General features: G+C 68.4%; 48 protein-coding genes, 1 tRNA gene and 8 pseudogenes (2 of these 57 running past the window's edge). 23 read left to right on the top strand and 34 right to left on the bottom strand.

Annotation, left to right across the window (positions count from 1 at the left end; genetic code table 11):
- The 3 genes from OHB56_RS40595 to OHB56_RS40605 all read left to right on the top strand — a co-directional run.
- Window positions 1-311, top strand: partial view of a BlaI/MecI/CopY family transcriptional regulator gene (locus OHB56_RS40595; protein WP_406350962.1) — the end only. It extends 499 nt beyond the left edge of the window; 311 of the gene's 810 nt are visible here — the last part of the coding sequence; its start codon lies off the left edge, out of view; the stop codon is at window positions 309-311.
- Window positions 312-498: 187 nt separating this feature from the next.
- On the top strand, window positions 499-702 hold the full coding sequence (locus tag OHB56_RS40600; protein ID WP_055628868.1) for a cold-shock protein: 204 nt from the start codon (window positions 499-501) through the stop codon (window positions 700-702).
- 55 nt (window positions 703-757) lie between these two features.
- Window positions 758-831, top strand: a tRNA-Met gene (locus OHB56_RS40605).
- 308 nt (window positions 832-1139) lie between these two features.
- Here the strand turns inward: OHB56_RS40605 and OHB56_RS40610 are convergent.
- Window positions 1140-2237 (bottom strand): annotated as a pseudogene (locus OHB56_RS40610) (integrase).
- A gap of 674 nt (window positions 2238-2911) precedes the next feature.
- Here OHB56_RS40610 and OHB56_RS40615 point away from each other — a divergent pair.
- The gene (locus OHB56_RS40615; protein ID WP_055593223.1) at window positions 2912-3409 is read left to right on the top strand and encodes a peptidylprolyl isomerase; all 498 of its coding nucleotides are present in this window, start codon (window positions 2912-2914) and stop codon (window positions 3407-3409) included.
- Between the two features lie 485 nt (window positions 3410-3894).
- Here the strand turns inward: OHB56_RS40615 and OHB56_RS40620 are convergent.
- Window positions 3895-4330 (bottom strand): annotated as a pseudogene (locus OHB56_RS40620) (DDE-type integrase/transposase/recombinase); the annotation flags it as partial.
- Between the two features lie 61 nt (window positions 4331-4391).
- On the opposite strand from OHB56_RS40620, the pseudogene OHB56_RS40625 reads away from it, so the two are divergent.
- The 3 genes and pseudogenes from OHB56_RS40625 to OHB56_RS40635 all read left to right on the top strand — a co-directional run bounded on the left by OHB56_RS40625 (window position 4392) and on the right by OHB56_RS40635 (window position 6433).
- Window positions 4392-5479, top strand: a pseudogene (locus OHB56_RS40625) (integrase core domain-containing protein).
- A gap of 207 nt (window positions 5480-5686) precedes the next feature.
- Entirely contained in the window at window positions 5687-6058 is a 372-nt protein-coding gene (locus tag OHB56_RS40630; protein WP_406350960.1) for a beta/gamma crystallin domain-containing protein, read from the top strand.
- Between the two features lie 9 nt (window positions 6059-6067).
- A complete protein-coding gene (locus tag OHB56_RS40635) occupies window positions 6068-6433 on the top strand; it encodes a GNAT family N-acetyltransferase (RefSeq protein ID WP_055598170.1) in 366 nt (121 codons plus the stop codon).
- A gap of 74 nt (window positions 6434-6507) precedes the next feature.
- Here OHB56_RS40635 and OHB56_RS40640 read toward each other — a convergent pair whose 3' ends face one another.
- A complete protein-coding gene (locus OHB56_RS40640; protein ID WP_406350957.1) occupies window positions 6508-7635 on the bottom strand; it encodes an integrase core domain-containing protein in 1128 nt (375 codons plus the stop codon).
- Window positions 7636-7881: 246 nt separating this feature from the next.
- Here OHB56_RS40640 and OHB56_RS40645 point away from each other — a divergent pair, with 246 nt between their 5' ends.
- Window positions 7882-8184, top strand: coding sequence for a hypothetical protein (locus tag OHB56_RS40645; RefSeq protein ID WP_406350956.1), 303 nt, complete (start codon window positions 7882-7884; stop codon window positions 8182-8184).
- 467 nt (window positions 8185-8651) lie between these two features.
- Here OHB56_RS40645 and cas6 read toward each other — a convergent pair whose 3' ends face one another.
- From cas6 to OHB56_RS40700, 11 genes and pseudogenes are all read right to left on the bottom strand, one after another.
- Window positions 8652-9455, bottom strand: a complete 804-nt coding sequence (gene cas6 / locus OHB56_RS40650; RefSeq protein ID WP_406350954.1) for a CRISPR system precrRNA processing endoribonuclease RAMP protein Cas6 — start codon at window positions 9453-9455, stop codon at window positions 8652-8654.
- 6 nt (window positions 9456-9461) lie between these two features.
- Window positions 9462-10403, bottom strand: a complete 942-nt coding sequence (locus OHB56_RS40655) for an S-4TM family putative pore-forming effector (RefSeq protein ID WP_406350952.1) — start codon at window positions 10401-10403, stop codon at window positions 9462-9464.
- Window positions 10404-10767: 364 nt separating this feature from the next.
- Window positions 10768-12867 (bottom strand): annotated as a pseudogene (locus OHB56_RS40660) (TIGR03986 family CRISPR-associated RAMP protein); the annotation flags it as partial.
- Window positions 12860-13435 carry a CRISPR-associated protein Csx19 gene (csx19, locus tag OHB56_RS40665; RefSeq protein ID WP_406350948.1) on the bottom strand — a complete coding sequence of 192 codons (576 nt, stop codon included), beginning with the start codon at window positions 13433-13435 and terminating at the stop codon, window positions 12860-12862. The gene csx19 and the pseudogene OHB56_RS40660, both read right to left, overlap by 8 nt.
- The gene (locus tag OHB56_RS40670; RefSeq protein ID WP_406350946.1) at window positions 13435-15003 is read right to left on the bottom strand and encodes an RAMP superfamily CRISPR-associated protein; all 1569 of its coding nucleotides are present in this window, start codon (window positions 15001-15003) and stop codon (window positions 13435-13437) included. Before OHB56_RS40670 ends, csx19 begins: the two co-directional genes overlap by 1 nt.
- A complete protein-coding gene (locus tag OHB56_RS40675; RefSeq protein WP_406350944.1) occupies window positions 15000-17360 on the bottom strand; it encodes an RAMP superfamily CRISPR-associated protein in 2361 nt (786 codons plus the stop codon). Before OHB56_RS40675 ends, OHB56_RS40670 begins: the two co-directional genes overlap by 4 nt.
- Window positions 17357-19027: a Cas10/Cmr2 second palm domain-containing protein gene (locus OHB56_RS40680; RefSeq protein ID WP_406350943.1), complete on the bottom strand. Its 1671-nt coding sequence runs from the start codon at window positions 19025-19027 to the stop codon at window positions 17357-17359. Before OHB56_RS40680 ends, OHB56_RS40675 begins: the two co-directional genes overlap by 4 nt.
- 50 nt (window positions 19028-19077) lie before the next feature.
- Window positions 19078-20541, bottom strand: coding sequence for a DUF317 domain-containing protein (locus OHB56_RS40685; protein ID WP_406358849.1), 1464 nt, complete (start codon window positions 20539-20541; stop codon window positions 19078-19080).
- Window positions 20542-20927: 386 nt separating this feature from the next.
- Window positions 20928-21095, bottom strand: a pseudogene (locus OHB56_RS40690) (class I SAM-dependent methyltransferase); the annotation flags it as partial.
- 64 nt (window positions 21096-21159) lie between these two features.
- A pseudogene (locus OHB56_RS40695) lies at window positions 21160-21502 on the bottom strand (VOC family protein).
- Window positions 21459-22364 (bottom strand): helix-turn-helix transcriptional regulator, encoded by a 906-nt coding sequence (locus OHB56_RS40700; RefSeq protein WP_406350941.1) that lies wholly within the window; start codon window positions 22362-22364, stop codon window positions 21459-21461. Before OHB56_RS40700 ends, OHB56_RS40695 begins: the two are co-directional and overlap by 44 nt.
- 184 nt (window positions 22365-22548) lie before the next feature.
- Here OHB56_RS40700 and OHB56_RS40705 point away from each other — a divergent pair, with 184 nt between their 5' ends.
- Both OHB56_RS40705 and OHB56_RS40710 read left to right on the top strand, forming a co-directional pair.
- Window positions 22549-23388 (top strand): SDR family NAD(P)-dependent oxidoreductase, encoded by an 840-nt coding sequence (locus tag OHB56_RS40705; RefSeq protein ID WP_406350939.1) that lies wholly within the window; start codon window positions 22549-22551, stop codon window positions 23386-23388.
- A 44-nt stretch (window positions 23389-23432) separates the two neighbouring features.
- Window positions 23433-24209, top strand: coding sequence for an SDR family oxidoreductase (locus OHB56_RS40710; protein WP_055609224.1), 777 nt, complete (start codon window positions 23433-23435; stop codon window positions 24207-24209).
- A gap of 396 nt (window positions 24210-24605) precedes the next feature.
- On the opposite strand, the gene OHB56_RS40715 is transcribed toward OHB56_RS40710, so the two are convergent.
- Window positions 24606-25415: a transposase family protein gene (locus OHB56_RS40715; protein ID WP_326757295.1), complete on the bottom strand. Its 810-nt coding sequence runs from the start codon at window positions 25413-25415 to the stop codon at window positions 24606-24608.
- A gap of 240 nt (window positions 25416-25655) precedes the next feature.
- Here OHB56_RS40715 and OHB56_RS40720 point away from each other — a divergent pair.
- The 4 genes and pseudogenes from OHB56_RS40720 to OHB56_RS40735 all read left to right on the top strand — a co-directional run.
- Window positions 25656-26081 (top strand): annotated as a pseudogene (locus OHB56_RS40720) (transposase family protein); the annotation flags it as partial.
- A gap of 48 nt (window positions 26082-26129) precedes the next feature.
- The gene (locus tag OHB56_RS40725) at window positions 26130-26879 is read left to right on the top strand and encodes a transposase family protein (RefSeq protein ID WP_406350937.1); all 750 of its coding nucleotides are present in this window, start codon (window positions 26130-26132) and stop codon (window positions 26877-26879) included.
- Window positions 26880-27101: 222 nt separating this feature from the next.
- Window positions 27102-27641 (top strand): hypothetical protein, encoded by a 540-nt coding sequence (locus OHB56_RS40730; RefSeq protein WP_406350935.1) that lies wholly within the window; start codon window positions 27102-27104, stop codon window positions 27639-27641.
- Window positions 27638-28600 carry a hypothetical protein gene (locus OHB56_RS40735; RefSeq protein ID WP_406350934.1) on the top strand — a complete coding sequence of 321 codons (963 nt, stop codon included), beginning with the start codon at window positions 27638-27640 and terminating at the stop codon, window positions 28598-28600. Before OHB56_RS40730 ends, OHB56_RS40735 begins: the two co-directional genes overlap by 4 nt.
- A gap of 121 nt (window positions 28601-28721) precedes the next feature.
- Here the strand turns inward: OHB56_RS40735 and OHB56_RS40740 are convergent, their stop codons facing one another.
- Both OHB56_RS40740 and OHB56_RS40745 read right to left on the bottom strand, forming a co-directional pair.
- Window positions 28722-29519, bottom strand: a complete 798-nt coding sequence (locus tag OHB56_RS40740) for an alpha/beta fold hydrolase (RefSeq protein WP_055573771.1) — start codon at window positions 29517-29519, stop codon at window positions 28722-28724.
- An 89-nt stretch (window positions 29520-29608) separates the two neighbouring features.
- Complete coding sequence (locus OHB56_RS40745; protein WP_331449507.1) at window positions 29609-30781, bottom strand: MFS transporter; 1173 nt, start codon at window positions 30779-30781, stop codon at window positions 29609-29611.
- Between the two features lie 181 nt (window positions 30782-30962).
- Here OHB56_RS40745 and OHB56_RS40750 point away from each other — a divergent pair, with 181 nt between their 5' ends.
- Window positions 30963-31535: a TetR-like C-terminal domain-containing protein gene (locus tag OHB56_RS40750; protein WP_406350932.1), complete on the top strand. Its 573-nt coding sequence runs from the start codon at window positions 30963-30965 to the stop codon at window positions 31533-31535.
- A gap of 8 nt (window positions 31536-31543) precedes the next feature.
- Here the strand turns inward: OHB56_RS40750 and OHB56_RS40755 are convergent, their stop codons facing one another.
- A complete protein-coding gene (locus OHB56_RS40755; RefSeq protein ID WP_406359315.1) occupies window positions 31544-31762 on the bottom strand; it encodes an LLM class flavin-dependent oxidoreductase in 219 nt (72 codons plus the stop codon).
- A gap of 241 nt (window positions 31763-32003) precedes the next feature.
- Entirely contained in the window at window positions 32004-33209 is a 1206-nt protein-coding gene (locus OHB56_RS40760; RefSeq protein ID WP_406350930.1) for an MFS transporter, read from the bottom strand.
- A gap of 38 nt (window positions 33210-33247) precedes the next feature.
- On the opposite strand from OHB56_RS40760, the gene OHB56_RS40765 reads away from it, so the two are divergent.
- A complete protein-coding gene (locus OHB56_RS40765; protein WP_406350928.1) occupies window positions 33248-33847 on the top strand; it encodes a CGNR zinc finger domain-containing protein in 600 nt (199 codons plus the stop codon).
- Window positions 33848-34227: 380 nt separating this feature from the next.
- Here the strand turns inward: OHB56_RS40765 and OHB56_RS40770 are convergent, their stop codons facing one another.
- The gene (locus OHB56_RS40770; RefSeq protein ID WP_406350927.1) at window positions 34228-35709 is read right to left on the bottom strand and encodes a hypothetical protein; all 1482 of its coding nucleotides are present in this window, start codon (window positions 35707-35709) and stop codon (window positions 34228-34230) included.
- A gap of 654 nt (window positions 35710-36363) precedes the next feature.
- Here OHB56_RS40770 and OHB56_RS40775 point away from each other — a divergent pair.
- From OHB56_RS40775 to OHB56_RS40785, 3 genes are all read left to right on the top strand, one after another.
- Window positions 36364-37449 carry an integrase core domain-containing protein gene (locus OHB56_RS40775; RefSeq protein ID WP_406350926.1) on the top strand — a complete coding sequence of 362 codons (1086 nt, stop codon included), beginning with the start codon at window positions 36364-36366 and terminating at the stop codon, window positions 37447-37449.
- Between the two features lie 799 nt (window positions 37450-38248).
- The gene (locus OHB56_RS40780; RefSeq protein WP_406358860.1) at window positions 38249-38488 is read left to right on the top strand and encodes a DUF397 domain-containing protein; all 240 of its coding nucleotides are present in this window, start codon (window positions 38249-38251) and stop codon (window positions 38486-38488) included.
- Window positions 38489-38575: 87 nt separating this feature from the next.
- A complete protein-coding gene (locus OHB56_RS40785) occupies window positions 38576-39508 on the top strand; it encodes a helix-turn-helix domain-containing protein (RefSeq protein ID WP_406350925.1) in 933 nt (310 codons plus the stop codon).
- Between the two features lies 1 nt (window position 39509).
- Here OHB56_RS40785 and OHB56_RS40790 read toward each other — a convergent pair whose 3' ends face one another.
- The 4 genes from OHB56_RS40790 to OHB56_RS40805 all read right to left on the bottom strand — a co-directional run bounded on the left by OHB56_RS40790 (window position 39510) and on the right by OHB56_RS40805 (window position 42467).
- Window positions 39510-40292: an SAM-dependent methyltransferase gene (locus OHB56_RS40790; protein WP_406350924.1), complete on the bottom strand. Its 783-nt coding sequence runs from the start codon at window positions 40290-40292 to the stop codon at window positions 39510-39512.
- 224 nt (window positions 40293-40516) lie between these two features.
- Window positions 40517-40771, bottom strand: a complete 255-nt coding sequence (locus tag OHB56_RS40795; RefSeq protein ID WP_406350922.1) for a hypothetical protein — start codon at window positions 40769-40771, stop codon at window positions 40517-40519.
- A 253-nt stretch (window positions 40772-41024) separates the two neighbouring features.
- On the bottom strand, window positions 41025-41858 hold the full coding sequence (locus OHB56_RS40800; RefSeq protein ID WP_406350921.1) for a hypothetical protein: 834 nt from the start codon (window positions 41856-41858) through the stop codon (window positions 41025-41027).
- Between the two features lie 348 nt (window positions 41859-42206).
- Complete coding sequence (locus tag OHB56_RS40805) at window positions 42207-42467, bottom strand: hypothetical protein (RefSeq protein ID WP_406350920.1); 261 nt, start codon at window positions 42465-42467, stop codon at window positions 42207-42209.
- 513 nt (window positions 42468-42980) lie between these two features.
- Here OHB56_RS40805 and OHB56_RS40810 point away from each other — a divergent pair.
- On the top strand, window positions 42981-43121 hold the full coding sequence (locus OHB56_RS40810; RefSeq protein WP_406350919.1) for a hypothetical protein: 141 nt from the start codon (window positions 42981-42983) through the stop codon (window positions 43119-43121).
- 545 nt (window positions 43122-43666) lie between these two features.
- Here OHB56_RS40810 and OHB56_RS40815 read toward each other — a convergent pair.
- The 10 genes and pseudogenes from OHB56_RS40815 to OHB56_RS40860 form a co-directional block, all read right to left on the bottom strand.
- Window positions 43667-44689, bottom strand: a pseudogene (locus OHB56_RS40815) (ISAs1 family transposase); the annotation flags it as partial.
- Between the two features lie 128 nt (window positions 44690-44817).
- Window positions 44818-45135 carry a hypothetical protein gene (locus OHB56_RS40820; protein WP_406350917.1) on the bottom strand — a complete coding sequence of 106 codons (318 nt, stop codon included), beginning with the start codon at window positions 45133-45135 and terminating at the stop codon, window positions 44818-44820.
- Window positions 45136-45796: 661 nt separating this feature from the next.
- Complete coding sequence (locus OHB56_RS40825) at window positions 45797-46027, bottom strand: hypothetical protein (RefSeq protein WP_406350916.1); 231 nt, start codon at window positions 46025-46027, stop codon at window positions 45797-45799.
- The gene (locus OHB56_RS40830) at window positions 46024-46197 is read right to left on the bottom strand and encodes a hypothetical protein (protein WP_406358851.1); all 174 of its coding nucleotides are present in this window, start codon (window positions 46195-46197) and stop codon (window positions 46024-46026) included. Before OHB56_RS40830 ends, OHB56_RS40825 begins: the two co-directional genes overlap by 4 nt.
- A 32-nt stretch (window positions 46198-46229) precedes the next feature.
- Window positions 46230-46721, bottom strand: a complete 492-nt coding sequence (locus tag OHB56_RS40835) for a hypothetical protein (RefSeq protein ID WP_406358852.1) — start codon at window positions 46719-46721, stop codon at window positions 46230-46232.
- Window positions 46718-48682, bottom strand: a complete 1965-nt coding sequence (locus OHB56_RS40840) for a hypothetical protein (RefSeq protein ID WP_406350912.1) — start codon at window positions 48680-48682, stop codon at window positions 46718-46720. Before OHB56_RS40840 ends, OHB56_RS40835 begins: the two co-directional genes overlap by 4 nt.
- Window positions 48683-49004: 322 nt before the next feature.
- Window positions 49005-49814, bottom strand: coding sequence for a hypothetical protein (locus tag OHB56_RS40845; RefSeq protein ID WP_406350910.1), 810 nt, complete (start codon window positions 49812-49814; stop codon window positions 49005-49007).
- A 128-nt stretch (window positions 49815-49942) separates the two neighbouring features.
- Window positions 49943-50605: a Crp/Fnr family transcriptional regulator gene (locus tag OHB56_RS40850; protein ID WP_406350908.1), complete on the bottom strand. Its 663-nt coding sequence runs from the start codon at window positions 50603-50605 to the stop codon at window positions 49943-49945.
- A gap of 43 nt (window positions 50606-50648) precedes the next feature.
- Window positions 50649-51104 carry a hypothetical protein gene (locus tag OHB56_RS40855; protein ID WP_406350906.1) on the bottom strand — a complete coding sequence of 152 codons (456 nt, stop codon included), beginning with the start codon at window positions 51102-51104 and terminating at the stop codon, window positions 50649-50651.
- A 240-nt stretch (window positions 51105-51344) separates the two neighbouring features.
- Window positions 51345-51617: a hypothetical protein gene (locus OHB56_RS40860; RefSeq protein WP_406350904.1), complete on the bottom strand. Its 273-nt coding sequence runs from the start codon at window positions 51615-51617 to the stop codon at window positions 51345-51347.
- A 323-nt stretch (window positions 51618-51940) separates the two neighbouring features.
- Here OHB56_RS40860 and OHB56_RS40865 point away from each other — a divergent pair, with 323 nt between their 5' ends.
- The 3 genes from OHB56_RS40865 to OHB56_RS40875 all read left to right on the top strand — a co-directional run.
- Window positions 51941-53113 carry an exonuclease SbcCD subunit D gene (locus OHB56_RS40865; protein WP_406350903.1) on the top strand — a complete coding sequence of 391 codons (1173 nt, stop codon included), beginning with the start codon at window positions 51941-51943 and terminating at the stop codon, window positions 53111-53113.
- A gap of 2 nt (window positions 53114-53115) precedes the next feature.
- Window positions 53116-56130 (top strand): AAA family ATPase, encoded by a 3015-nt coding sequence (locus OHB56_RS40870; protein WP_406350901.1) that lies wholly within the window; start codon window positions 53116-53118, stop codon window positions 56128-56130.
- 269 nt (window positions 56131-56399) lie between these two features.
- A protein-coding gene (locus tag OHB56_RS40875) for a DEAD/DEAH box helicase family protein (protein WP_406358854.1) crosses the window boundary here: on the top strand, window positions 56400-57040 show its 5' portion. The gene runs 166 nt beyond the window's last position; the window shows 641 of its 807 coding nt (coding positions 1-641); its start codon is at window positions 56400-56402; its stop codon lies beyond the right edge, outside the window.

The raw sequence follows: 57040 nt of genomic DNA on the forward strand, positions 1-57040 counted from the left end.
CGGCCCTGGGTGAGCTGCTGTTGACCGTTCTCGGCAAGCAGGCGGGGCAGCCGCGCACCGCGGGCGAGGTCGCCGGCGACCTGGAGCGGGAGTACCCCGAGCGGGCCCGGGACATCAACACCGTGCGCAACACCCTGGAGCGGCTGGTCGCCAAGAGCCGCGTCGAGCGGATGAAGCAGAAGAACACCGTGCTGTACACCGCCGTGACCGAGTCCGCGCCCGCCGCGGACGACGCAGCCGCAGAAGCGTCCCCGACGACCGAGACGGCCGGCGCCGAGGAGACCGAGAAGGTGCCGGCGCAGGCCTGGTGAGGGTCGTGCCGCCCGTCGTGGCGCGCTGCACCGTCCCGGGCGCTGGCACCCGGCACGCTGTGACCGGCGGAGAGGTCGGATAACCGCGCGCCGACGGGGTAGAACGGACGCCGGGTGCCTTTCGGCTACGGACGGCCCTGCCCACAGACCAGCCGGGACCTCTCGGCGATATCGAAGGACAAGCAGCATGGCCAGCGGCACCGTGAAGTGGTTCAACGCCGAAAAGGGCTTCGGGTTCATCGCCCAGGACGGCGGCGGCCCGGACGTCTTCGCCCACTACTCCAACATCACCGGCAACGGCTACCGGGAGCTGGTCGAGGGTGAGCCGGTCACCTTCGACGTGGCCCAGGGCCAGAAGGGTCCCCAGGCCGAGAACATCGTGCGCGGCTGACGAAGGCAACTGCGCACTGCCCCGCGAGAGTGACTGTGTAGAGTGGCATCACCGACGCGGGGTGGAGCAGCTCGGTAGCTCGCTGGGCTCATAACCCAGAGGTCGCAGGTTCAAATCCTGTCCCCGCTACGAGAACGAGGGGCCCGGCGTCAGCCGGGCCTCTTGCCACGTCCAGCCTGTGCCGCTCGAAAAGTCATTGCCCCAGGTGGGAGTGGTGTGGGTCGGCCGCTGGGAGCATGTCCGCGTGATCGTCTCACCGACGGACACGATGGTCCGGAAGCCGCTCTTTGTCCCGTCGGTGCTGCCGCGCCGCGACACCACCAAGGACGCCGAGCCGCTCGTGCTGCGGCACGAGCACGCCGTGCTGCGCCGGCAGCCGACCGGCCCGATCCGCTACGAGCCGGCCGTGCGCCTGCCGAAAACCTCATCCGCGCAGGTCATGCGGCATATTGGTACGCGTGGAGGATGCCGCCGAGCCGTTCACGTCTCCGTATGCCGAGGCGAGCGATCTGCTCCGGATCGCTGTCCGGGACCGGCAACGGGTGCAGAGGGCGGGCGTTGTCGATGTCCTGATGGAGCCGATGGGAGTTGGAGAAGTCCTCGAGCTCGCGTAGCGCGTGCAGCAGATGCCGCTGGTTCCAGCTCAACATGCGGTCCAGCAGCTCGCGCCGACAGGTCTGCATCCCCCCGTTCCATGATCGAGTTCATGCGCGGCATCCGCACCCCGCTGGGCACCACCTCAATCCCCACCTCAGCGAGGACCGCGTCGAACAGCGAGGGGAGCTTCCCGTCGCGGTCCCGGATCAGGAACCGTGCCCGGCAGCGGGCGTCTTCGAGGTCCATGACGAGATTCTTCGCGGTCTGCGTCACCCAGGAGGCGCTCGGGTGCGCGGTGGCGCCGAGGATCCGGATCCGTCGGCCGGCATGCTCGATCACCGCGAACACGTACAGGCGCGCCCCGGACAGCGTGACCGTCTCCAGGAAGTCGCACGCCGGCAGGGCGTCGGCCTGGGAGCGCAGGAAGTCCGCCCACGTGCGGGAAGCACGTTTTGGTGCCGGGTCGATCCCAGCTTCCTGGAGGATCTCCCAGACGGTGGAGGCGGCCACCTTGATCCCGAGAACGAGGAGTTCGCCGTGGATGCGGCGATACCCCCAACCAGGATTCTCCCGCGCAAGCCGCAACACCAAGAGCCGGATGGAGCGCACGGTCCGCGGCCTTCCCGAGCGCTTCGGCCGGGAAGCGGCAGCGTGGCGGCGTGCGCCCAGATCGCGGTGCCGGCACAACACCGTATCCGGCCGCACCACCAGCCGTATCCGGCGCAGCACCTCCGGCGGCAGCCGGTGCAGCAACGCCGCCAGGAACGCCCGGTCGCCCGGGGCGAACCGCACCCTGTCTTTGCCGAGTTGACGCTGAAGCACCGTGATCTGATGGCGCAGGGCGAGGAGCTCCGCGTCCTTGTCCCGGTCGCTCATCGGTAACAGGCGGACCATGGCGAACGCTTGGGTCCGGTCGGGTAAGCCAGTCGCAGCAGCACGACCGACCATCATGTCGGGACAACCACCAGGTACGCGAGAGCACCCCCTCCAGCGCCCGCGCGCGAGACCCCGCGCACCGTCTCCCACCAGGGTGGATGAGGTTTTCGGCAGGGGCAGCGTCTCGGTCTGCTTGACCAGGCGATGCGCGCCCGGCGGGCTGAGCGGAAATGCTCGGGGGACGTTCTTGGTGTAGGCCGCGTCCATGATCACCTCGGTGTGCTGGAAGGGTTGGCGGCCGGCTTGGGTCGGGTTGCCGACGACGTGGTCGACACCCTCCATCTGCTCGGGGGTCTCCATCCAGCCGACGAGGAGCCGGCCGAAGATGATCGCCCAGCCGTATGCCCCGGCGTACTTGAGTCGGTGGATCTTGTCGCGGAGGGCTCCGGAGTACACGGCTACGGTGTCGACGCGGGAGAAGCCCCTTTGCTCGACCGGCACGGTGCACAGCCTGTTCCCGCACGCCCTGCCGGGCAGGACGGCCTGGGAGCAGACCGGGCAGCGCGGGTCGGCGACGGGCCAGCGGGCGTGTCCGCGCTCGTTCGGTGACTGATGCGCTCATGCTGTACACCGGGTCAGGGCCACTGCACAGGTCTGCACAGCGGTCTTACCGCCGGGCCCGGGCGACGGCAGGGTAGTAGGCGAGCGGTACCCGGCGGAATGTCAGGATGGGGGCATGACGACCAAGGTTTACTTCGATATCACCATCAACGACGAGCCCGCCGGGCGGATCGTCTTCAACCTGTTCGACGACGTGGTTCCCAAGACGGCGGAGAACTTCCGCGCCCTCGCGACCGGCGAGAAGGGCTTCGGCTACGCGGGCTCGTCGTTCCACCGTGTCATCCCCGATTTCATGCTCCAGGGCGGCGACTTCACCCGGGGCAACGGCACCGGAGGCAGGAGCATCTACGGCGAGAAGTTCGCCGACGAGAACCTCACCCTCAAGCACGACCGGCCGGGCCTGCTGTCCATGGCCAACGCGGGCCCGAACAGCAACGGCTCGCAGTTCTTCATCACGACCATCGTGACGGGCTGGCTGGACGGCAAGCACGTGGTGTTCGGCGAGGTCGCCGACACCGAGAGCATGGACCTCGTCAAGAAGATCGAGGCCCTTGGCTCCTCCAGCGGCCGTACCTCCGCGAAGATCACTATCGCCGAGTCCGGCCAGCTCTGACGATTCGCCGCCAGCGCCGCCGAGAGGCGTCCGCCCGACGCGCCCCTCGGCGGGAATCGGCACGCGGCCGTAGCCATAGACGGCTCCCGGACAGTGATGAGTTTGGACGCAGGGAGAGTTGACGGCTCACGTATGGTGGGGAGGAAACGCATCAACGCCCACCCCGGGCTGTGAGCCGGGCGGGCCGAACGGGGGAAGAAAGGTGCGTGCCCGATGACGGTCGGGCTCCTCTCCACGATTGCTGCTGTGTTCTACGGGGGTACGGTCTCGATCCTCGCTCTGACTGCGACCTTTGCTCGGCGCCGCACGCTGCGGCGTGAAGCACGCAGCACCCTTGCCGTCTTGGTGCCGAGGAGGGCGGTGGAGCCGCAGCAGGCAGCCCGCACGGCAGTAGGCCCAGACAGCTGAGCGGCGTTGTCAAGTTGTCCATGACGTGTCTGGCTGATGGGATGTCAGGGTGTGGTGAGCCGGGTGCCGGGGCCGGGTCAGGTCTCGGTGGGCAGGCCGGTGCTACCGGTGATCTGGTTCCAGGTCTCGAAGCGGCGGTGCATCTCGGCGCGGTACTGAGGGGCGGTGAGGCGGTGGCGTCGGGGCCTGAAGTGCGGTGAGATCACGCCGAACACGGACAGGAACCGCCGTGTCCCGGTGGCGGAGCAGAAAGCCCTTCATCGGGCGTTCGCGCTGCCGGGTGGGCTGGCGGGAGTTCTCCGCCCGGTTGTTGAGGTACTTCGACTGCCGGTGTCCGACCAAGGGCATCAGCTCCCGGTGGGCGAGGCCGTAAGTGCGGAGCCTGTAGGTGACCAGCACCCGGAGCACCCGGCATTGCTTCTTCATCGGCTTGGCCAGGAGCCGCTTCGCGGCCGTCGCGTTGCGCCGGGACCGCACCAGGATGTCCAGCACGGTGCCGTCCTGGTCCTGTGCCGCTCGAAAAGTCATCGGCGCAGGTGGGAGTGATGCGGTTCGGCCCTGGGATCATGTCCGCGTGATCGTGTCTCTGCTGTACAGGGTGGCCCGGAGGCTGCTGTCCGTCCCGTCGGTGCTGCTGCGCCGTGACACCGCGAAGGACGCCGAGCTGCTCGTGCTGCGGCATGAGAACGCAGTCCTGCGCCGGCAGATTGCCGGCCCGGTTCGCTACGAGCCGGCCGACTGGTTCTGGTTCGCTGCCCTCTCCGGGCTGATACCCCGGCGACGCTGGCACGAGGTCTTCCCGGTCACCCCAGGCACCTTGCTCGCCTGGCACCGCAGGTTCGTCGCTGTCAGGTGGGATTACACCGCACGCCGACGCACCGGACGCCCGCCCACCCGAGCGGCGATCAAGACGCTCGTTCTGCGGCTGGCCCAGGAGAACCCGCGATGGGGGCACAGGCGGATCCAAGGGGAGTTGGCTCGACTCGGGCATCGGATCGCTGCCTCGACGGTCTGGGAGATCCTCAACGCCGCGGGCACCGGCCCGGCGCCGCGTCGTGCCGGTCCGACTTGGCGCGAATTCCTGGCCGCCCAGGCCGAGGGGATCATCGCGGCGGACTTCTTCCACCACCGGCACCGCGCTCGGCACGAGGCTGTCCGCACTGGTGTTCCTCGAGCACGGCACGAGGCGCCTGCACATCACCGCAGGTCACCGCCCAGCCCACCCGGGAGTGGGCCGTGCAGCAGGCGCGGAATCTCGCCGCCGACCTGGGCATGCGCATGGAGTCTCTGCGGTTCCTGCTGCGTGACCGCGACGGCAAGTACGGTGCGGCGTTCGACGCGGTCTTCGAGGCCGAGGAGCTGGAGGTGATCTTGAGTGCCCCGCGGGTTCCTCGGATGAACGCCCACTGCGAGAGGATCATTGGCAGCATCCGGCGCGAGATGCTCGACCACGTCCTGATCGTGAACGAGGCCCACGCCCGCCAGGTCCTGGCCGCCTACCGGCGGCACTACAACACCCACCGACCTCACCAAGCCCGACAGCAACTACCGCCTGATGCCAAGGAACGGCCCGATGCCACAGTGCACGACCTCAACGCCCGCCGAGTGCTGCGGACCAGGATCCTCGGCGGCGTGACCAGCGAGTACCGCTATATCGCTTGACCGGCGACGATGACTTTTCGAGCGGCACAGGGTCCGTGTAACGGGAAGACAACAAACCCCGCGCGTCGTTCCTGGCCGACACAGCGCTGCGCCAGGATTGAAACGCAGAAGGGCCGACTGCCAGGCCCGACCGGGCAGTTGCCTCATCGTTCGGAAGCAACCCTGGCTCACGCAGTGTGGCCCCAACCCTCAAGGAGATATCACATCGTGCCCACCATCAGGAAAACCGCCCAGCGCCTGTTCGCTGTAGCGTTACTGACCGCAGGCCTCAACCTTGCAACTCCGGCGAATACCGCGCTCGCCATGAATCAGACACCTTGCACTACTGGCGACTTGTTGCACATGTGGGGCCATTACAGTCGTCCGCTCATTGTCGGCCCTTCCGGGCCCTTCGAATTCTGCGCCGCCAACGCGGGAACCATGGGACTCGGAGCTGGCGCCTGGGTGGACAAGATCTCCACTGGGAACAACGACATCCAGATGAACGACGCCAACGGCACTCCCATCAGGATCAGTCGCTGGAACATCGTGACCTACCCCAACCGGCCACCGAACATCACATCTATTCAGATCTTCTGAGGTGCCGGCATGTTCAGCGGCGGCGCGCTCGGCGTCGTCGCCTGGCGCCGGACCAGCGCGGGGCGCACCCCGTACTGGAACGTCGGCGCGCAACTGCGGCCGTCGCGCGGCCGGGGCATCGGCACCGCCGCGCAGCGCCTCCTGGTCGACTACCTATTCGCGCACTCTCCCGTCGTACGGCTCGAAGCGGACACCGAGACTGGCAACGTCGCCGAGCAACGATCCCTGGAGAAGGCCGGGTTCACCCGCGAAGGCGTGATGCGCGCCGTGGGGTTCCGCGACGGGCAGTGGCGGGACGCGGTGCGGTACGCGGTGATACGAGGAGACACCGCGCGGCCGGACACGGCCGAAGGGCCGGAGTCCGGCCGCGCGTGACCGCCTCCGCCCGGTCCTGTCGCCCGGGCGGGTTCTCATCGTGCCTGTGCCGCTTGGAAAGTCATCGCTGCTGGTCAAGCCGCATATCGGTACTCGTTGATCGCTCCGCCGAGGATGCGGGTGCGTAGGAGTTTGCCGGGATGGCCGTGCTGGCGTTCGGCGGCGGGTTCCTCGCTCACGTCGGGCGGGAGTTGGTCCCGGGCCTGGTGAGGCCGGTGCCCGTTGTAGTGATCTTGGTACCGGCCGAGGACGCGACGCGCATGGGCCTCGTTCACGATCAGCACGTGGTCCAGGGCTTCCCGGCGGATCGTGCCGATCACGCGCTCGCAGTGGGCGTTCATTCGCGGCGCCCGGGGCGCGCTGAGCAGCACGTCCACGTCCTCTGACTGGAAGACGGCGTCGAAGGTCTCGGTGTACTTGGTGTCGCGGTCACGCAGCATGAAACGCAGGGACTCCATCCGTGTGCCGAAGTCAGCGGCGAGGTTGCGCGCCTGCTGCACCGCCCACTGGCCGGTCGGGTGGGCGGTAACGCCGGTCAGGTGCAGGCGCCGGGTGCCGTGCTCGAGGAACGCCGGCACATACAGGCGCTTGCCCAGGACGGTGTCGAGGTGGAAGAAGTCCGCGGCAATGATCCCCTCGGCCTGGGCAGTGAGGAACGCGCGCCAGCCGGGGCCGGAGCGGCGTGGGGCCGGGTCGATGCCCGCAGCATTGAGGATCTGCCAGACGGTGGCCGGTGAGATCGGGTGCCCCAGCCGGGCCAGCTCGCCCTGAATCCGGCGATGGCCCCACCTCGGATTCTCCTCGGCCAGGCGCAGGACGAGCTTCTTCAGCGCGGCCGGGGTCGGGGGTCGGCCGGTGCGGCCGCGGCGCTTGGAATAGTCCCACTTCTTCGCGATCAGCCTGCGGTGCCAGGCCAGTACGGTGCCGGGCTGGACCTGGAAGACCTGCGCCCAGCGACGGCGCGGTATCAGCGAGGACAGGGCAGCAAACCAGAACCGGTCGGCCAACTCGTAGCGCACCGGTCCTGCGAGTTGGCGGCGCAGGACCGTGTTCTCGTGCCGCAGCACGAACAGTTCAGCTTCCTTCGTGGTGTCGCGGCGCAGCAGTATGCCGGGGACGGCCAGCAGCTTCCGGGTCACCCTGTACAGCAGCGAGACGATCACCACGACAGCATCCCAGCTGCTACCGACGCTCCAGGACATGGGTACGCACCTGCAGCGATGACTTTCCGAGCGGTACAGGCACCGGCCGTTGCGCCTCCTTGACTGGACGCCGGGCTCCCGATGTCATCAGCTTGGGCAACGTGAACGCCCGGCCGCGCGATGGAAGAAGCCCCCACAGCTCCTTCGCCGAGGACCGGCCAGAAGTCTCACCGCTCGCACCACACCGACAGGACCACCGTACAAAGCGCTCGCCGCCGAGGGCCGGTCCGGCGCGGAAAAGCGATCATGCCCCCTCTGGCCGCCCTGGCCTTCACCGAAGACCGCCGCCGCAGCACCGGCGAATCCCACCAGGCCCTCTGCACACTCCTCGGGGAAAGCGGCCAAGCGCCCCCTATCCCCGCAGCCCGTCACCCTGAGCAGGCGCAGCTGGGGACCGCGGTCTTCCTTGCATGCTGCAAGATCGGCGGCCTCTCCGAGCACTCCCTGGGCATCGTCCACGTCCGACCCGAGGAAGATCAACTGTCGATCCGGGTCGTCAACGAGCCGTACGTCGTCCACTACTGGGCTGAGTTCCTCCTCCCCGCCTGAGCCCATGCCCTCGCGTCGGGCTTTTCCTCGAAACGTGGACGCGTTCATCCAGAACGACGTCAAGGCTCTGAGTTTCCATGCCCTCGTGTCGGGCCTTACCTCGGAACGAAGCATCATCTGGAATGCCCCCAAGGGTAGGACGTTTCCATGCCCTCGTGTCGGGCTTTTCCTCGGAACGTGCAAGGGATACTGCTTCGGTCGTGCGATGTTTCCATGCCCTCATGTCGGGCTTTCTGCTGGAGCGCGAGTTGTGGCACTGAGGTGAGGCGGTCGCGTTTCCATGCCCTCATGTCGGGCTTTACCTCGAAACTTAAAAAAAAACCTAGTGGCTCGGATTGAGCGTTTCCATGCCCTCGTGTCGGGCTTTCCCTCGGAACTCTTCTCTCAGGCTGGCGTTCCTGACCTGCCGTGATGATGCACGTTGCGCAGGATCGGGCGCCAGCGGTTCGAAAGAGGTGTGGCGCGGGTCACTCAGCATCTTCCTCCTGTCGTTGACCTGGGGAAACGCGTCGCGCGGGAATCGGGAGCCGGGGTGGTCGGCGTGGCTGGGCAGTGACGGCGACTTGGGTGTGGCCGCAGCCGTGGGTGGTCTGGGCGCCGATGCCGGCGGTGTGGGCGTAGAGGCTGAGGGCGGTGAAGGTGGCGAAGACGGCGGGGGGTGGGGTGCCGGTGAGAGTGAAGGTGCAGTGGCCCGTGTAGCCGGTGCGGAGGGCGGTGGTGGTCAGGTGGACGGGTTGGGTGGCGATGTCGTGGGAGCTGAGGGCGAGGTGGGTGCGCATCTCGCGTAGGGCGGTGTCGGGAATGTTCAGGTGCTGGGGGGCGTGGGTGTTCCAGCGGCGGGCGAGGCTGCCGTAGAGGAGGTGGGGGTCGGGGAGGGGGTATTGGGTGCCGTTGCGGGAGAAGTAGGTGGGGGTGACGGCGTGGAGTTCGGCGTGGGTGGCGGGGCCTGCGGCGAGGAGGGCTTCGTAGGGAGCGTGTTCGGCTGTGGCTTCGGTGAGGACGAAGTGCTGGGTGCCGAGGCGGAGTTCCCGGCCTTCCTTGAAGACGTCCTGCAGGTGGTGTGTGTCGTCGAGCCAGCCGATGCGCAGGACGGCGGTCTGCGGTTCGGGGGCCGCGAAGAGCGGGGAGACCGACCAGGGTTTGTCCGCCGTGTGGTGGTTGTGCCCTGGTTCCTCCAGGAGGGTGGAGGCCAGGCCGTGGAGTTGGGCGGGGGTGACCTGGCGGCGTACGGGGTGTGCGGCGCGGAGGGTGAGGTGCCAGAGCGTGGGCATCGGGGGTTATGAGTCCTGGTCCTGCGGGGAGCGGGGTCGGGGAAGGGCGTTGACGGTGGTCTTCAGGTCCTCCATCGCCTCCGCGTTGTGCCGGGAGGTCGTGGTGCGGCGGATCGTGTGGAACCAGGTGGGGACGGTCGGATCGTTGTTGCGGAGTTCGAAGATCTTGTCCTGGACGCTTCGGCAGTCTTCTCGGCCAGCTGGGCGGCCGGTCACGTGGTTCCGGATGAGTGTCTGGATGGTGTGTTCCAGCTCGTTCTTGTTCTTCTGTGCGGCGCGGTGTGCCTGGGGCAGTTCGGCCAGGTCCAGGAGTGCGGGGACCAGGGGGGCGAACAGTTGGAGGGCGAAGTCGGCGAGCGAGAGGTCCATCAGGTAGCCCTCCAGGAGCGCCAGGGCGATCAGGGCGACGAGCAGACCGGTGAGGAAGCGCGCGTAGCCCTGGTGGTTTTTGCGTCCCCAGAGGAGGTTCTGGGCCTGGCAGGCGAGGGCGTCGACCGGCCAGGGGACGGCGGGGACGTTCTCGTACCACTTGTAGTCGCGGTCGACGCGGGGGCGTGGGGCGGCGTCGTCGATCTCCTGCTGGACCGCTTGCCGGTCTCCGACCAGGACCGTGTCCCAGGGAAGGTCGAAGAGCTGGGTGTCGTACAGCTCCTGGTAGGCGGTCGCCTTCGCACGCTGGGTCTTTTCCCGGCCCTTGAGATAGATGCGCGCGACGATGAGCCAGAGTGCGGCAACGACGGCGAGGGGCACGCTCGCGCCGGGGAGGATGAGGGTGAACACGGGGGCCAGGACGGCGAGTCCGATCGTCCCGATGGTCCGGTTCAGGCGGATGGCGTCGGCCTGGTTGTGGGCGATGCGGGCTGCCGCGCGCAGTTCGACAAGGTCCTCCTCGTCCTGTCGCCGGGGAATGGGCGAGGGGGTGGGAGACGGTTCGGCGGCGGCCGTCATCGGCGGGTGCCCTTTCGGTACGGGGGCTGCTGCGTGGGGCGGCCCCTGTCGCTCTTCTTGTCGGGGTGGAGGGGGAGCAGGGGGCTGTTCCACAGGGGAGGCTGCGTCCCCGGCCGGGCCTGATCTTCCGGTCTTCCTCCTGTTCGTTGGAGACGAACCAGGCGTAGGACTTTCCCTCGGGGTCGGGGGGAACGGGTGTGCCGGCATCGTGATGGTCCTCGTCGTACACCCGCGGGTAGTGCACGGCTGCTTCCTCGTTCCCCTGGGCGACTTCATGGAATGCCGTGAGGTGTTCGCCGGTGCCGGTCTGTGCCACGGCGTCCTCGAAGGCGCGGATGGCGCGTTCCAGCGTCTCGTCCTGGCCGGTTGGAGCGGCGTCGGCGGCGGGGTCGAGGTCGCGGTAGGTCTCGCTCCATCGGGCGCCGTCACGCAGGTCGGTGGCGTCGGGTCCGGCGAGTTCCAGGCGGACGCTGCCGAAACCGAGGGGCTTGCCGTAGCCGAGGCGGTGGTGGCCCTCGGGGAGGCGGAGGAGCCAGAGGAGGGCGCCGAGTTCGGTGTCGGTGAGGTTGGTGACGCCGATGGTGAAGGTGAAGGCGGAGCCGGGCGGGATCCAGCCGCGGACGCTGCGGTTCTGGTTGTCGCGCTGCGGTTTGCCGTCCTTGTCGGGGCGACGGTATTCCTGGAAGCGGCCGGTCGGGTCCGGTTTCTGGGTGTTGTCCTTGAGGGGGTCGTCCCAGTAGGTGTCCGGAAGGCCGCGGTGATGCCAGTACGCCTTGCGTCCGCGCAGCGTCTGGCCGGGGGTGTACCAGCGGGCGCGTTCCAGGCCCTCCTGCAGCTCGGCGGGTCCGTCCTTCTCGTGGGTGCCGAGGTAGAAGCGGCCCTGCTGGGGGTTGGGCCGGCCGAGGATCGGCAGGGGAAGGCCGGGGTTTCCGAAGTCCTCGGGTGTCACCTCGCCTTCGGGGGTGACCGGGCCGATGCGCAGCTGTCCTCGGTGGGCTCCGGGGCCGGCGGGGGCGACCCAGCCGAAGACGCGGTCGGCCGGGGAGAGGGTGTCCCGTGCGGGGGCGGGGCGCAGGGTGGGGTGGAGGAGCTGTTCGGGGCCGGCGGCGAAGAGGTCGCGGGCGATCTGTACCGGGTAGAGGCCCTTGATCCTCGTCCCGTTCTCCACCCAGGCGTAGCACAGGGCGTTCGGTCCCAGTTCGAGGTAGGAGTCGTCGTACTGGTGGGGGCTCCAGGCCGTGTCGCCGATCTTCGGGCCGAGGTAGTCGTGCGGCGCTGCCTTGTCGCCTTGCTTGTTGCGTCGCTCGTGGATGTCGGTGTGCCGGTGGGCGGCACGGTAGTCGGCGATGACCTGGTGCCATTGGTCGGCGAGTTCGGGTCTGAGGGGGTGAGGGCGGGGGGCCTCGCGGTCGGCAAAGAAGACGCGTTCGTCGTGTTTGTTGTTGATGTTCTGGTTGGTGATGCACACCCAGCCGCGGATCGTCTTCGTCTCGCCGGTGGGCTTGTGCCGAGCCGTTTCTGGCTGGGGGCAGGACGAGGGCGGCAACTGTGGGAGCGGGGTGCCGGCGCGGGTGATCGTGCGGACCTGCCAGAAGTCGAAGGTGTGGCTTCCGCCTCCGGTGTAATGCTCCACGCGTTCGACCAGGGCGGTGACCTCGTCTCCGTGGGACGGTGCTGTTCCGTCGGGGTAGGAGACGGCCTGTGTGAGGTAGCGGGGCAGCCAGGCCGCGTGGAGCGGCCCCCTGGCGGGTTTTGCCCCGCTGCCGGGGGGTGTGTCGCCCGGCAGGAGGATCACGTGGGTGCCGTCGTCGGAGATCCGGGCGGGCACCATCTTCTGGCTCGCGCTGGCCGGCATGCGGTGGCCGAGGCGGTCGCGGTGACCGGTGAAGACTCCCATGCGGGAGTTGGTGACGGCCTCGTAGGCGGCGCGGAGCATGCCTTTGACCGAGGTGGCGGGGAGGTGGACGGTACCGGAGCGCAGCAGGACGGGGTGGCTGAAGTGGTCGTTCGTTCCCGGGACCGGTTCGGCGCGGGAGGGGTCGAGCAGGAGCAGCGGGGTGACGGTGGTGAGGCGTACCCGCAGGGTGCCCGTCCAGTGTCCGGGGCGGAGGCGGTCGTGGCCCGTCGGTGTGCGGTCGCCCAGGTGGGGATCGGCCGTGTTGCGGGGGGTGGCGGGGAGGAAGGTGTAGGGGTTGATGAACTGGCGCTTGGCGACCTTCTTCGGTGGGGGCGGTGCCGGGGGTGCACCGTACGGGCGCAGGTCGCGGATATTGCTCTTGTGCCAGAGGAATTCCACGCGCATGCCGTCGAGTTGAGCGGGCTCGCGATCGCGGAGCTCGTCGGCCAGGTCGTGGGGGAGTCTCACCCGGCGGCGACGGCCCTTCTCCTCCTCGACGGCCACGGTCAGCCTGCCCGTGTCGGCGTTCCAGGTCAGGGTTCCGGTGCGGTTCTGTCCCTCAGACATGGGTGTCCTCCTGCGGATCCGCCGGCACGGTTTCGATGCGCAGGAGGCGTTCCTCGCTGACGTGGGAGTTGCCGTGGCGTGGGTCGGTGGAGATGTATTCGCGGGCGACGAGACGCAGCCGGAGTTCGGGGCCGGGCCGGGGGTGGGGGACGGTGAGGGTGCCGATTCGGGGGGTGTGCAGCACGGTCCACTCCTCGTCGCCGCCTGCGGGGCGGCCCCACAGCAGGTAGTGGGCCGTGAGGGCGGCTGTGGCCGACAGAGGGGTGACGGGTTCGGGGAAGGTGGCAGGGAGAAGGGTCTCGTCCTCGGTGAGGAGGACCGCGCGTCCACGATCGCCGGTGTCGCACAGCCAGCGCAGTTCCCGTTCGCCGTCGAAGACGCGCGCCTCGAAGACGGCGGACAGGTCGTACGGGTCGGCCTCCCGGGTCCGGCAGTGGCCGTCGGTGACGCGGGCGACGGTGTGTGCGTGTGGGGCGGAGAGCAGGGCGATTCCCGTGGGGAAGGCGGTGGCGGCGAGGGCCTCGGGCAGGGTGACGCCCTGTGCGGCGCGGGCGTGGAGCGTGGTCATCACAGCGTCCCGTCGAGGTAGGCGCGCCATGCGCGGGTGAGCTCCTTGGCGCGGGGGCCGGTGAGGAAGTCGGCGAGTTCCACGGGGCCGGGTTCGGTGGGGAACGTGAGGGTGATGCGGTGGACGGTGATGTCGCCGAGTCCGCGGTTGGTGGCGTAGCCGAGCGGGATACGGCCGGCTTCCAGGTCGCGCAGCAGGAGCAGGAGCAGGGCCTGGGCGGCGTCCTCGCGCTCGGCGTCGCGTAGGGTGAGGCGGCCGAGGTCGACGGTGAGGGTGAGGGGCTGCCAGGTCAGGCCGTGGGGTTCCAGGACACTGTAGAGGCGTCCGTCGGCGGCACCTCCGGCCCAGCGGTCGACGGCCACGTGGTCGGCGCGTTCCAGCCCGTACGGCCGCAGGGCCGTCAGGTGTTCGGCGGAGCCGTCCTCGCCGGGTGGGTCGTAGACCCGCTGCCAGTCGGCGGCGGGAACGGTCTGCTCGGTGGTGCAGTCGTCGACGGTCAGCGCGCCGATGCCGCCCGGTCCGGTGGCGGGTGCAGTACCGAACAGCAGGCGGATCGCGGGGAGTTGGTCGAGCTGCCGACGGAAGGCTGCTGTCTGGTCGGGGATGCCGCCTTCCGGTCCGGCGGTGGGGGCGTCCAGGGCGCGGGCGGTGCGTTCGATCCGTTCGGCGTGGGAGCGCAGGGCTCCCTTGAGGGCGGAGCCCGGCAGGGCGAGCGCGACCCGGTCGGGTGTGGTGGCCGTGGCGAGGGGGACGGCGTCCACGGTGAACCCGTCGATGCCAGAGCGCACCATGACGGGGGCGGACGGGCTCCAGTCGACACGGATGTGCAGCAGCCCGTCGGCCGGTGCTTCCTCCCTCGCCCAGTCGCCGCGGGGCCAAAGGGTGCCGCCTCCCGGCGCGGTCAGGGCCCGGAGGAGACCGTCCGGGGTGGAGTGGTCCTGTTCGTGGACGTCGGTGTGGTCCTCGACCAGGGTCAGCCGACCCAGGCCACGGGTCCTGGCGGCCCCGATGCGCAGCTGTCCGTCGCGCAGGAGCGCCAGGAGGCGCCGAACGACCGCCCGGTCGTCGGCCAGTTGCGTCGTGGTGGACCCGAGGTCCAGCTCCAGTCTCAGGAAGGTTCCCTGGGGGACGACGGTGCGGCTGTGGAGGATGCCGGGGGCTGCGATGCCGGTGTGGCGGTCGATGCCCACAGAGTGGCGCTTTTCCAGGCGGCCGGTCGGCAGGGGCGCGGCGGCCTGTGCGTCGTCGGTGAGGTCGGTGGTGGTGGCGAGGAGACCGTCGTGGACGACGAAGCGGCTGACCGTTCCTTCCTGGGTGCCGGTTTCGGCGTAGCCCCACAGGCTGTTGGCCCGCTCGCCGCCAGGTCCGCCATCCGGTCCGGACACGGGGTGGAGGAGGGTCCGCAGGGCGCCGGCGAGGCTCGTCCCGGGGACGTAGGGGCGGCCCTGTCCGTCGACGGCGACCGTGAGAGCGCCGTTTGGGTCGCCTCCGGCGCCGCCCACGCGGAGCGGGGCGAGGGCCTGGAGCCAGCCGCGTACCCGCAGCCGGTGGGTCGTGGGCCGGGTCACGCGGGCCCCTCCTTGTCCTCGGCGGCACGGCGGTGGGCGGTGAGGCAGTCCTCCACCAGGGTGCGGACGGCCTCGCCCCACAGCCGTTCGCGCAGTGCGGCCCTCCGCTTCCTGTGCGCCGTCTGGCCCGTGTGCGCGGTCAGCTCCCCTTCGGGAAGGGCGAGAAGGTCCCAGACGCGGTCGGGCGTGGTCAGGAGCTTTTCGACCGCTTCGGTCACGGCGGTCGGCCAGGGCTTCCTGCGTTCGATTCCGCGCATCCGCTTCAGCCGTGCGAGCCAGTGCCCCACCCGTACGCCGCCGGGTTCGTCGAGGTCGGTGACGAGGGTGAGCAACGCGCCGAGCTGGGTGGCGGGTACGGACGCGTGGCCTGCGCCCAGGACTGCCGTGCGGCTCCTCGGGTCGGCGGCCAGGGTCTCGCAGTGGCGGCGGATCGCAGCGCGCCAGGCGCCCTCCTCGACAACCGCCAGGACCGTGTCGTCCTCGGCCGTGAGCGCGATGTCCGGGGAGGCCGAGGCCGTGCCGGACGCCAGGTCCACGCCCGAGGCGTCCTCGGATGCCAAGCCTGTATCCGGGGAGGTTCCGTGATCCACGGTCTCCAGTTCCGGTGTGTGCAGGAGGGGGTCGTCGATACGGAGCTGGCCGAAGCCCTCTGCTCGACGCAGTCCGATGCCGGAGAGCTCGACCCGGCGTACGGCCTCGGCGGTGACGGTGCCGGCCGTCACGGTGAAGGTCAGGCAGCTTCCGGCCCGCAGCCCGAGCAGGCTGGCACGCGGCAGTCCCCAGCGGCTGTGCCAGGGGTCGGACCGCTGTGGTTCGGTCGCCCGCTCATCCGGTACGGGGCGCAGCTCGGCCCCCAGCGTTCGCCCGAGCACTGCGGCGAGGTCCGCCGGGTCGGTGCTGGGGCGCAGCCTGCTGTCGGGGACCAGGACCGGGGAGAGCAGCCACACCCGCAGCCGACCCTCCGGAGCGGGTCGGGTCGCGGGTGCCGGGGGCACGATGGTGCGGTGGGCGGTCACGTCCGTGAGGCCGTAGCCGTCCTTGCGGGCGCGTCCAAGCCGCCACTCCCCCTCCAGGCGGCGTTCCCAGCCCTGCGGCAGCAGTCCGCGCGGCACACGGACCTCGGCGCGCAGCACGGCGCCGGCGGCGATCGCCTCGTACACGTACAGGCCGCCGACCTCTTCGGTGGGGCGCTGGTGCTCGTCCAGGATCGTGTTGTGAGTGTGCTCGCTGCGAGGGCAGCCGGCGACCGCCAGCGCGGCCCCGGGCGTGTACGGGGCGGCCCACTGTTCTTCGTAAGGGAGGCCGCCGGAGGCTTCCGGGTCGAGGAGGCGGTTGGTGGCACGGGTGCGGTCCGCTTTGGTGTGGGTGAGGACCAGGGGCACCGGCAGTCCGCGCTGTCCGGCCACTTCCACGGTGGCGTCCGTGACGATCAAGTCTCCGTCGCGGGCCGCCCGGGCAGTGCGCGGGCCGCCGAGCCGACGCAGTACCTCGGGCAGCAGGGTGCCGCCGGGGACCTGGCCGGAGCTGCGTACGGTGTTGCCCACGGTCCGTGCGTGAGCGATCAGCGGGCGGCGCAGGACGAACCGCAGGCCGGCCACCTCCCACTCGGTGACGGCCTCGGCGGCACCCTGCTGCCCGAGGGGCGCAGGAGCGGGCGACGCAGCGGGGCCGGACGGCGACGGCGGGTCGGGTTCGCCGAGCAGGTCCAGGTCGACGTCGACTCCGGTGAAGTCGATCCGACAGCGGCCCGCGCCGCGCCGCCGCTTGCCGCCCAGGCCCTCCACCAGCCGGGCGCCGGCCGCCAGCAGGGCGGCGGCGCAGCCACGCCGGTGTGCGTCCAGATCCTCGAAGCCGGTGAGCTCGGCTCGGCCCACAAGGCGCACGCCGCCACGCGCCATCTCCTCGAAACGCAGCATCCCCTCCCTCACGTGCCCGGTGTGCGGGTCGAGAGCCACGCCGGGCTTGAGGAAGACCGCCGCCGCGCGCAGCCCGTGCCGTACCGGCCCACGGAGGGCGGCAACGACGGCGGGTGAATAGTGCAGGCTGTCGACCTGCAAGGCCGCCGACCGCGGGGCGCCGTCCCCGGACGGAGGGAGCACTCCTCGTGCCTCCAACGCCGGTTGGCTGCCGAAGAGATATTCCACCCAGGCGTGCCACGGTCCCGGTGTACCGCCATCCAGCGCGTGGGCTGCGGCCTCACAGCCGTCGCGCCAGACACCGGCGAGAGTCTTGGCCGGGATGTACGGCAGGCCGTCGGCGTCGCGCTGCACGCTCCGGTCCACCAGTCCGTGGCGTCCGGCCCCGGTCCCGACGTGCCAGTCACCGAGCATGGTCACGGTAACGGTCAGCCCGGTCATCTACTCACTCCGGATGCCTCGGACACCCCAGACGCTTCGTACGCTTCGGCGGGAAGGAACTGCTCAGCGTCCGTCGCGTCCAGCAGCCCTGTCGTCCAGGGGTCCTCCTCCGAAGGACGCCAGAACAGGCTGCCCCGGCCACTCAGAAGGCCGTCGACTCCCCGCCGGCCGTAGCGGGCACGCAGATTGCCCAGGCGGCCGTCCGCCACCTCGCGCCCCTGGAAGAGCGCCTCCCGCAGGTCATGGAGCTGGGACCCCGGTAGCAACCGCTCCCCTTCCTCGTTCCGGGCCGCCACCGCGCCCACCCGGCGCAGCAGATCGCGCCAGTGCCGGCCCTCCACCCACGCCTGCTCTGGCCCAAGGTCGCTGACCACGTACGGCTGAGCGGTCAGACGCACCTCCTCGGGACCGGGAACGGTCTGTCGCAGACGGATACGGGCCAGGTCGGCGCTCGAACTGTCGTACAGCACATGGAAGGAGAGCGCCGAGCACGATACCCCAGGCACCCGCTCCTTGACCTGCTTGGCCTCCTTGGTCATCAGGTCGTAGGCGAGAGTGTGGGCGACGGCGAACGGGAAGTGCGCCTTGACGATCGCCACCCCCGCGCAGGCCGACAGCCCCGGCCCCTTCCTTCTACGTGCCAGCGCGTCGGCGATCTGCGGGGAACGGGCCGTGTAGCGTTCGAACGCACGGAGATACGCGGCGGTGAACGGCAGCGCCCACGCGCCTTCGCAGATCGCCACCAGGTCGTCGCCCCCCAGGATCAGCGGCAGCACCGGTACCGGCCCCTCGGCCTCCTGCCCTAGGCCCGCCCCTTGCCCGCGCAGGCCGTTCACCGCCTCCGTGAACGCCGCCCGTGCGGCGTCCTGCACGGCCGCGGAGAACGAACGGAGAGTGTCGGCATAGCAGCGGTTGCCGGGATCGGTGACGCAGGCGTCCAGACAGCCGAAAACATCCCCGAGGCCGTTGCCGTCCGCGTAGACGACACCCACCCACTCCGCCTTCTCCGCCAGATGCCGTACGACACTCTTGAGCGCCTGCGGCTCGATACCCGCCAACGCCGCGAGCCGGCCCAGCCCATCACCCTCGTCCACCTTGCCGTACGCCCGCAACTTGGCGAGGCTCTCCGCCGAACGCGGCTCCCGCTCACCAGGATGCAGACGACTGAGAGAGGCGGCGGGCAGTCCGGTGGAGGCACACTCGTCGACCATCGGCAGCCGCAGGAACCGGGCGTCCGGACCCGGCAGAGAAGTACGGACCGGCTCCAGCTCACTCTGGGCCTCACGCAACGCCTCGTGCAGCGCACCGGGCACGTCCCAGTCGAAAGGCTCCCCGACTACCCCGGTCACCTCCAGCCCCGGGGCCTGCCGCAGCGCCGCCAGCGTCACATCGGCCACCAGAACACGCGCCTGCTCCGCACTCCGCACCAGGATCTTGGCGGTGCCGGCGCCGGTCTCCAGCACCTCGACCGGGTGCGTCTCGATCCGCCACTCCTTGGTGAAACCCGGGTGAAGACGCTCCAACGCCTCACCCACCCACCGCCGGTCGAGATACGTGATCAACTCGGAGGCGCCCGCGATCTCCCGGCGCTTGTTAGTCACGGAGAGAAAACGTGTGATGTTCCACGCCTCCAGCACCACCAAGTGCACGGACGCGACCTCGACCATGTGAACTGCTCCCCCGTTGCCCACCCCCGGCACTTCGTCAGTTCACACAACTACCTCACACACTTGCGGAGTTGCAAGCAGCCATAACGTCCTTCACCAGAACGCGTGGAACGTGCCGCAACAGCGACCGCAACGAACGTCTGGTACACCCTTCCACGAACCAGCCAGCCCGTGACCGTCCACGGCCTCACCGGATGAACCCGGTCAAGATCACTCCACGCAAAGACCTTATTCGGCGGGGTGGTGGCGTCGAAGACGATCTCCCAGGCCCGCGGGCCAAAGGGGACACGGTCCCCGCCGATGGGCCACGTTCCTTGGCCTCGCTCCTCGGGTTTGGGGGCGAAGCGGGTCGACAGCCGGGCGCAGGGGCTCCTCCTGCAGCAGTTACCCGACCTGAGCGAGGAGGACGTACGCCGCGCGACAGAGGGATGTGTGAGCGAGGAGATCCTCGACGACGACGGCGACATGGCGGTCCGCAAGGTGACGTACGACTTCCCCGACGATCGTTCCTGTGTGCTGTGGTCCGTGGCTACATTCACCGGCTCGGCGGCCGGCGGGACTTCGACGTTGTGCGGGATGATCTCTACACCGATGAGGCCGAGGCGACGGCGGCGTGGAACCGGGAGGGCTGACGTGGCCGACAGCGGAACCACGGTGCCCGCAGTGCCAGACGGTGCGGACGTGCACCGGTCTTGGAGGCGCGTCCTGACCGGCCTGAGCGAGCAAGCCGAGGGCAATGCCGCGGTGCTCGGGCCCGAGGTGGGGCACGGGGCTGTCGTCGAGACGGTGCCCGGGGTGCTGCTCCTGGTCGTGGACCAGCACGTCACCGGCTGGGGCGAGGCGTATCGCACGGGCGAGCCGTACCCGCTGACAGACGCCGCGGTGATGCTGCACCTGGTCCAGGAGGACGGGTTGCTCAGGAGGCTGTGGGCCCGGCACTTCAAGAGAGCGAAGGGCGCGTTCGGCTCCGCTGGCCTGGCGCAGCTCCGCAAGCACCTGGCCGTGCACCCCCGGTCGAGGAGCTGTTGTTGGACATCATCGACCCGGGCCCCGGCCGTCCGAACTTTCGGGCCGGCCCGTGCCGGTGGTGCGCGGCCGTGTTGCAGAAGGGCCAGGGCGTCCTCGTCGGCCGCAGCGAGGACGCCCAGGTCGAGCACCGCCGCAAGTGCCCGTCCGTGCCCGCTCAGCCCGGTACGTACTGCGTCCGGTGCGGCGGGTCGGTCGCGCCCGGGTCCGCCCGCCTGGTCGTTGTCCGGGAGGGCGTGGGCCGCCGCGAGGCCCAACACACGGGCCGGTGCGAGGAGCACCTGTCGTTCGAGGAGTACGAGGAGCGGGCGGCGCAGAGGCGGGCCGCCGAACAGGAGCAGCGCGCCGCGGAGAAGGCCGCGGCCGTGAAGAAGACGCGGCGGAGTGTGGCGGCCGCGGAGAAGCGTCGGACGGCCCGCGAGGAGAAGGAGCGGGCCGCCCGGGCGGCAGTAGGCAGTGGAGTTGGCCGGGTCCGCGAGCTTCTTCATGAGCGGGAGAGTGACCTTCGAGCAGGGGATTGGGCCGGTTGGGCGTCCGCTATGTTGATGGCCCAGGTCAGCGCGAGCAGGATGGGCGGGAGACTCCCGGCTGCAGCTCCGCGACGAGCGCCCCTGATGAGCTTGGCCAGGACGTCGAGGTCCTCGTCCACTCACGTGAGCCGTCGGCCGCCTGCCTGCCCGCTGGCCGGTTGGGTGCGGCCGAAGGCCTACAGAGCTGGTACGTGGCCGACGTGGTACGGGCGGCCGGGTTCAAGGTCGAGGGCGAGAAGCCGTACGAACTCGACTGCGATGTCGAAGGAGGCATGGGAGCCTACTCCCACGCCAGCGGCGAGGTCGCCGTGCGGTTGTTCGGGCACAAGCGCGTGCTGGTCATCTGCAGCGGTGGCGTCCTTGGTGAGGTACATGGTGACGCCGGTGGAGACGATGTCCGCTGGTCGGCCGGGATCGAAGCCGGCAGTGGACAGCTGCTCGGGCCAGGACGCGCCGCCCTCGAAGTCGACCGGCACCAGGTGCAGCCAGTCGGGGATGCCGTAGCCGAGTTCACACTGCGGTGTTGTCCGGTGTCTCTATCTGCTCGTGGGCCATGGTGTTCCCCCTTCGTCACGGTCAGTTCTTGGTGGGAGCCTGGAGGCTCCACAGGCGCCCGTCGGGGTCGCGGACGGTCATCTCCTTGGTCCCGTAATGGGTGTCCTCGAACGGCGTGACCACCTCGAGACGGGATCAGGACGCACGCGTCTGCGTCCGGCACCTTCAGCACGATCTGCGTCCGGGGCTCTTGGTCCTCGGCAACCTCGGCGATGAACACGTAGGGACCGTTGCCGTTGCGGAGCTGGCCGGAGTTGTGGTCCGTCGCAAACTCCCGCTCGTAGCCCAGCTCCTGGAAGAACTTCGCCGCCGGGCTCGTATCAGTCGGGGGCCCCTGGGCGTTGCGCTGTGACGCTACGGGTATCGGCTTCCGCACTGCTCCACTGGGACAGCAGGCGCAAGGAGGTCTCGGACGGGCTACCGGGTTCGGTGCCGTAGACGAAGAGGATCTGGTCCGGGTCGTCTCCGGGGGTGAGGGCCTGGTAGGTAACGGTGAGGTCGCCGACGAGCGGGTGGCGGTAGTCCTTGGTGCCGGTCGTGCGCCTGTGGACCTTGTTGTCCGACCAGAAGCGACGGAATTCCTCGCTGCGTATGGACAGGTCACCGACCAGGGCGCTCAGAGCCGGGTCGTCCGGGTGGCGGCCCGCTTCGAGGCGGAGCATAGCGGCGGTGTCCGCGGCGACGCGGTTCCAGTCCCGGTACAGCTCGCGCGCGTGCGGGTCGAGGAAGACGAAGCGGGCCTGGTTCCGCTCGGCCGCGGGGAGCGCCCGGAAATCGGTGATCAGCCGTCCGGCCAACTGATTGTGGGCCAGCACGTCGAGGCGCCGCCCGAGGACGAAGCCCGGGCGGCAGGTCTGCTGGAGGGTCTCCAGCAGGTCCCAGGTGGCGGCGTGGACCCGCTGGGGGCGGGGACGTCGGCGGGCGGGCCCGGGCCGGCGCCGGGCGAGGACGTGCAGATGGCTGCGCTCCGCGTCGTCCAGGTGCAGGGCGGTGGCGAGTGCGTCGAGGACCTCTGCGGAGGCGCTGCGGCTGCGGCCTTGTTCGAGGCGCGTGTAGTAGTCCACGCTCACCCCGGCCAGCCGGGCGAGTTCCTCCCGGCGCAGGCCGGATACCCGGCGCCGGCCCAGGCTGGGGTCGTCGAGCCCGGCTTCCTGCGGGGTGAGGCGGGAGCGGGCAGAGCGGAGGAACTCCGCCATCGGTGTGCTGTCGGGGTGCTCAGGGTCCATCTGTCCAGGATCGCGCAGCCGCCGACGATCCGACAGCAAGAGGGTGGCCCACTTTGTCCCCCGATACGGCGGGCCATTCTGCGGCCTCTCTTGCCTTCTCGGAGCTGGTTCAGTGGAAGCCGGGCCTCGCCGCCGGAAGCGGCGGTCCGGGGCACTTCGTGAACACACAAGGTGGAGGCATCTCATGTCGACGTGGTTCATCACCGGCGCATCCCGCGGACTGGGACTGGAAATCGCGCGGGCCGCGCTCCGCAACGGCGACACGGTCGTGGCCGCCGCTCGGAACCCGCGGAACCTGCCGGACGACCTGCGCCAGTCCGACCGGGTCCTCGGCGTCACCCTCGACGTCACCCGTACCGAAGACATCACGGGCGCCGTCGAGATGGCCGTGCGCCACTTCGGCGGCATCGACGTCCTCGTCAACAACGCGGGCCGTGGCCTGCTCGGAGCACTGGAGGAGATCACCGACTCCGAAACACGCTCCCTGTTCGACCTCAACGTCTTCGGGCTGATCAACATGACCCGCGCCGTCCTGCCCGTCATGCGAGCAGCCGGAGCGGGCAAGATCGTGCACATCGGCTCCCGCGGCGGATTCGAGGGGGAGCCCGGAGTGAGCATGTACAACGCCTCGAAGTTCGCGGTGGCCGGCATCAGCGAGGCGCTCGCGGGCGAGATGGCGCCGTTCGGGATCCAGAGCATGGTCGTGGAACCCGGCGTCTTCCGCACCGACTTCCTCGACACCCGTTCCCTGTCGACCGCGGCCCAGCGCATGCCCGCCTACTACGGCACACCCGCCCACGCCACCCTGGACTGGAGGGAAACCGCCAACCACACGCAGCTCGGGGACCCCGTCAAGGGCGCCGCCCTGATCTACGAGGTCACCAGCGAGGACAAGCTCCCAGGGCATCTGGCCCTGGGCCGCGACGCGATCGAACGCCAGCTGGTCAAGATCCGCAGCCTTCAGGACGACCTTGCGGCCTGGCAGGACAAGTCCGCCGCCACAGCCTGCGACGACGCCTTGTGACCACCCCGGCCGATCCCAGAGAAGAACAGGAAGGACCCCTAGCCATGACATCCCTGCTCACCGGGCGACCGCTGGACGGCCGCGTGGCTGTCGTCACCGGCGCCTCCAGCGGAATGGGTGCGGCTACCGCACGCCGCCTCGCCGAACTCGGCGCCGCTGTCGCCGTCGTCGCACGTCGACAGGAGAAGCTCTCAGCCCTCACCGCGGATATCGCCTCGGCCGGCGGAAAGGCCGTATGCCTGCCCGTCGACGTCACTGATCGAGCAGCCGTCCGTACGGCCGCCGACCAAGTGCGGGACGCACTGGGACCGGCGGACCTCGTGTTCAACAACGCGGGCGTCCAGCTGATCTCCGCCATCGACGAGCTCAAGGTCGACGACTGGCAGCGGCAGATCGATCTCAACGTCACGGGAGTGATGAATGTGATCGCTGCCTTCCTCCCGCACCTGACCGCCACAGCCGAGCGTGGAAAGCCCGCCGACCTGATCAACACCTCCTCCATCGCGGCGACCCGCATCCTGGAGAAGTTCTCGATCTACTCGGGTACCAAGGCGTACATCAGCCACCTCACCCGTCTCATCCGGGTCGAACTGGGCCGGAAGAACGTGCGCGTAAGCGCCATCGAGCCGGGCATGGTCGACACCGAACTACCCGACCACGTCACGGACCCCGACGCCAGCGCCCTGATGGCCGGCCTGCTCCGCGACATCGAGTGCCTGCGCAGCACCGACATCGCCGAAACCGTTGCCTTCATCGCCGCCCTTCCCCGACACGTCAACATCAGCGAGCTGACCGTCCTGCCCACGGCCCAGCCCGTCTAGCGCAACAAACAGGCGGCGTGCGTGTGCTGCTGGGCCGCCCCCGGGCTCACACCGGTCGGGGCACGGCGGTCATGCGTTCTGGTCAACGGGACTCGGCCTCCGAGTGTGCAGAGGCTGAGTCCCGTGGCCTGCCGGCTCCCGGCGTCCACTCGTCGTCCGCGACGCCCAACCGCTCGGCGAGGCCGCCGACCACCTCCGCCCGCCCGTCCGTCGGATCGTCCAGGAACAACCCGGGGACCGCACCGCAGGTCAACGCTCTCAAGCCCGCCAAGGGCTCGGCGCCGGTTTTCGCTCCGACGTTCCTCACCCCCCTGTCGTCGGTGACTGCTGCGACTTCTCATCTCGATGGCACCGGCAATTCTTATCTGAGTGTCACTGAGGTTTTCTCAACGATGGTCACTTCCAGATTCCGTTGAGGACGAGGGCGGCGCGGGCGATGTCGCCGATCCGGCTGGGGCTGAGGGTGACGTGCTGCAGCGTGCGCCAGCGCTGCTTGAGCTCGGCAGCGGTGCGCTCGCCCAGGGCCCGAACGCTCCGCACGAGGGTGTTGAAGGCACGGGTGTCCGCGCAAAGTGCCTGCTCGGACTGGTTGTTGGGGCGGCGGACGGGAATGAGGATGCCGATGCCGGCGCCGATGTAGCCCTTGTCGGCCAGGGTCGGCAGCCCGTCGGCCGCCGCCTTGTAGAGGGCGGGCAGGGCGTGGATGCGGGCGGCGGTGACGTCGGGGGTGGAGCCGGGTTCGACGTCGGAGACCCACAGCGGGGTGCCGTCCGGAGCGGCCAGGAACTGCACGTTGCCGCCGAACGCCTTGTGTTTCTGGCTGAACCACCAGTCGTTGCCGTTGTCGCGGACGCCGGCGAGGCGGTCCGATTCGATCAGTGTGCCGTCGAGGATCACGTGGGTCATCCCCGCGCGTCGGCAGTGGTCCAGGACCGCGTGCAGGTCCGGGGCCTGGGCGGCGAGGACGTCGATGCCCTCGTGCAGGTAGCGGTAGCCGGTGGCCTGAGAGACGCCCGCGTCGCGGGCCAGGCAGTGCACGCAGCCGCGTTCGCGGAACCAACGCAGCACCAGCACGGCCTGGCGGAACGGGCCGAGCGCCCGGCTGCCTCGCGGAGTGCCGATTCGGCGGCGGTGGGCGGCGAGCAGACGCGAGAGGTGGTCCACGACGTGGCGCGGGACATCGAGCGTGGCAACATAGGTGACCAACGTGAAGCCTCTGGTGGTTACGGACATGATCTTGTGGTGAGACCTGTCCTACCAGGGGCTTTACGTCTGTCCACGGCCGGGCCCAGTCCGTCCGGCCTGCTCACGCATGGAGCGGTTCATGCCGCTTCGCGTAGATCATTTCGCTGAGAAAACGTCACTGAGCCTCTTTCATCCTGTGCTGGCGGGTGAAATGGGCTGGTCAGCGGGTGTGGTGACGAGGCAGGGCCCCTCGTCGTTGGCGTGGTGATTCCACTCAGCACACCGGCGACCGAAGGGGCCCTGTTGGTTCCGTATCCTGCCACGCTCGACGTCCCGCGCGAGCTCGTCGAGCATGTTGCCTGGCTGCTGTACGAGCACCGCCGGACCCGCAACACCCGCTGGCGCAAGCTCGGCTGCTTCGACCAGGCGCTGCTCACGCTGGTCCACCTGCGCAAGAACGAGACGTTCGCCCAGCTCGGCGTCGGGTTCGGGATATCGCAGGCCACCGCCTGGCGCTACGTCGACGAGGCCCTGGAGGTGCTGGCTTCCTGGGCCCCAGGCCTTCATGAAGCCCTCACCGGCCTCGGTGAGGGCGACCACGTCATCGTTGACGGCACCTTGAGCTTCTTCGAGTTGGCCACCGATCGGGTGATGGGCCGTGAAGCGCAACGAGCGAGGCCCTCGGGCTGTTGATCGAGATGTCTGACGTCTCAATCACATTGCTCGGGGGCCTCGTTGGTCATCCATCCTGCCGCACTCGACCTGCCCCACGCACTCGTGGAGTGGGTCACCATGCTGATCGTCACCCGTGAGGGCGACCGACGCTGCAAGCTCCGTCCGTCCCAGCGCGCGATGGTGGCACTGGTGTACCTGCGCGAGCACACCACACTTGCGAAGATCGCCGCCGGGTTCGGGATCAGCGAGTCCACCGCCCACGCCTACACCAGCGCGGTCGTCGACCTGCTCGCCGAACGTGCACCGGGCCTGCTGAAGGTTCTGCGCGAGGCCGACCCGGACTTCGTCCTGCTGGACGGCACCCTTGCCGAGTGCGACCGGGTCGGCGACGCACGCGCGGACTACTTCCACAAGCACCGCCGGCACGGGGTGAACGTGCAGGTGGTCACCGATCCGGACGGCCGGCTGCTGTGGCTCTCACCCGCGCTGTCGGGCCGGGCGCACGACCTGACCGCCGCCCGCACCCGCCGGATCATCCGGATCTGCGAACGCCAAGGCGTTCCCATCCTGGCCGGTCTCGCCTACCGGGGCGGCGGTCCCTGGCTGACCACGGGCATCAAACGCAGGCCCCTGCAGGAACTCACCCCCACCGAGAGGACCGTCAACCGGGCCCTGGCCGCAGCGCGGGCGCCGGTCGAACGCGGCGTCGCCCGCCTGAAGTCCTGGCGGATCTTCCGCAGATCCCGGTGCAGCCCCAACCGCATGATGTCAATCGCCAAAGCCGTCCTCACCCTGGAGCGGCAACGCTGAAGAAGCTCACTGTTCGCGCGGTGTCTGCCAGCGGCTGGGCCAGCACGCGCATGCGTACACCTCGAGCTGGCACGTCACCAGTCTTGCAGCACAAAGATCGCGCCAGCCTCGCCTAAGTTTCAGCGTCATGGATCAGCGGAAGTGATACTCGATCTGCCGCATGCCCGCACGCGATCACGGCACGGGCGGGAAGCGGCCACGCTGGAGAACGAGGGGGAGCCAGTGTCCGCGACGGAACGCGAACTGCACGAGCAGCACCGGACCATGACCACGGACCTGGCCGCCCAGCACGGCCGCGTCAAGGCATTCGACCCCGATAACGCGGAGTTCGACGGCCAGTACACCGCGCTGGTGGAACGCGCGGAGGAACTGCTGGCGTTCGAGCAGCAGTTGCCGGCCAGGCTGGCGGAGCCGCAGCGGCTGCGGAGTGCAAGCATCGTGCGTTGGGCGTGGCGAGCCCAGACCGCCTTGGCCGCGGCGCTCATCATCGCCGCGCTCGCCCTTGGCCACACCGGGTGGTGGCTCGTGCTTCTCATACCTCACCTGCTGGCGACGCTGATGGGCTGGTCGATCACGGTGACCGCCCAGCGTCACCGGCAGCAGCGCGCCATCGCACTCGTGCTCCAGGCCCAGGGTGTCCTGGTCGTCCTCGTGGTTCTCGGGATGCTCTCCCCCTGGTGGGTCATCGCCGTTGTTCTCGGCTGGCTCGGCATCGGGGCGTTCTCGCAAGACGGGCCCGCAGGCCAGGGGGTTAAAAAGTGATGGAGGACCTGGATCGCCGGCTTCGGGACACCGACCACCGCCTACATGACATGGACAGCCGTCTCGACGATCTCGAGACCGACCATCAGAGCCTGAGCCGGAAGTTCGGCTACACCGAAGACCTTGACTACGAACTGCGCGACATCCGCGGCGACGTCTCCGAGTGCGACGACAGGATTGACAAGGCCGAAGAGGAACTCGGCGACCGCATCGCAGACACAGAGCAGGCCATCAAGCGCCTCACGCAGCACGTGCGGCTGCTCGACGGCCAGATCAAGGTGGCCCACGGCGTGCCTGCGACGGACCTGGACACCTTCACCGCGGACCAGCGTGCCCTCGCCCACACCATGGAACGGGGCTGGACCGCCCGGAGCTTGCTCCTTGGCGACCACGACCGCGTCACCCACCAGGTGCGGGTGCGGCATCACCGGGACACCGCGGCCAAGCACCGGACGGCGCTCGCCGCGGTCGTCAAGACCGTCGGTGGTTTCACCGCCAGCCGTTACGGCACCACCGACCACTCCCAGGCCGCGGATCGGCTCCGAACGGCCATCGCCGAGGAAAAGAGACTGCGCCAGGACCTCACCCGGCAGGCACCCGGGGCCGAGGAGTCTGCGAACGTCCTGACCAACGATGCTGCGACCCGCGCCGACAAGCAGCCGGTGATAGCGGCCGGCGACCGGGCTGACACACGCCTCACAATGGCCCTGCGCAGCCGCTTGGCCGACGCCATCAGCAGCCGCTCGCTCCTGCCCGCCTGGTTCGTCACCGTCCTCGGAGCAGCCCCGCCCGCCCGGGCTACGGAACAGTGGCTGGAGACCGCTACCCGCGTCTTGCTGTATCGCCTCACCTACGACATCACCGACCCGGTCGTCGCCCTCGGCCCCGAGCCGTCAGACACCAACCGGCACCGCCGCAACTGGCACAACGAGCTACGCAAAGACCTGCACCGCTGGTAAATGGCTCTCTCCACACGCCAAAGGTGATCATGTTTCGTGGCGTCACCTTGCCGTACCCATCGAAGGACTACTAAGGGGCTCTTCCCTTACGTCAAGAAAGCCATGACCGACACGCTCGTGACTACTTGGTCACCACGCCGGCCAGAAGCTTCGCCGTGCCTTCGGGTGCCTCCACAGGGAAGTGGTGGCTGCCCAGATCGACGAGCACGAGGTCGTAGCGGTCCCCGTAGCGGTCGACCGCTTCTTGCGTCACCAGGTCACGTATCGCGAACACGGTGATCGGCTGTTGTGTCTCGCGTAGCGTCGCGTCCATGTCCCAGTGGACCAGCCCTTCGATGGAACGCAGACCCGCGGGCTGCCGCACCGCGGCCATCTTCTCGAAGTACGACTCCTTGAGGCCTGTGTCGGTTCCTGCCGGCGAACCTGCCTCGACGAGGGCCCGCACGCCTCCGGCGAAGTCCTCACGGAACATATGCAGCATCCCGTCGGTCTGTTCTTCGCTCAGCGCCGGGAACAGGGACAGGTAGTGCAGCGCGTCGAGTGCGACGACGTGCGAGACCGTGTCAGGGAGCAGTCGGCCGACTTCGACGGCGACCGCCCCGCCGAGGGAGTGCCCGGCCACGGTGCACGTGTCCACCGACTCGGCTTCCAGCACTGCCGCCACGTCGCGAGCGAACTCCTCCATGGTCCAGACGTTCCGCGTCGACCGTGACTCGCCATGCTCAGCGAGGTCGATCGCGAGAACGTGGTAGCCCTCGGGCAGATGGTCGGTCACCGCGTCGAAGTCGCTGCGGTCGCACGCCCACCCGTGGATGAGAGCCAGAGTCGGTCCTCCGGCCGGACCGCTGGCCGTGTACCGGATCGTCGTGTGGTCCGATCGCTGAACCTCAAGGTTTTTCCTCCTGCTTGCAGTGGTCACGGGGTCCCCTTGTCACGCATCGTGGAACGCTGTAATGGTCGGTGTGATGGAAATGGAGGTCGCTGGGTCCTCTGTCGCCGGCCGGCGCCTCACCTGCACGTTGCCACGGCTCCACGGCGCTGCGCCCGTATCTGGTTCAGGCGCAGGACGAGGGCGGAGAAAGTGATCACCGAGATCGCCAGCGCGTAGATCACGGCGGCGATTCTCAGCCCCAGGGCGGTGACGGCGATTCCTCCGAGTACGGCGGGCACGCTGTTCCCGAGATAGCTGATGACGTTCGCCAGGGCGAAGACCGCACTGCGCTCGTGCGGCTTGGCGATCCGGGCGAAGGTGCCGAACGTCGCCAGCACCGATGCGCCGAAGCCGAGACCCGCGACGACGGTGCCGACAGCGGAAAGCCAGCCGAGGCCCTCCACCGTCCCGGCAAGCGATATCAGGGTGCCGAGCCCGAGCAGTGCGGACGAGGGGGCCAGCAGCGAGGACGCGGACCGGGAGCGGAGCAGGAAGATTGCGAGCGCTCCGGTGCCCGCCAAGAGTGTCACGACGACGCCGCCGACCAGATGGCTGTGCAGCCCCAACAACTCGGCCGCGACGGAAGGGCCGAGCGAGAGGTACATCCCAGCCAGTGCCCAGGTGGCGATCATCGCCGGCACCACCGGGACGATGTCCGCGCGCAGGTGCCCTGGCATGGCGACCCGCGGGCGGAGGGAGGCGACGGCTCCCGGCCGACGGGGAGATGTCTCCGGCATGAGGGCGACGACCACCGCCGCCAGTACCATTCCGCCGAACAGCAGTGCGTAGACCAGCCGGGTCGGGGCGGGACCGAACTCCACCAGCACACCGGAGCCGAGAGCACCAAGAGCGAGCCCGGTCGGGGGAGCCACCGAGGTGACGACGCCTGCACGCCCGAGGGCATGCGGCGGCTCAAGATCGACAATGGCGGCACTCAGGGCGGGCGTCGCCACCCCAGTCGCGATGCCCTGCAGCACCCGGGCGGCGGACAAGACGAACACGTCCCCGGCCACATAGAACAGGACGAGCGCGACCATCTCTAGTCCGATCGCCAAGGCGAGCACCGGCCGGCGGCCGAGATGGTCCGACAGCGAGCCGACGACGAGTAACGAGCCCAACAGGCCGACCACGTAGAGGGCGAAGACGACGGTCAGTACCCACGCCGTGAACTTCCATTGCTGCTGATAGATCACGTAGAGCGGGGAAGGTGCGCTGGAAGCGGCTAAGAAGAGGACAAAGGCAGCGGTCACGCAGGGGGAGGGATCCTTCCACCGTGCGCGTTGCGGACCGCCGACGAGCGGTGCGGCGGTGCCGACAGACTCAACTGACATACGAGGGCCTCGCAGTGATCTTTGCGTTAGCGGCTTCAAGGTAACATAAAGGCAGCGATCACTGCATTTAAAAGGCAATGATCAGTGCGATACTGATCACATGTCCGCTACGACTTCCCCTCTGCCCCGCACCGGCAGCCGACCCGGCGGCCGGTCCGCCCGCATCCGTGCGGCTGTCCACCGCGCGGTCGAGGAACTACTCGCCGACGAGACCGGCGAACTGCTGACAATCCCGGTCGTGGCCGCCCGCGCGGGCGTGCACGCCACCACGGTCTACCGCCGTTGGGGCTCAGTGGGGGAACTGCTCACCGATGTCGCGACCAGCCGCTTCTCCGGCGACATAGTGGTCCCAGACACCGGAAGCCTCCGTGAGGACCTGGAACGCTACGCCTCCGACCTCGCCAAGGACCTCAACGACCCGGACACCCTCCCCCTCGTACGCGCCACCATCGGCACAGCCGGCGGACAAGGCGCCAGCGCATGCACCAGAGAGCGCAGGCAACAGCTCCAGGCCATACTCGAACGGGAACAGGCCCGGGGCCATCAGATCCCGACCGTCGAACGCGTCATGGATGCCGTGCTCGCCCCCCTCTACTACAGGGCTGTCTTCACCGACCAGGCGCTCACCCCCGAATGGGCACGCACCCTCGTGTCACACCTGCTGCCGGACTGATGGAGTACTCAACACCACCAGTCGCAGACCGCCGAACACACCCGCTGGACGAGCGGATGCCGCAGCGCCGGAGTGAGCGCGGCGGTCCCCAGGGTGACGGCGCTCGTCACCGCGCCGACGGCGGGCAGCACCACCAGCGGGTCGAGCCGGGGACATGCCGTCAGAGAATCGCCCGTCCACAGCGAGCCGAAGCCCGGCCTTTCGGCCTGCCGGGCGAATCCGAGCAGGGGAGAGCAGCGAAGCGGCCGAGAATCGCCTGTTCACGGGTCGGCAGCAGGACGCCGAACCGGGTCGGTGAGGGAACAGCCATCGCAGACCTCTCTGCTCGGGAGCACGAAAACCCTGCACCACGGAAACGCTCCCGAGGATCTCAACACCACCCCCTGACACCCGACTGACCCGCGCCTGAGCCATGCCGAACTCATCAACCAGGTTGTCGTGATCTGCCGCAGCGAAGGTTGAGCGTTGTCATCGAAGGTTGAGCGATCGTTTAGGGCTGTTCGCGGTAGTCGACGGGATCGTGAAGAACGCCAGTGCCGCGAGGGCCGCCACACTCGCTGCGAGCGCCAAGGTGCCTGGAAGGGACCAAACCGCGATCGGTCCGGCAACTACTGCCCCCAAAGCGAATCCGGTGATCTTCAGGCTGGCGCCGGTGGTGAAGATCTGGCCGCGCAGGCGTTCTGGGGCCTCCCGGTGACGGATGGCGAATAAGGCGGCCAGTTGAGGTCCGTCCCCGATCCCCACTATGGCTGCGGCCACGATGAGCACGACGGGTTGACTCCATGTTGCCAGCGCCAGCGCGACAGCCTGGACGAGGGCACTGGCCCAGATGATCGTGTCGGGGGCCACCGAACGCGGGAACCGGGCGAGTACAGCGTTAGCCACCAGTGCGGAGACCGCCGTGCAGGAGAGCAGCATCGCGCCGCGACCGGCTCCACCTAGAGCACGCTCGCCCAGGAGCGGGACGCACGCCGTCAGCATGCCCTGAGCGATACAGGCAATGACCGAAGTGAGGGTCGCTCGAGCCAAGGCCGGCTTTCCGACGATGATCCGCATTCCGGCAGCAAGGTCGCTGATCAGCGGGGTTGTTTGAGCGCCGCCCCGAGCCCGATCGGGACGGGTGGGCAGCATCCACGCGGCGGGCAGCGCCAGCGTGATGAGCGTCGCGGAGACCACCACGGCTGTTGGGGCTCCCAGCATCTCTGCCATACCTCCAGCGAGAGCCGGACCGGCCAGACTCGCCACGCTGAACGTCATGGAATCGAACGCGTTCGCCCGGAGCAGGCGGTCGTCATGCACCACTCGGGGCAGTTGGGAGGTCCATCCGCCCGACAGGGCCGGCCCCAGCAGCCCCGTCACCACGGCGATCAGGACGGTGACAGTGAACGGCAACCGGCTGAGGCCCACGAGAATTGTCCCCAGCCCCGCCGCATAGATGACGAGGGCTCCAGCCAGCAAGCGTCCCGGCCGTGCTGCCCTGTCGAGGAGCACCCCGAGCACCGGCCCGCCTACCGCGGCGGAGATCGTTATGCCCGCGAGCAGCGTCGACGCGTCGGTGGCCGATCCGGCCAGGGCGAACCCTGCCAGCATCAGCGCCGGTCCTGACATCTCATCCCCGGCACGGGCTGCCACGGCTCCGGCTAGATATGAGGGGAGTGAGTAACGCTTTTTCATTGGCAAGACGTTACGGAGGTAACCCAAAACTCAGCAAGATGCGTTACATTCCTTCGGTGTCCTCCAACAGCGACGACTGGTCCAGCCGGCACTCCGTGCTGACCACGGCGCGGCGGACCGCCGCCCTGATCAATGCTCTTGCTGACGACCGCCCAGACCTGGCTGAGGTCGCTGACGTGCTCCGCACCTACGGCGAGACAGACCCCCTCGACCTCACCACCCGCGATGTCGCCGGGATGCGCGCAGCCGCCGCCCTGCTGCGGCAAGTCTTTGCCGCCGAGCATGCCGATGACGCCGCAGCCACTCTCAACCGCCTTCTGCAGGAACACACCGGCCCGCTCCGCCTGACCTCGCACGGCGGCAGCACCCCCTGGCATCCTCACCTCGACCACGACGACAACGCGCCCTGGGATGAGTGGCTCCTCGCTTCGTCGTGCATGGCTCTGACCGTCCTCGTCTGGGACCGTCAGTGCCCGCCGGGCAGGATTTGCGCATCACCCAGCTGCCAGAACGTTTTCATCACCCAGGGCAGCGGCCCGGAACGCCGCTACTGCTCCCGCCGATGCGCAACCCGAGAACGAGTCGCAGCCCATCGGCGCTCGCACTCCGCCGGCCAGCAGCCGAGCGGAATCAAGTAGGGCGCGCAGGAGCAAAATCGACCACTCGAAATTCGATGACCATCACTCAAACTTCGCTGCAACCGATCATGCGCCGCCGAACGTCGGGCTGAACGACCCGCACCAGGGACTCGCTAGGGCCAGCTATCGATCCTCGCAACCCGCCGACCTCGTCGACGCCCGAGGGCCCGGGGCCATCTATCGATCGAAGTCACACGTGTGACGTTGATCGGTAGTCGGCGAGCCATGGTCTGGCGACTGTGAGTTGTGGTCGTGTACGGAGATACGCGGCGGCTCGGGCTTGCCCCGGTCCCGGTGCAAGCCATGCGTGGCCCGTGGCGAACGGACAGCCGCCGCGGACCACGCATGCGACCCTGCCGGTCGCGCCGGCACGCCGTACGTCAGCGCCGTGCGTCCTCCGAGGCGTCCAGGAGTGGCAGACCGGCCGCGTACCGGCGCAGGTATCCCGCGGTGGGAGTGTCCGCGCCGGCGACGGTGTCGGGGGTGCCCTGCGCGACCACTGCGCCTCCGTTGGGGCCGGCTCCCGGTCCGAGGTCGATCACCCAATCCGCGGACGCGGCGACGGGGATGTCGTGTTCGGCCACGACGACGGTGTTGCCGGAGTCGAGCAGCATGTCGAGCGCGTCGACGACCCGCTGGATATCGGACGGGTGCAGGCCCGAGACGGGTTCATCGAGGATGACGAGGCCGGCCTTGCGGCTCGCCGCGCCGCGCTGGATCGCGGACGCGAGTTTGAGGCGCTGGGCCTCGCCGCCGGACAGCTCGGTGGCGCTCTGGCCGAGTCGGAGGTAGCCGAGCCCGACCCGGTCGAGCGCAGTGAGGGTCTCCGCGAGCTGCCGGGGTTCGGTGAAGACCTCCCCGGCCTCGGCGACGGTCAGGTCCAGCACCTGGTCGACGGACAGCCCCTGGTAGGTGACCTCCAGGGCCTCGGGTCCGTAGCGCCGGCCGTCGCACGTGTCGCACACCACCCACATGTCGGGGAGGAAGTGCATGTCGACGAGCCTGCGGCCGTAGCCGGTGCAGGTCTCGCAGCGGCCGCCGGTGGTGTTGAAGCTGAACCAGGAGGCGTCGACGCCGCGCGCGCGTGCCGTATCGGTGGCGGCGAACAGTTTGCGGACGATGTCGAACGCCTTGCTGTACGTGGCCGGGTTGGATCGCGGCGTGCGCCCGAGGGGTTCCTGGTCGACCACGGCGACCCAGCCGAATCCGTCGAGTCCGGTCACCTCGCGCACGGTGTCGGCGGCCGTGCCTTTGAGGGCGGCCGCCGCGCCCGCGGCGAGTGCGCCCAGGACGCTGCTCTTGCCGCTGCCGCTGACCCCGGTCAGGCAGGTGAGCCGCCCGGCAGGGAGGCGCAGCAGCTCCGCGGCCGTGTTGTGGGCGCGCAGGCCGTGCAGTTCCACCCAGTCGGCGTCATCGCGGACCGGGCGGGGGGTACGGCGCAGCCGCGGCCCGTTGCCGGCCAGGTAGCGGCCAGTGGCCGAGGTGGGGTTGGCGGCGGCCAGGGCGGGTGAGCCAGAGACCAGGACCTCGCCGCCGAGGCGGCCCGCGCCGGGGCCCATATCGACGATCCAGTCGGCGCGGGCGATCAGTTCGGGGTCGTGTTCGACGAGGAGGACGGTGTTGCCGGCTTCGCGCAACTCCAGGGCGATGCCGAGGAGGTGATTCTTGTCCGCCGGGTGCAGCCCAGCGCCGGGTTCGTCCAGGACGAAGATGACGTCGCTCAGCTCGGTGCCGAGCTGAGCGACGAGCCGGGTGCGCTGCAACTCACCGCCGGACAGTGTGGCGGCGCTGCGGGACAACTGCAGGTGGGCCAGGCCAAGCCGGTCCAGGAGGCGGATCCGGCGTCCGAGGTCTTGCAGCAAGGGCTCGCCGACGGTGCGCTGCCGGGTGTCGAGCGAGTTGGCGACGTGCCCGGCTGTCGGTCTTCCGTCTAATTACGACAAGGACATGGCAGTGAACTGCAGTGTTGGAGGTATAGAGAGAGTTTCTGTGATCTTGTCTGGTATGGCATCTGGCCAGCAGTGGTTTGCTGTGCCTCGTCAAGAGCGTCATGCGCAGGGGCAGTTGGAAGGCCTGTGAACTGCGGTGTTGTGAGTAGACAGAGGATGTCGTAACTAGACGCACAATCTTATGGCTGGACGTAAGTTGCGGCCGCGATGCAGTTGATCTTGAGAGGTGGGGCGGGGTACTGCCGGATGTGGCTCGCGATGGCTGACCGGGTTTATCTGAGCCTCTCTGGGAGGTGTTCTCAATCTCCGCTGTCGGGGGCGTCGTCGTGGGTTGCTGGCATGTGGCGGACGCTGATGCCCGTTCGGCAGCGGGAGAGACCGATCGTGTCGCACAGGCGTGTGAACAGGTCTGGGCGGATGAGGAGATCTGCTCCTGCGATCGCGGGCAGGAGAGGCTCGTAGTTTCCGTCGTGGACGAGGTGGCCGTGCCTGTGCCGTTCGGAAACTCATCGCTGTTGCTCGGAGTGGGTCTGGCGCGCCACTATGAGCTCCTGGAACCCTGTCCGGATGCTCGTCTCACTGGTGTATCACGTGGCGCGGAAGCTGCTGTCGGTCCCGGCGGCGCTGCTACGCCGACGCGCGACAAAGGATGCTGAGTTGCTGGTGCTGCGGCATGAGAACGCGGTGCTGCGCAGGCAGCTCAAGGGACCGGTGCGGTATGCGCCGGCGGACCGGCTGTGGTTCGCGGCGTTGTCTGCGCTGATCCCGCGGCGTCGGTGGGCGCGCGTTTTCCCGGTGACGCCTGCAACTGTGCTGGCGTGGCACCGCAGACTTATCGTGCGCAAGTGGGACTACAGCAAGCGCCGGAGCAGGCCGGGCAGGCCGCCGACCGCGAGCGCGGTGAAGGCGTTGGTGCTGCGGCTGGCCCGGGAGAATCCGCGGTGGGGATGCCGTCGGATCCAAGGTGAACTCGTTCGTCTGGGGCATTCGATCGGCGCCACGACGGTCTGGGAGATCCTGACGGCGGCCGGAATCGATCCCGCCCCGCGCCGCGGCGGGCCGACATGGCGTGAGTTCCTGACCGCGCAGGCCGAGGGCATCATCGCCTGCGACTTCGTGCACATCGATCTCGTCGACCTGCGCCGGGTGTACGCGTTGGTCTTCCTCGAGCACGGCACGCGCCGCCTGCACATCGCCGGCGTGACCGCCCATCCCACCGGGCCCTGGACGGTGCAGCAGGCAAGAAACCTGGCCATCGAGTTGGGTGTGCGGGCCGACTCGCTGCGTTTCCTGCTCCGCGACCGGGACGCGAAGTACACGGAGTCCTTCGATGCAGTCTTCGCGGCCGACGATATCGAGGTCGTGAGGACCGCGCCGCGAGCTCCTCGGATGAACGCGCACTGCGAACGGGTCATCGGCACCCTGCGGCGCGAGGTCCTCGACCACCTGCTGATATGCAGCGAGGCCCACGCCCGACAGGCCCTGGACGCCTACGCCCGGCACTACAACCGTCATCGCCCGCACCAGGCCCGGGGACAGCTTCCACCCCTCGCCCACAAGCACCCAGCGCCCCCGACCGACCTGGCCGCGCGCCGACTCCTCCGCACCCGAGTGCTCGGCGGCGTTATCAACGAGTACGGATACGCAGCCTGACCAGCAGCGACGCGTTTCTGAACGGCACAGGGCCTGCGCTTGCCACCCTTCTGGTGCGGGCCGCTGGTTAGCGACCTGCATCCGGCAGACCCAGAACAATCAGATGGGTACGTGAGCCCAAACGGCTTTGCCGATGCCCTCCCGGCTCCACCCCCACAGAGCGGACAGGCTGGCTACAACGGCCAGCCCTTTTCCATCCGGCTCCATGAGGTCAGCTGTTCGTGGTTCGGGTAATTTTGGATTGGGATCCCACGCGATGCACATGACAGAACGTGGCGAGGTAGCCAGTGCCAGCCAGGGGTCTTCCTCCACAGAGGGGCTGTGACGGACAGCGTTGGCTGTGAGCTCACCCGTCACGGTGATCACGTCGCTGCTGACCGCCTCCAGGTTCCACCGCTGTAGACAGCTCCGGGTGAACGTCTGGGTTCGGGCGAGCCCTTCCGTGCTTGCGTGGATCTTGGCAGCGGCGAAGTTGTTGAAGGAGATCCCCATGGCCAAGCCCCAGTCCAACGCCTGTGGTTCGCCAGAGTTCGCTACCCATGCTGATCCGGCCAAGCTCGCAAACTGCATGCCACCCGGCTGCGTCACTGTCACCCACCTCCAATTGTCTGATGACCACACGAAAGAGAACCCTCTTTCGAGGGACGGTGTGCGTGAAAAAAACCTCCTAAGATCTACTCGCTTCCATGTGCTTGTGAAATTTCACCACCTGCTACGCCCCGACCTGGGTGATCGATACCGGCCTGTGCGGAGCCAGGCGTGCGGGAGCGCACTGAGAAAAACAACGGAAGGACCACAGTTGACAGGCTACGAAAACGGAGTGTCAGCCCACGCGATCTCAGGCGCGCGGTGGGTGAAAAGCTCGGCAAGCAACCCCGAGGGCGGCAACTGTGTAGAATTTGCAGCCCTACCGAACGGCGACACAGCCCTGCGCAACTCGCGATTCCCCGCGGGTCCGGCACTGGTGTTCACATGTTCGGAAATCGAGGCGATGCTCATCGGCGCGAAGCAGGGTGAGTTCGACTGCTTGATCGACTGAATTTCGACACTGCAGGCTTGCGATCGCCCGTGCGCAGTCCCCACTCTGGGGTCCTCATGTTGAACTACGGGTGACCAAGGAGTCTGGGTGTCGGGCGGTCAAGTCCTGTCGGCTGTCGGGGACGGCGAGGGTCCGAGCAGCCTTCCTGCCGGCGCGGGCAGGGTGGTGGGCGCCCACCTGCGCCGGCTGCGCAAAGAGCAGGGCCTGCGGCTGGTGGACGTCGTGAAGGCGGGTCTGGTCGGTTCCGCACCCACGCTCAGCCGCATTGAGAACGGTGCCACCCCGCTGAAGGCCGAGAAGGTCCTCAGCCTGGCCCGGTTCTACGGGGTCACCACGGACAGTGAACTGGACGCACTCGTCAAGCTGGCCACCCGCTCGCACGACGCCCAGTGGTGGGAAGAGTTCCGTGACGCCATTCCCGGCTGGCTGGAGCGTCTGATCAGTGTGGAGAGCTTCGCCGAGGAGATCCGCACCTATGAGGTGCAGTATGTCCCGGGCCTGCTGCAGACCTCGGCCTACTCGCGGGCGATCATGCAACGAGCCTTCCCAGACGCATCCTTGGCAGACCCCGACAAGAGGCAGAGGCGGATCGAACGGTCCGTTAAGGTACGCCAAGGGCGCCGGGCCTTGCTGAACGAGGCCAGCGCGCCGCACTTCTACGCGCTGGTCGACGAGGCAGTCCTGGCGAGGCCAGTGGGCGGTGCCTCTGTGATGCGGCAGCAACTACGCGAGCTTTACAGCCTTGAAGAGAACGTGGAGCGGATCCACATCCGCGTCCTGCCCTTCAGCGTCGGCGATGAAGCGATGGCGCCAGCTCCTTCCATCACGCACCTCTCCTTCCCAGCTGACCGGGAGGAAGACATGGTGTATCTGGAAGTCCGTAACGGCGGCAGCTACGTCACCAACCCCGAGGACGTCGACCGATACCGGCTGGCCCTGACCGTACTGTGGTCTAAGGCAGCCACCCGCGACGAGACCCTCGAGCTCCTGCAGCACTACATCCAACAGCTTTCCGACTGACCTATGGCTTGCGGGCCACACCGCCGTAAGCCATCAGCATCTGATTGGCCGGACTGAGCTTGAGGCTGGCTCCAGGTCGCCAGCAGGACACATCACCGACGGGTCCCCCTATCGGCTCCAAGCCCTCGAAGAACCGGTCCATCTCGACAGGTGACCACACCCTGGCCCACTCATGCCCGGTCAACTCCTGCATCAGAAGGGAGGCTTCCTCACGCAAAGCGGCACTGTCGCTGGCCAGATCGCTTAAGACGAGGTAACTGCCCGACGGCAGCCCGTCGACCAAGGCCCTCAAACGCTGCAAAGGGGCCTGATCGTCGGAAACGCAGTGCAGAGCAGACACGAACAGCACAGCGGCCGGAGCTCCGCTCTTAAGGAAGCCAGCCCCTTCACTGCGTGACCAGACAAACGCGCTGTCCAGCATGTCCGAGTCGAGGATCAGCGTGTGCTCTCCCGCCAGCATCATCCGCGCATGCGCCAGCACCACCGGATCATTGTCGACATACACCACTCGAGCGGCCTTGTTGACGCGTCGGGCAATCTCGTGCACGTTGTCGCGCGTAGGCAGACCACACCCGTGATCGAAGAACTGGCTGATCCTGCGCTCGCTGGCGAGGTAGCGCACCGCACGCACCAGGAACTGGCGGCTGATGTGGGCAAGAATCCCGGCGTTAGGGGCCAGGTCGATCAGACGTCGAGCGGCTGCGCGGTCGGCCTCATAGTGGTCACTGCCGCCCAACAAGAAGTTGTGGATGCGCGCGTCGCTCGCTTGTCTGACATCGATCATCTACGCGTGCCCCCGCATACCGTAGCTCGCAGCTGCGCCCCCGCACAGGACAGCCCGTGCAATTGCGCGTCAAGTAGACGGCCATGCTAGGAGTTATGCACCACACTATCCACCCCGCCTGCTCTTTTCGGATGCCCCGCAGGAGTGAAACCCAGCAAAATCACCATTGAAGAGGGAACCCGGACCGCTGGTGTGCGCGGGCGCACTACCTCATCAGCACGCCCTCACGCTGCAAAGCTGCGCACCGCGGATCTCAGCAGACAGGTGAAATCTTCCGGATGCCGTCCCGCGATGCCGGCTGCCCTCACCTCCGAGATCTCCAGCCGGTAGCGCAGCAGCACAGCGTCCGCCTGGGACACGGACAGGACCCTGTAGAGATCCAAGCACCGAGAGGTGGCCACCCGGCTGGTTCGGGCGGCGAGCAGCCTCCGGACCAATGCGGACGGGGAAGCGCTCTCCAGCGCCTCCGTCCAGGTCACGGCCAAGTCTCCAAAGGCAGCGCCAACCAGCATCTGCGCCTCCATCTCATCCCCGACCCGCAAAGCTATGTATCGGTTGCAGATCTCAAGACGCGAAAGGCAGAAGGCGGCGAAAGCAAGAGGCATCCCGCTCTCTACCTCCGGCCGGCCACCGGATGCCACCACGGCAACACCCGGTGTCGAACGAATCTCAGGCAGGGCCTGCCACCGCAGTGGACGCGACTCGTGCCGGCCCCGGCCGTCCGAGACCACGTCAGACCAGGTCCTTAGCGCCGCGCACCCCTTGCACCGGAAAAAAGTCGTGCGCCAGCAGGAACGAGTACTGAATGTCCTCCCACAGCGGCCGCACCTGCTCAGGGTCACCACCCAGTTGCAGCACGATCTGATGCGTCGTCGCCCAGTCGGGCACTAGCTCCCCGCTCAGCACTGCGGACAGCGTGCCACTGCTCGTGCTTTGACCGTTGGCTTGCCCCGTGGCCCACAACAACCCCAACAGAGCACTGTGGAAACGGCCAAGCGCAGCAGTCGCCGAGCGCCGGGACGGCTGCCGGTGCCCCCGCGCCCACTCCCACAAAAGCCGAAACTCCTCCGGCCGCCCGTCGGCCGCCGTCACGACGGTGAATACCACCGGCCAGTCCGGTACCCGCTGCCCGGCCAGCAGCCGGGACACGCACGACGGTGACACACCAGCCTTCTGTGCCACTTCCTGAACTGCGCAGCCTCGCGTTCGCAGCAGAAAAGAGATCGCCGCCCCAAGACGCCTGCGGTGCTCCAGCGGACCGGGACCCGCAGTTGTCTCCGCAGGCAGGACAGCCGGTGCGATGGTCCGCCGCGCGCGGCGCCTCATCTGCCGCCGCAGCGCGTTGGGCCCCCACCTCGCACGCGCCGTAGCTTCACTGACCTGTGCCAACTCGGCGACCTGGCCCCAACTGGCACCCTGGGAACGGGCGTCGTGCACAGCCGCCCCGACATAATGAGCGACTTCAGCGCCCACTGCCGCGGCGAGTTCGACAAGTTCCTTGAGATCGCTCTTTCTGCCCTCCGCCTCTACCAGCTCCGTCGCCAGCGCCTGCACCCGCTGCGCCACCCCAGGTCCCCATCGCGGCGAATACACCACCGCTGACTCCCCGTCGCTTTGCCGGCTGCGCACCCGCTGCGCACGGCGGCGACAGGCGTCCTGGCAGTAGCGGCGAGGACGACCAGGCTGCTTCACGCGCCGGAACCGCCGTCCGCATTGCATGAACGCGCACGTGCTGTACTCGTAGCGAGCACCGTGTCCGACGCGACTTCCATCCTGCTTCATCTTTTTGACCCATCCGCTGAATCCATGGCGCCCTGGGGCGGAAACCCTTGCCTGCCTCCGCCCCAGGGCTGACCTGTGCATCCGAAGCGGGGTGAGACAGCCAGCAGGCAGCCCCACCCCAGTCCGATTACGTCAACGGCGACGGAAGCGCTGGTAGCTGACCACCGAGCCGTCCGTGAGGGCCCCCAGCAGCAGTCCCCACCACACCTTCTCGGGCACGACCGGACCGTGGATGGCCGTCACCACGCTGAGAGTCGTCATCAGTGCTGCGCCCCAGCGCAGCTTGACGGCCAGAAAACTCATCGACTGGGTTTGCGCCGTGAAAACCAGCGGAATGCTAGTTTCTGTCGACGCCGGGAGCACCTTCGCGAGCAATCGGCGCACCTGAATCATGTTCGGTCTCCTCAACTGGCTTGAGTCGGACAATGGTTCACTCGTCAGGGCCCCTCTCTCACAGGGGCCCTGACTCATGTGCGCGGAACGCTATAGCCCGCCTCCCAGGGCGCGCACGTCACCGGGCTGCCGTGAAAACGGAACGATGCCCGGTCGCTCGGCGCCTTGGAACGCCATCAAAGGCAGAAAACGATCAGGTCACGTCTGAAACTGGCACCTCTTGCATGCAGAGAGGTGAAGAAGTGTCCAGAACAGCTCGGCGCGGCGGGAATACATGGTTATTTGAACCTCTGAAAATTACCCAATCGAGTGAACCTGAGGCTGTAAATTTCGGGCTCGGTGAAAATGAGAAAGGCTTGTTACCGGCCAGGCACGGCTAAGACACCCGAGCGCCGCCTCAACGGTCTGGGAGATCCTCCGCGCCGTGGGCATTGATCCGGCCCGCGCCGGGCCGGCCCGACCTGGCGCGAGTCCCTGTCCGCGCAGGCCACCGCCGTAATCGCCTGCGACTCCTTGAGCATCGACACCATCGGCCTGCAACGCCTGTACGCCCTGGTCTTCCTCGAACACGACACCCGCACGCTGCACGTCGCTGGTGTCACCGCACCCAACAACTGCCAGGGCCGCCCAGCAAGCCCGCAACGTCGCCACTGACCTCGGCATGCGCGGGGGCTCGCTGCGCTTCCTTGTCCGAGATCGCGACAGCAAGTACACCGATACCTTCGACGCGGTGTTCCAGGCCAAGGACGTGGAGATCATCAAGGCGCCGGTTCGAGCGCCGCGGGCGAACGCTCACTGCGAGAGAGCCATCGACACCCTCCGTCGAGAGGTCCTCGACCATTCCTCATCCTCGGCGAAGCCCACGCGGGTCAGGTCCTGGCCGAATACCAGAAGCACTACAACGCGCACCGCCCCACCGCAGCCGAAACCAACTACCGCTCGAAAACCAGGAACAACCGCCTCCGACGCCAGCGTCGGCAGCCCGCAGAGTCCTCCGCACCTCAGGGCTTCGTCGTAGTCGGCTGATTTCCGTTTTGTGATCATGCGAGGCCGAGGACCGTGAGAGGGCGGCGGGCGTCACGCGCGTTGTGGCGGAGGGCGGCGGCGATGTTCCTGACGCCGCCCAGCCGGAGGGCGCCTATGGCGAGGTTGCGCCAGGTAGCCATGGCCCGGGGAGCGTTCCCGGTCCGCAGCTGCGAGGCGTCCTCGGCAAAAGTGGTGTCGCGGACGTGGTGCAGGACCTCGATTTTCCAGTGGTCCCGGATCAGCTTCGCGAGCTGGGCCGGGGTGGCCTGCTCGGCGGTCAGGCTGGTGACCGCATGGACGGTGGCGATGGTGACCTTGCCGGTCTTGCGGTCGGTGCGGCGGCGCTTGATCTGGACCGCCTGGCGGGCGCCGGGGAAGAGCAGGTTGCTGACGGTGGCGACCTTGATCCGGCGGATATCGGAGCGGCCGTGGCCGCTGCCCTGGGTGCGGCCCTGGAGGGGTATCTCCTTCCAGGGCAGGGAGTTGAGCTGCTTGCGCAGCTTCTTCTGGTTGCCCTTGACGATCGCGATGTAGTGGGCCCGGCGGCCCAGGAGGTATCCGGCATGCTCGCGCTGGGTGTGGAGCGCGTCGCTGGTGACCACGGTTCCGGCCAGGTCGGCGACAGTGTCCAACAGTGGCTGGAAGCAGGTGGTCTCGCCGGTCTTCTCGCCCACGTCGAGCTGGGCCAGGACCAAGCCGGACGTGTGCTCCAGGGCGGAGAGCAGGTGCACCTTGCGGCCGCGGGCCCTGGCCGCGCCGCGCAGGCTCTTGCCGTCCACTGACAGTCCGCGCAATCCGGATCTCTCGGGGCGGCGGTCGGCGAGCCAGCCGCCCACGGCCCGGTCCAGCGCGTCGCCGTCGATGCGGGCCAGCAGCCGGCGGACCGTCGCCTCCGCCGGCACCGGCCGCCGCGGCGGTACCGGATCAGGCTGCACGCCGAGCCGTTCGAGTACCTGTGGTGGTGCGTCCACGATCCACTCGCCGACCGCGAGCAGTGAGGTCGCCCCGGCCAACACCGCACACGCGGCCAGCGCGAGCACAGCGGCAAGGCCGTGCCGAACCCCGCGCGGGTCGCGAGGATCCGGCACCTCGGCCAGCCGTTCCAGCAGGCCCGGCACCTCCCCTGGCACAACCTGGGGCCGCTCGCGGAGCTGGTCAAGGGCAGGTGGGATCAGCGATGATGCGTCGGCAGGCACGGTCTTCCAGGCAGGTCACGGGGCGTAGAGAACTCCATGATCTTGGAAGCCTGTGCCTGCCCTGCTCGCCAGGAGCCGTCCAAACCGGCAGAGCAAAGATCCTGGTCGACCGTCGGTTCTGCAGAGGGCTAACCGAGCGGCAGCTCGACACGACGTCCGAGGCCGATTTCCTCCGCCTCATCGTTCGTGACCATCGCGAACACTCCGCTCGGAATGCCCGGAAGCCTGGCCAGGTCAGACGCCACGGCCAGGAGAACCTCCTCAGCGGCCCCGGCGATGGAGAAGACGTACGCCTCCTCGTACTCCTCGGCATCGTCGTACACCTCCGCCGCTTCCTGCTCGGCGAGGAAGTCCTCGACCTGGTCGATCCACGGGAAGGGATCGGCGCCTTCCGGAGTGCCCGCGGCTTCCCTCAGGGGCACATGGATCTCAACGACAATGTCCATAAAGATCATTGTCGCGGGTCAAGGTCTGGACGCATGAACCCACCCCACTCTCGGCGCACCGCGAGGCGCGGCAAATCAGCGTGAACCGGACATCACGCGACTACGCCGAAGCCTTGCTCCGCACCTGCGTCCTCGGCGGTGTGATCAGCGAGCAGCGATAAGCCTCTTGGCCAGCGGTGACGATTATCCGAGCCCCACAGGTTCCGCAGGGCGCCGTGGAGTACGTCCGGGGCTGGTGAAGGTGCCGGCGGCCGAGTTCGCGCAGTGTGACCTGATGAGTCTGTTCCGCTAAGCACCACCGCCAGTAGATCCGGGAGGCGCTGAAGTTCCGTCCCGCGACACGACCGGATGAGCAACGGCTGATCGTGTGTCGCGGGGAACGGCGAGCCTCCTTGAGTTCCTGATCCTGCGATGGAGGCCGTCCCGGTGCACCGTCGCCGCGTACAAGAAGGGAGGGCCGTCCCGGACTACGGGCAGCGTGCTCTCCGTTGGCCGTGCCGCTGATGTGTCCGCCGTCGTCGTCCTGCCTCATCCGGCTCTGTGTTCCGGGCCGGATGAGGCTGCCGTCTCTTGGGTGACTGGGCGCCGCGGCTTGATGACGGTTGCGGTCTGTTTGCGGTGTCTGCGGGATGCCGTTGTTGAACACAGAGGCGGGGCGCCGTCAGGCGGGGTCGGTCGCCGTAGGCGTGGCGGACAGGCGTGTGGTGTCCGGAGCGTGTAGGGGGCCGGCGCGGTGGTGGAGCTGGTAGATCATTTCGTCGGGGTGTCGGAGCAGGCGGGTCCGGCGCCAGGCGGTGTCGTAGGACAGGGGTGTGGGGCTGCGCTGCAGCTCGAGGATGGCGCGGATGCTGGTGAGAGGGGAGAGCAGGGTTCGCCAGAGGATGAGTCTCATGGGTGTGCCCTCCGCTCCATGGTGAGAGGAAGCGCCGAATCGGGCGCGTCCGTGCCGGTGAGCAGGCCTCCGCCGTTGAGGGTTTTGAGCGCGTCGAGGAGGGCGAGCATGGCTTGCTGCTGCTTCTCGGTGTCGGTAAATCCCTGGCCAAGTTGTTCCCACTGCTGCATCAGGGGGGTCCACCACCGGTCGCAGGACGTGATCAGGCGGGCCAGACGCTGGAGTTCGGCGACGTAGTCGTCGCCGAGCTCCTGGGGGAGTGGCGTTCAAGCCGGTCCAGGACGACGAGGTCGGGGTGGTCGTAGAGGTGGGTTTTGAGGAAGCGCAGCCGGCGGATGCGGTGTTCGTCCGCCTGCCGTTGGAGGAGTATGTCCTGTGCTGCGGCGGGCAGACACAGGGTTGCCCGGGCGTCGATCAGCCGGTAGTGCGGGTTGCGGTGCCGGTTGGGGAGGGCGGCGTTGACGGCGTCCTGGGCGGCGGCAAGGTCGGCAGCCTCCAGGTGGGCGGCTGTGCGTAACGCTGCGCTGTGGACATGGGCGCGGACAGTTTCTTCCACGGTGGAGGGGCTGCGTCGGTGCGGGCGCCAGCGGATGGTGTAGACGGCTTCGAAACTGATGCCGGCGGTGGCGCTGGGCAGCAGGCGGGGCTGGCTGCAGGTGTTGGTGCGCGCAGCGTACTGCCACGGCCACCTCATGCGGCGTCTCCCGGGATGGGGAAGACGGTGCGCAGCCGGGGATCGACGAGGTGCTGGTAGAAGTCGTCCGCCACGTTGGTGCCGTGGGTGGTGGAGATGCCCCGCAGTTCCTGCATGAGGGACATGCCGGCCTGGAACATGTTGTGTCCCCGCAGGGCCGGCAGGAGCTGCTCCCGCAGGTGCGCGTAGGCGTCGGGATCATCGGCGCAGCTGCGGATCCATGCGGTCAGGCGCGGGATGAGCTCCTTGGCGGTGTCCGGGTTGCCGAGGAGGTCGTGCACGGCACGGACGATGTCGATATCCGGCGGGGGCGTGGCGATCAGCCAGGGCTTTTTGTCGTCGCTGGCGGTCATCAGGGCGAGGAAGGCGAGGCTGCCACTGTGGGCGGAGACCTTGTTCTGCTGCCAGTTGCTGACTTCGGCGACCAGTCGGGCAGTGACGGCGGGGTGCCGGGACAGCTCCTCGAAGGAGGCCAGCATGTGCCTGCGGATGTCCTTGTCGCTGCTTGACTGCGCGACGCGGCGCAGCCGTACCATCGCCATCTTGGCTGCCGAGGTGGTGACATCGGGCTCGGCGAGGATGCGCCGGCACACCGCGATCACGACGAGGGCGTAGTTTTGCTGGGCTGCCCACCGGTACAACATGCTCCAGGCCAGGCGGCCGATGTGCTCGTTGCGCACCGCGCTGTCCATGACGGTGCCCAGCACGTCCGGGCGGACACCGCCAGCGATCTTGCCGAGGCGGTCGAGATGCTCCACCGTCCCGTGCCGCACTGTCAGGTCGGTCAGCATGTTCACCGCTCGGTCCTCTGGTGAGGCTTCGACTGCTGTGCTGACCAGCCAATTGATCAATGGCTCGCGCATGACGTCGTAGTTGTCCCAGACATACTCCAGCACGGCCCGGCCGTAGGTGGGCCTGTCGAAGACGACGACATCTCGCGTGTCGACGTCGGCTCCGACGTCCTTGATCCGGCGGCGCAGTCCCCGGCTGGCGAACACGCTGTGCGCCGGGGAGAGCGCCGCGGTGCCGGCGGGGGAGTCCTCGATGAACGCCTGCAGCCTGCTCGCGCTGCGCGTGACCTGGGGCATAGGGGCGGACTGCCATACGGCGAGGGCCAGCAGCAGGCAGCGGTCCTCCAGAGTGAGGGAGGGGTTGTCACTGCTGTGCCGGACGGTGGTCTCCCCGAACCGGGTGTCGAGTTCCTCGCGCCAGTCGGTCAGCGCTGCCTCGATGCGCTGTGCCAGTGTCAAAGGCTCGAGGCCGTCGTCATCCGGCGGTCCGGGCTGCTGCTCGTGATGGTTGTGTTCCTGCCATGCCTCTACCACGGTACGTGCGGCGCGAGCCGCAGCCACGGCACTCAGCCCACGCACGCTGGCCTGGGCGGTAGGGGAGGACCGCAGTACGGTGACCAGACGGCTGTAGCCGCTGGCGTCGAGGCGTGCCTCGATCAGCTGCTGGGCGTCAGGGGCCTGGCGTAGCCGCACCACCTGGATGCCGTCCCGCTCGCCCAGGTGATGATCGGTCCACAGACCCTCCGCCACGGTCAGGACCAGATGGGAGCGGGCGGCGTTGAGGTTCTCGGCATGTTTGGACAGCGCGCCGAGGAAGTCGGCCGACAGGGCGTCGTGCACGGGATGCTTCAAGTCGAGCTGGTAGGCGTGGTCCTTCTCCAGAGGCAGGCGCCCCTTGCTGGGGGTTGGCCAGTCCGCATCCAGTTTCATCAGGTGTGTGCGGCCGGCGGTGTGCTCCGCCAGCAGGCGCAGGGCGAAGGTGGTGGAGCCGGACGACCGCGGTGCCACGACGATGAGCACGGGCTGGCGAAGGCGGCCGGTGGCGGGGGCGAGGACCTGACCCCATACCTCGGTCCAGTGGTTGCTGCGGACGAACGGCTGCTGCAGCAGCGCGGTGCGATCCTGGATCTCACCGTCCAGGACGTCCTGTTTGCGGGTTTCCAGGATCACCTCGTCGATGTGTTGCGCGACGACATCGGCACGGCTGTGCAGGTGGATCGGGCCGTCTGCGGTGAGCAGGACGGGCCCGTCCCCCCGGCTTGCGGGAGGTGCATCTGGTGGGCCGGCGGGCGCACCGGCATCGCCGGTGCTGCCCTCCGGGGCGTCCTTGGCCCGGCGCCAAGGGGACCTCCAGCCATGGGACGCACTGTGAGCGGCCGCGGGCGTCTCACCGCCGTCAGCGGGGTGGGGCGGGCGGGAGGGATCGAGCGGAGCTTCGGACATGAGGGACCTCCAGGAGAGTGAAGGGGGCTATGCCGGGAATCGAGCGGTGTCAGCGCAGCGGATACGTGTTGTGCACCTGCCCGATGTGAGCGCCCACCGTGGCCCCATACACCGGAGCGAGGAACTGGATAGCGCCGCCGCTGTCCGGGGCAGCAGCGGCGGAAGACGGACCAGCGCCGGGAGGTGAGGATTCCGGCAGCACACCAGCGACCGATGAGCCAGGATCCGGCTCATCAGTGAGATATGGCGCGACGGCCGCGCCCGTCATGCCGGGTACATGGATGTGGCAGGGGGCCTCGAAGTCGGGCTTGTCGCTGACGCGCGCGGTCGCCTGCAGGAAGTGGACCGGTGTCAGCTGAGGGGTGTAGCCCCCGTGGACACACCGCCGGTAGGCGGTCTCCGACAGGACACCAGCGACGAGCGTGTCGGTGGCCTTCGCCGCCTTCAACGCCTGGCGTACCGCCTGGCTGTTGAGTAGCCGGTTGGCGTCGATGAGCGCGTTGCCGCCCCTCAGCCTGGACGAGGGCACAGGACCGGCATGCACGCTCACACGCAGCCGCACGACGGGACTGCTGGCCAGCCGGTGCTGCTCATGACGCAGCAATGCCGCGCTGAGCCGGCCGAGGAACGGGTCGATGATCCTGGCGAGGACCGAGGGCGGAAACAGAAGGATGGCCCCGTCGCCGGCGTCCTTGTAGGTTTCGGGGAGGGCTTGAGGGTCGGGAAGAGCGCAGTCGGCGAGCACGTTCGTCAAGAGGTCGTCAACCTCGGAACGCGCGCTCTCCATCTTTGCTTCTGGGATCCGGCTGTACTTTTCCATGTCGAAGGCCAGCAGGGCGTACTCGGCAGGAATGTCCAAGCTCTTCGAGGACGGCAATGACGGCATCAGGGACGCCTTTCAGCACGGGCGGTCGGATGAGCGCCCCATGCTGGCCGGATGGCGGTGCCGGCGATGCCCACCAGTGGGCACGCCCGGCGTGCCCCAGATCACGTCTGCATACGCGCGTGTGACTGAATGGCACGGATGTTGCAGACGAGAAGCCCACCGCTGGACGCGGTGCGCACCCAACCTTGCTCCCGCCACGGTTTGAGCGCCATTCCCACAGCGTTCCGTGACGCGCCGATCATCTGGGACAGCTCCTCCTGCGTCAGGCGGATGACGCGCTCCACAGCAGGGGAGGAAGCCGCCTCGACCAGACGAGAAAGAGCCGAGGCCAAACGCACCGGCACGGAGGCGGTCGCCAGCTCGAAACGAACCGCTTCCGACTCTCTTACCCGGGTGATGGCATGGCGCAGCAACGAAGTCAGCAGGCCGTGCGCGTTCACGAACTCGAGGAAGTCCGGGGCGGGGACGATGTGCACGCGGCATTTCTCGGCGGTGATGACCGTCGCCGAGCGTGGCTTGTCGTCGAGGACGGCCAGCTCCCCGAGTAGCTCGCCAGCGCCCCGTATAGCAAGAAGAGCGCGCTCCCCGTTTGCCCCGGCCAGCGTGACCAGAACGGATCCGGAATCCAGCAGGATCACATGCGTTGCAGCGTCCCCCTGACGCAACAGCACACTGCGTGCCGGTCGCACGCGCAGGGGGGCGAGCGCCCGCAGACCCTCCCACAAAGCCTCGCCCATCACTTCGATATGCGGCTGATACACCATCCCCCCCATGTGGCGCGCGGCCTGTCACATACGGGGGATCTTCTCAATTGAATGCGTAACCACTCAACAGCCCCATTCCGGCCAACAGTAGTGCCACAATGACCAGATCACCGGCCAAACGGATCAACCGCAGCTTCCTGTCAGCCAGCCGGGACAGCACCCGCAGCCGGCGTTCCTCCCACGGCCGTTGCGCCTCCGTACCGGCCTGCGCCCCGCCCGGCGCGCAGCCCTCGCACCCATCAGCCAGCTCTGCTTGCAAACCCGCTGCCGGCATTACGGGACGCAATGCCAGCAGCGCCACACCGACAGAGGCAGCAAGCACAAGGCAAACGGAGACCAGCACACATCCGACCGCCCGCGAGACACCGCCTGTCTGCCCGAGTACTGCCACCGACAGCGCCAGCAAACCACCGGCCACACCGCACAGCGCCGTCGCCTTCGTGTCCGCCCGCTGTACCTCGATGAACGCCTGAGCAGCACGCTCTCGAAGCGAACGCATGTCCACACGGCAGCTGGATCCCGCTCCGCACCCCACAACCGCGCTCCCTCCTTGAACGGCACAGTTCCAGGTTCACCGTGCTCGTTACGAGCAACCACCGCTGCCCAGTAGAGGGCTCAGACAGTGCAACGCCTGTCACCAAGGTCAGACATGCCAACGGACTTCGCTGAGCACACCGATCTGGCTTGTCTGACACACCCCAAGGCGCAAGCCGCGTTCGTCGGGCAGTGCCCCGTGCTGTCATCCGTTTCGGTTGCATCGGTGCCAGTCGGTCTTGTCGACGAGGCCACGGACTGCGAGACAGCCCATGCAGATGAGAGCGGCGGCGACGAGGAGGGCTTCCCAGCTGTGGCGTAATTTGCTCTGGCCGCGCGAGCGCGCGGCCCGGATCCGGTCGCCATTGCTGGACAGGTAGACCGTGATAGAGCACAGGCCGCCGATGGCCGAGACGACGCCGCCGACGGTGCCGTACAAGGAGACGCGCTGTTCGGACTCGATCCAGCAACCAGTCACTCCACCCCCAGATACCTACCGCTATTACATGCGCTGTCACCAGCAGGAAAACCATGAGGTAGCCCCACCACACGGTTTCGGACCATCGGTCGACGACAGGGGGATGACGAAGCTGTGGGCCGAAGAAGTTCAAGATCGCCTGGCAGGGGCTCTTTCAACCTGGCCGTCGCCGGAGACCGAGTGAGCCGAACTCCTGTGCGCAGCGACCCCTTTCATACACTGACAGCACTGTCATCCTGGCCTGTCACTTCCTGCACCTGAAGTAGGGCTTTTAACTGAAAAACCATCCGCTGCTGTCACCTCACCCGTTACGGTCTGGCGTCATGAGGTTTCTGCACACCTCGGACTGGCATCTGGGCCGCCGGTTCCACGGGGAAGACTTGACTGACCGTCAGCGAAAGATCCTGGAGCACATTTGCGCCACCGCCCGCACCGAACAAGTTGACGCCCTGCTCATCGCGGGCGACATCTACGACCGCGCCATCCCGAGCCTGGACGCGGCGCGCCTGTTCAACTGGGCCCTGCACGAACTCGCCGACCTCAACATTCCCACGATCATGATCAGCGGGAACCACGACTCCGCCCACCGCCTCGGCATCGGCTCAGGCCTGTACGCCAAGGCCGGCGTGCACCTGCGGACCGACCCCGCCGAGGCCTTCCGCCCCGTCCTGCTATCCGATGCCCACGGACCCGTCGCCGTCTACGGCGTGCCCTACCTGCACCCCACCCTGGTCAGCGAACAGCTGCAGGTGGAAACCCCCTCCCACCAGGCCGTCCTCACCGCGGCCCTGGACGCCATCCGCACCGACCTCGCCACCCGCCCCGACGGCACCCGCGCCGTCGTCCTGGCCCACGCGTTCATCACCGGCGCCGACAGCAGCGACAGCGAACGCGACATCAGCGTCGGCGGCGTCGCCCATGCCGGCGCCGCCGTGTTCGACGGCATCCACTACACCGCACTCGGCCACCTCCACCGACCCCAGGCCGTCAGCGACCGCATCCACTACAGCGGATCCCCGCTGGCCTACTCCTTCTCCGAAACCGGCCACACCAAGTCCCTGGCCCTGGTCGACCTGGCCGCCGACGGCACGCCCACCGTCACCCATCAGGACATCCCGGCCGGCCTGCACCTGCCGCTGGCCCGGCTCATCGGGCGTCTGGAGGACCTGCTCGCAGACCCCGCCCACGCGCCGCTGGCCGACGCGTGGCTGCACGTCACCCTCACCGACCCCGCCCGGCCGTACGAGGCGATGAGCCGCCTTCGCCAGCGCTTCGCCCGCACCCTCGACATGAAGCACGAACCCGCCACCATCCCCGCCCAGGCGACCGACACCCCCACCTACCGCGACCGGGTCCGCGGCCGCAGCGACCTCGACATCACCCACGACTTCATCACCACCGTCCGCGGCACCGCCCCCACCGACGACGAGCAGGCCCTGCTACGGGAGGCCGTCGACCACATGAACCTGCACGCCCAGCAGAAGGAAACCGTCTGACCATGCGCCTGCACTCCCTGCACCTGCAGGCCTTCGGTCCCTTCGCCGACCGGCACAGCATCGACTTCGACGCCCTGACCGCCGACGGCCTGTTCCTCCTGCACGGCGACACCGGAGCGGGCAAAAGCACCCTGTTCGCCGCGATCTGCTTCGCCCTCTACGGCTATCCGCCCCGCGAACGCAACGCACGGCTGCGCAGCGACCACGCACCCGCCGACCTGCTCACCGAAGTAACCCTGGAAGCAACCATCGCCGGCAAACGCCTGCAGATCCGCCGCGTGCCCGCACAGCGAAAGCCCCGCTCACGCCGCCCGGGCGAGTTCGTCGACCACAAAGCTGAAACCGACCTCAAGCAGTGGACCGAAGACCAGCACGGGCAGGGCCAGTGGGAGGGCATCAGCAGCGCCCGCAAAGAGGCCGGCAAAGAGATCGAAGCCCTCCTGGGCCTCAACCGGCAGCAGTTCTGCCAGGTCGTCCTGCTCCCGCAGAACGACTTCACCAAGTTTCTGCGAGCGGACGCCTCCGAACGCCGCGTCCTGCTGGGCACCCTGTTCGGCACCCGCCGCTTCGGCCGCATCGAGGAGTTCCTCGCCGAACGCAAGAACACGACCGCCAAACGCCGCGACGAGGCCCGCGCCGACGTCATGCGCCTGGCCGAACGCATCCAGCAGGCCGCTGGCGACGAACTCGGCCCCGCCATCGGCGCCCCACGCCCCGACGACCCGGCCACCCTCACCGACCAGGCACGCCTGTGGGCCACCGCCCTGCACCAGCAGGCCGCCACGCTCCAGCAGGCGGCCACCGCCGGCACCGAAAGCGCCCGCCATCTGCTGGATGACTGCCGCACCACCGAGCAGCGAACCCGTGACCTGCACCGCCTCCAGCAGACCCATCACACAACGACGCAGGAACTGACCCGGCTCGACGAACGCACCGACTACTACACACAGCTCAGCGACCGACACAGCCGAGCCCGCACGGCGAGGCAACTTGAGACCGTCCTCGACGACGCACACACCGCCGACCGCGACCACAGCCTCGCCCTGGCCGCCGACACCAACGCCCGCGCCCTCCTGCCGATTGAACACGCCGCCCAGGACGCCAATGGTCTCGCCGAGGCCGTGCAAGAGGTACGCGGCAACATCGGCGCCGCCCAGGCCCTGCTCCCGGACGAAGCCGCACTGCAGAAGCACACCGACGAACTTGCCGCACTCTCAAAAGAACGCGACGAGCTGGCCGCCACCGTCACCGACGCCCAGGACTGGCTGGACGGCCTGCCCCAGCTGCGCGAGACGCTGACCGCACGGCTGCAGGCATCGCGCACCGCCCAGGAAGCCAGCAGGGAACTCGAAGCCACCCTCAGCGCGGTGACGACCCAGTGCGAGGCTGCCACCCGCCGCGACGACCTGCTCGTCCAGGCCGCCGCCGCCGACGAAGTCCTGACCAGGACCACCGGCGTCCTCAACGAGGCTGCCACGGCCTACATCGCCATCCGCCGGCGCCGTACCGACGGCATCGTCGCCGAACTCGCCGGCCGCCTCAAGGACGGTGAAAGCTGTCCCGTCTGCGGCTCCGCCACCCACCCGGCACCCGCCACACCCCAGTCGGGCCAGCCCACGGCCGCCGACGAACAGGCCGCCGAAGCCGCCCACACCGCAGCGGAGCAAAAGGAGAAAGAGGCCAGCCAGAGGCTGGGCAGCCTCCAGCAGGAGGCCGCTGAGGCACGCGGCCGGGCCGGCGGCGACACCCCTCTGGCCGACCTCACGGCCCAGCGCACCGAGCTGACCGACCGCATTCACCAGACCTTGGCCAAAGCCGCGGACGCAGGTCCAGCCGAAGAAGAACTCACCCGTCTGCAACAGCAGCAGACCGACCACGAACACACCCGCAACACCGCACAGCAGCGCCTGGGCGCCATCGACGCCACCTACGACAGCCTGCACACCCAGCGCGAGACCCTCAGCCGGCGCCTGGCCGCCGCCCTGGATCAGCACACCACGCTCGCCGACCGCATCACCCACCTCACCCAGCTCGCCGAGCAGCTCGAGAGCGCAGCCAAGTGCACCGCCGCCGCAGCCCGCACCACCACGGACCTGCGCACCGCCACCCAGCGCGCAGAACAGGCAGCCCAGGCCGTCGGCTTCGCGTCACCGGCCGAGGCCACCAGCGCCCTGCTGCCCGACGACGACCTAGCCCGCATCAGCGAAGAACTCACCAACTGGCGCGAACAGCGCCTTGTCCTGGCCGCCCACCTGGATCAGCCCGACCTCAAGAACGCCGCCGCCCAGCCTCCCGCAGGCCTGGAGCACGCTGTGGCGGAACTGGAGAAAGCCACCACCGCCCACTCCCAAGCCACGAGCGTCGAAACCCAAGCCACCACCCGCCTCACCGCCCTCGCCGCTCTCGGCACCCAACTCGACGCTTTTACCAAGAGCCTCGAGCCGCTGGAGGCCGCCTACAGCACCGTCGACCACCTCCACGGCCTGATCAGCGGTGGCTCACTCAGCAACCAGCTCCGCATGCAACTGGAGTCCTACGTCCTGGCCGCCCGCCTCGAAGGCGTCGTCGACGCAGCCAACACCCGCCTGACCCACATGTCGAACCACCGCTTCACGCTCGTCCACTCCGACGAACGAGCCGCCCGCGGCGCCAAATCCGGCCTAGGCCTAAAAGTCCTGGACGCCTGGAGCGGACACCAGCGCCACACCGACACCCTCTCCGGCGGAGAATCCTTCTACGTCTCCCTGTCCCTGGCCCTGGGCCTCGCGGACATCGTCACCGCCGAAGCCGGCGGGCAAGCACTCGACACCCTCTTCATCGACGAAGGCTTCGGCACCCTCGACGACGACACCCTCCACCAGGTCCTCGACGTCCTCGATTCCCTGCGCGACCACGACCGCACCGTGGGTGTCATCAGCCACGTCGCCGAGATGCGCCGCCGCATCACCCAGCGCCTCCACGTCCGCAAAAGCCCCGTCGGCTCCACCCTCGTCCACGTCACCGAAGCAGCCGAATGACATCCAGCCCCTCCCTGAACGGCACTGCCGCCACCTCGAACCGGGCCGACAGCACCGGTCGGCCCACAGCACAGTGCCCTGCACTGGACTGCTGTCACGCGCTCGGCCACCATGCGGCAGAACCCGCCGCGCAACGGGCACCCTCGATCTCGCGCCATGGCCGCAACAGCCCGACCGTCTTCGCCCCATGCCAGTGCGCCAGGATGTCCCCAGCGGTCCCGGAACGCGGGCCCGCCCTGCTTGCGCCAACCGTGTCGAGGTAGCACTGCATGCTGGAAGCCACCCGCCCCACGCCCCAGGACCCCGCGACGCGCACGCTCTTCCCCGACCAGGCAGAAGCGGTCGAGCGGCTGGTGCGCCATCTGCGGCGCCCAAGGAGCCGGGGGCTGTATGTATCGGCGACGGGAACCGGCAAGACACTGGTGTCCATCCGCGTGGCGGACCAACTCGATGCCCGGCTGGTGCTGTTCGTCGTGCCCACCCTCGACCTGGCGGCACAGACCGCTCTGGCCTGGCGCAGCGACGGACACAGCGAGCACATGGTGATCGTCTCCTCCCTGGACAGCTCGGCCCGAGAAGACCTAAGGGCCGCACGGATCGGCTCGACCAGCGACCCACGCGGACTGGCTGCGCTGATGTCGGTGGTGGGGGAGGAGACAGACCAGATCCCGGCGCTGACGGTGATCTGCACCTACGACTCCCTTAACAAGATCGAGGAAACCCAGAGCACGGGGTACACGGTGCCGCCGTTCGACCTGGCGGTGATGGACGAGGCACACCGGATTGCCGGCCGGGCCGACAAAAAGTGGGCAGCCGTCAACGACGCCAAGCGCATCCTGGCCGACCGCCGCCTCTACATGACCGCCACCCCCGCATCTTCGCAGCCCCCGAATTGGCCGACTCCGCCGAC

It is taken from the genome of Streptomyces sp. NBC_01635 (assembly GCF_045209715.1).
Classification (GTDB): Bacteria; Actinomycetota; Actinomycetes; order Streptomycetales; family Streptomycetaceae; genus Streptomyces; species Streptomyces hirsutus.

Bases quoted from the DNA above. Each gene is read 5' to 3' on its own strand.
- OHB56_RS40685 (WP_406358849.1), bottom strand. From the start codon at position 20,541: ATGAAGAAGCTCGCGGACCCGGCCAACTCCACTGCCTACTGCCGCCCG.
- OHB56_RS40790 (WP_406350924.1), bottom strand. From the start codon at position 40,292: ATGATCGATGTCAGACAAGCGAGCGACGCGCGCATCCACAACTTCTTG.
- OHB56_RS40615 (WP_055593223.1), top strand. From the start codon at position 2,912: ATGACGACCAAGGTTTACTTCGATATCACCATCAACGACGAGCCCGCC.
- OHB56_RS40640 (WP_406350957.1), bottom strand. From the start codon at position 7,635: ATGTCCTGGAGCGTCGGTAGCAGCTGGGATGCTGTCGTGGTGATCGTC.
- OHB56_RS40805 (WP_406350920.1), bottom strand. From the start codon at position 42,467: ATGATTCAGGTGCGCCGATTGCTCGCGAAGGTGCTCCCGGCGTCGACA.
- OHB56_RS40675 (WP_406350944.1), bottom strand. From the start codon at position 17,360: ATGACCGGGCTGACCGTTACCGTGACCATGCTCGGTGACTGGCACGTC.
- OHB56_RS40865 (WP_406350903.1), top strand. From the start codon at position 51,941: ATGAGGTTTCTGCACACCTCGGACTGGCATCTGGGCCGCCGGTTCCAC.
- OHB56_RS40850 (WP_406350908.1), bottom strand. From the start codon at position 50,605: ATGGTGTATCAGCCGCATATCGAAGTGATGGGCGAGGCTTTGTGGGAG.
- OHB56_RS40775 (WP_406350926.1), top strand. From the start codon at position 36,364: ATGCTCGTCTCACTGGTGTATCACGTGGCGCGGAAGCTGCTGTCGGTC.
- OHB56_RS40705 (WP_406350939.1), top strand. From the start codon at position 22,549: ATGTCGACGTGGTTCATCACCGGCGCATCCCGCGGACTGGGACTGGAA.
- csx19 (WP_406350948.1), bottom strand. From the start codon at position 13,435: ATGACCACGCTCCACGCCCGCGCCGCACAGGGCGTCACCCTGCCCGAG.
- OHB56_RS40700 (WP_406350941.1), bottom strand. From the start codon at position 22,364: ATGGACCCTGAGCACCCCGACAGCACACCGATGGCGGAGTTCCTCCGC.
- OHB56_RS40760 (WP_406350930.1), bottom strand. From the start codon at position 33,209: ATGAAAAAGCGTTACTCACTCCCCTCATATCTAGCCGGAGCCGTGGCA.
- OHB56_RS40825 (WP_406350916.1), bottom strand. From the start codon at position 46,027: ATGAGACTCATCCTCTGGCGAACCCTGCTCTCCCCTCTCACCAGCATC.
- OHB56_RS40635 (WP_055598170.1), top strand. From the start codon at position 6,068: ATGTTCAGCGGCGGCGCGCTCGGCGTCGTCGCCTGGCGCCGGACCAGC.
- OHB56_RS40830 (WP_406358851.1), bottom strand. From the start codon at position 46,197: ATGCAGCAGTGGGAACAACTTGGCCAGGGATTTACCGACACCGAGAAG.
- OHB56_RS40600 (WP_055628868.1), top strand. From the start codon at position 499: ATGGCCAGCGGCACCGTGAAGTGGTTCAACGCCGAAAAGGGCTTCGGG.
- OHB56_RS40765 (WP_406350928.1), top strand. From the start codon at position 33,248: ATGCGTTACATTCCTTCGGTGTCCTCCAACAGCGACGACTGGTCCAGC.
- OHB56_RS40820 (WP_406350917.1), bottom strand. From the start codon at position 45,135: ATGGACATTGTCGTTGAGATCCATGTGCCCCTGAGGGAAGCCGCGGGC.
- OHB56_RS40855 (WP_406350906.1), bottom strand. From the start codon at position 51,104: ATGCGTTCGCTTCGAGAGCGTGCTGCTCAGGCGTTCATCGAGGTACAG.
- OHB56_RS40710 (WP_055609224.1), top strand. From the start codon at position 23,433: ATGACATCCCTGCTCACCGGGCGACCGCTGGACGGCCGCGTGGCTGTC.
- OHB56_RS40835 (WP_406358852.1), bottom strand. From the start codon at position 46,721: ATGAGGTGGCCGTGGCAGTACGCTGCGCGCACCAACACCTGCAGCCAG.
- OHB56_RS40645 (WP_406350956.1), top strand. From the start codon at position 7,882: ATGCCCCCTCTGGCCGCCCTGGCCTTCACCGAAGACCGCCGCCGCAGC.
- OHB56_RS40680 (WP_406350943.1), bottom strand. From the start codon at position 19,027: ATGGTCGAGGTCGCGTCCGTGCACTTGGTGGTGCTGGAGGCGTGGAAC.
- cas6 (WP_406350954.1), bottom strand. From the start codon at position 9,455: ATGCCCACGCTCTGGCACCTCACCCTCCGCGCCGCACACCCCGTACGC.
- OHB56_RS40750 (WP_406350932.1), top strand. From the start codon at position 30,963: ATGTCCGCTACGACTTCCCCTCTGCCCCGCACCGGCAGCCGACCCGGC.
- OHB56_RS40655 (WP_406350952.1), bottom strand. From the start codon at position 10,403: ATGACGGCCGCCGCCGAACCGTCTCCCACCCCCTCGCCCATTCCCCGG.
- OHB56_RS40870 (WP_406350901.1), top strand. From the start codon at position 53,116: ATGCGCCTGCACTCCCTGCACCTGCAGGCCTTCGGTCCCTTCGCCGAC.